The sequence below is a fragment of the Chromobacterium sp. LK11 genome (assembly GCF_001043705.1).
Lineage (GTDB): Bacteria > Pseudomonadota > Gammaproteobacteria > Burkholderiales > Chromobacteriaceae > Chromobacterium > Chromobacterium alkanivorans.
The window spans coordinates 1-50,375 of sequence record NZ_LDUR01000044.1 but is presented as its reverse complement, the minus strand read 5'-3'; the positions used below and the strand labels follow the sequence as shown (position 1 = coordinate 50,375).

Here is a 50,375-nt window from a genome sequence, read left to right as displayed (position 1 = left end):
GGTACATGAGCATTTCGAAGCGGGTTTCAACGCCCTTGTCCAACTATCCCGCCGACGCGCAGCAGATCGTAAACAGCTTCTTAACTCCGCCCTCTGACGGGGCGGTGGATACAAGCTATTGTGCCAGACGGATTCAGGGCCTGGCCGCCAGATCGTCGCGCTTCAGCGCCAGCATCATCGCCGCGATCCACGGCAGGATCAGCCAACCACCCAGAATGTTCAACGCCGCCACCAGCTTCAGCCGCGGGCTGCCCACCAGCGCCGCGGTCAAGGTGGGCACCAGATAGGCGCCGCCCAGGGCCAGCGCGTTGCCCAGATACATCGCCCATTGCTGCCATTGCGGCTCGCCGCTGTAGGCGCCGTATGCCCACAGCGCCAAGGCCGCGGCCAGCACCGTGAAGAACAGCTTGCGCGCCATCGTCAGTATTTTCATCTTTTTTCCGTTCCCGCCGCGGCGGAACATGCCGCCACAATGAAATGCCAAGCTTAATCAGGCTTGCGCCAATATGGCAAAAGCAATTGCATAAATCAGACAGTTTGCGCCACATTTTTACCAAACAGCGCAAGATTGATATGCATCAGGCAAGCATGGGATTCCCATTTCAACTAATGCGAACCATCTGCCTACAATCTACTTGCCCTCACCGCCAAACCGCCGCGCGCCTAGCGCGCGGCCACCATGAGCCGTCTCGAACCGCGACGGACCGCTCAGAGAAGAGGAATGCATCATGACGCCGCGCCCTACCCTGCTTGCCCTGGCCACCGCCCTTGCGCTGGCCGCCCCGCTCGCCGACGCCTGCTCATCGCTGATCGTCGGCAAACAGGCCTCCGCCGATGGCTCCGTCATCATCGCCCGCAACGAGGATTATTACATCAATAACTGGAACAAGCGCCTGGTGCTGCACCCGGCGCGCGCGGCGGCCAAGGATGAAACGCTGAGCTTCAAGAACGGCCTGAAAGTGCCGGCGCCCAAGCAGTTTTACCGCTACAGCGGCCTGATGGACTGGAACGGCGACAGCGCAGGCGGCGACGGGTTGTACGAGGAACGCGGCGTCAATGAATTCAATGTGGCGGTATCCGCCACCAATAGCGCGGAAATCAACGCCCGCGCCAAAAAGGCGGACCCGCTGCTGGACAGCGGCGTGGTGGAGGCGGTGATCCCCTCGCTGATCCTGCCGCAGGCCAAGACCGCGCGCGAAGGCGTAGAACTGCTGGGGCGCTATCTGAGCCAATACGGCGCCGGCGAAGGCAACGGCGTGCTGATCGCCGATCCGAACGAAGCCTGGTATATGGAAATCGGTTCCGGCCACCACTGGCTGGCCTATCGCGTGCCGCAGGACAGCTATTTGATGGTGGCCAACGGACTGCGCCTGCACGACATCGACCTCGCCGACCGCGCCAATGTGATCGCCAGCCCCGGCCTGGCCGAGTTCGCGGCCAAACACCAGCTGCTGCCCAAGGTGGACGCCAAGCGCTTCAACTTCGCCCAGGCCTTCGGCGTCGTCGGCGACAAATACAATGTGGACCGCGAATGGCTGGGCCAGCAGCTGCTGAACCCGGCGCTGCGCCAAGCCACGCGGCAGGCGCAATACCCGCTGACGCTGAAGCCTGAGCGCAAGATCGCGGTGGCCGATGTGGCCAAGGTGCTGCGCGCCACCTTCCACGGCACCGCGCTGGCCAAGTTGAAGGACGCGGACCGGCCGATGGGGGTGGACCGCACCATAGAAACCCACGTCATCCAGCTGCGCGCCGGCCTGCCCAAGGAATTGGCGGCGCTGACCTGGCAATCCTTCGGCAGCCCGGCCGGCGCGGTGCTGGTGCCGATGTACGAAAACGCGATGAAGGACATCCCCGCGCCGCTGCGCGCCGGCGCGGCCGCTTACGAGAACGGCTCCGCCTACTGGGCCTTCCGCGCCAACGCCACGCTGGCCCAAGCTAAGCCGGAGAAATACCTGCCGGTGCTGGCGCAATGGCAGGCGCGGCTGGAGCGGCAGTTCCAGAGCCAGCAGCCGGCGGTGGACGCGATGCTGGCCAGCCTCTACGCCAGCCAGCCGCAAACCGCCATCGGCTTCGCCGGCCAGTGGAGCGGCGGCAATATGCTGAGCGCGGTGCAATCGGCCCGCGACGTTTACGCCGGCCTGTTGACCGATCTGACCAAGGCCAGCGAGAAGAAGTACAGCCCGGAGGAGCTGGAAAAAATCAAAAACCTATAAGCGTCTAAGAACGTGTTTACGATCTCGCGAGCTAAGGCGAGACAAGGCGAAAACGGCTGAGAAAGCGGAATGTACAAGTGGTACATGAGCATTTCGAAGCAGTTTTTACGCCGTATCGCCAACACGCAGCAGATCGTAAACAGGTGCTAACAGCCAGGAGCGGCACCGGCAAGCCCGGCCGCTCCTGCCAGCCCGGGCGTGTTATCTTTATGACATTCCCCTCGCCCGGCTGGCTGCGCCATGACCCTCCACATCGACACCGATCCCGCGCGGCTGGACCGCGAACGCGTCTACCGCTACCTGTCGGAGCAGTCCTACTGGGCGCGCCAATTGCCGCGCGACATCTTCGAGCGCTCGCTCGCCCATTCGCTGTGCTTCGGCGCCTACGCCGCCGACGGCGAACAGATAGGCTTCGCCCGCGTGATCACCGACTACGCCACCTTCGGCTACCTGGCCGACGTGTTCGTGGTCGAAGCCTGGCGCGGCCAAGGCGTGTCCAAGCAAATGATGGCGGCGATCGACGCCCACCCCGGCCTGCAGAACCTGCGCCGCATGCTGCTGGCCACCGCCGACGCCCATGGCCTGTACGCGCAGTTCGGCTTTGGCGCGTTGTCGCGGCCGGAACGGCTGATGGAGCGGCTGGACGCCGAAGTCTACCAGCGGCTGGCGACGGACGCCGGAAACGCGGCATGAGCGTACATAAACAGTTCTGGGCCGATCCCTACCAGACCGAGCTGCTCGCTGCGGTGACACGCGCGGACGGCGCGCAGATCTGGCTGGACGCCACCATCTTCTACGCCTTCTCCGGCGGCCAGGAAAGCGACGCCGGCAGCATAGGCGGCCTTCCGGTGCTGCGCGCGGAGAAACAGGGCTTGGACATCGCCTACACCCTGCCGGACGGCCATGGCCTGAGCGCCGACGACGCGGTGACGGTGGCGATAGACTGGCCGCGCCGCTACCGGCTGATGCGCTTGCACTTCGCCGCGGAGCTGGTGCTGGAAACCATTTGCCGCGAACTGCCCGACGCGGTAAAGATAGGCGCCCACATCGCCGAGGATAAGGCGCGCATCGATTTTGCGTTGGCCCGGCCCATCACCCCGCTGCTACCCGCCATCGCCGCCAAGGCGCAGGCGCTGATAGACGCCGATCTCGCCATCGTCAGCGCCTATTCCGACGAAGCAAACCAGCGCCGCTACTGGGAGCTGCCCGGCCTCTACCGCGTGCCCTGCGGCGGCACCCATTTGCGCCGCAGCGGCGAAGTGGGAGAACTGCGGCTCAAGCGCAAGAACGTGGGCCAGGGCAAGGAAAGGGTGGAGATTACACTGGCGCGGCCATAAGAACCTGTTCAAAGTCTGCTGCGCTTCGGCGATACGGCGTTGAAAACAAGCTCAAAATGCTCATGTACCACATGTACATTCCGCTTTTTCGCTCGTTTTCGCCTTGTCTCGCCCTTGCTCGCGAGACTTTGAACAGGCTCTAAGAAAAACCCGCGCGGGATAGCCCGGCGCGGGTGGTTTCACGTGAAACGGCGGTCTGCAAACGCTCAGGCAGGCTGCTTCGGCCAGTCCGCCTCTGCCAACTGCGGCCACGCGGCCAGCTGCGGCAAGCGCGACAGCTCAACGCAGTAACGCTTCCACGCTGTCAGCAAGCCCTGCTCCTGCGCCGTCGCCAGACCCAGTTCCTGCGCATCCTCCAAAGGCCGGCGCTGCGCGTAGGCAATCGCCAAACGCTGCTGCAAATCCTGCTGCGCCTGCGCCGTCAACGCCGCGCGCTGCGCGTCGGCATCCACTTTCCAAGTTTTCTTGTTCCACACCGCAAAGGGCGGCGGTTCCAGTTCGGTGGCCTGCAAGCTGTCCAGCGTATCGCCGATTTGCGCCGTCACCAGCTGCGCACTGGCCTTGCTCCACAACTTGAGCGCGCGGAAATCCACCACCAGCAGCCAGCCGCCGTCGCGGTAGACCGCCGCTTGCCTGTCCCCCGCCTGCGGCGGTTGCTGCTCGGTCGCGTTGGCCGGAACCAGCCAGGTTTCCTCAATATCCAGCGGCGACAGGTCCGCCGTGGTGGTGCCCAGATACTCGCCGGATTCCGGATGATAGGCGTAGACGGTTTTCTGTTTGCGTTCTTGCATGACGGTCTCCTTAGTATTTGATGCAGGCGAGCAGGGCTACGTTGCGGGGACGGGTTTCAACGCCAATGCCACTGTTTGCGCCCGTTACGAGAGTCATTTGATCAGATGACAACATCTCTCTGCCGTATGCCCAGGCGCCACCGCCCGAGCCAGGAGTAAGCGCCAATGCACCTCCATCGCTTGGGCGTATGATTGTGTGGACATGAGGCCCGACAGTCCCGGCCTGCGCACTCCCCAGCACACGGCCCGGATCAACACGGCCCTCATCATCCCACCCTCGCACAAACTCCCCGCGTAAATCCGGCAGCTTGAAGGTTGTTGAGCCATCCCCAGCGCCATAAGTGGTTCCGATCACGGCAAACAAGCCGGGATAAGTGCTGCGACTAGCCAGCGAGCCATCACACTTCAGCCAACCCGGCGGCGCGTAAGGCGTTGCGAAGTGACCTACCATGCCTGGTGCGCCGGACATGGTCAGCAGATTGGTGATAGGGCCGTCCTCGCACTGGGTCAGGTCCACGTAAAAACCACGAGACTTGACGCCGTCGTTGTTGAATACGCGAAACTGGTTGCCCCAGACATCGATATTCACGTCGCTGAGCTTGCTGTCGCTCTGCGGCGCTTGCAGTTGCAACTGGCCACCCTCCTTGCCGCCCTCGGCCAGGAAGCGGGAATTAGGTTGAAAATCCACCTTCCCGTTCATCTTGCCGCCGCTCAGCGGCAAGGCGTCGGTGATGCCGTAACCGGCCAGCGTGGTCGGCTTGCTGTTGCCGCCCCAGGCCAGCTTCTTCAACGCCTGCAGCAACTGGTCTTTGCGCGCCGGGTCGGCGCTCTGGCCGCTGTCGCGTATCACCGTCAGCAACTCGTCCTGGCTGGACTGGGCGGCGGACTGGACATTGTTCAGCCACTCCGAGGTCACCACCGTGCCCAACTCGCCGGTGTAAGGGTTGCCGTCGTGGAACAGACCGTCCGGGCTGTTGATCGGCTTCATGGTGTTTTGCATCGCGCTCTCGCTCCATTCAAGGGTGGGCCCGCTGGCCGAGCTGGCGGCGTGGGGCGGACTCCGGGCCGGGCGGGTGGTCCGGAAACCACCCTCTGACCTGCTTCGCTAGTGAATCAATACAGTGATTTTGCCGGGAAGCGACGCGCGTCAGCAGTGGACGGATGTCAGTAGCCTGGAGGCCTGCCCCAATGCAAAACGGCAGCCGAAGCCGCCGTTTTGCAGACACATAACCCTCAGTTTTAGACCGGCGCCGCAGGCCAATCCGTTTCAGCCAGTTGCGGCCACGCCGCCAACTGCGGCAGCCGCGACAGTTCAACGCAGTAGCGCTTCCACGCTGTCAGCAAGCCCTGCTCCTGCGCCGTAGCCAGCCCCAGTTCCTGCGCATCCTCCAAAGGCCGGCGCTGAGCGTAGGCAATCGCCAAGCGCTGCTGCAGCTCCTGCTGCGCCTGCGCTGTCAGCGCCGCGCGCTGCGCGTCGGCGTCCACTTTCCAGGCTTTCTTGTTCCACACCGCGAAGACCGGCGGCTCAAGCTCGGTGGCCTGTAGGCTGTCCGGCGTGTCGCCGATTTGCGCCGTCACCGGCTGCGCGCTGGCCTTGCTCCACAGCTTGAATGCGCGAAAATCCTCCGCCAGCAGCCAGCCGCCGTCGCGATAGACCGCCGCTTGCCTGTTCTCCGCCTGCGGCGGTTGCTGCTCGGTGGCGTTGGCCGGAATCAGCCAGGTTTCCTCAATATCCAGCGGCGACAGGTCCGCCATGGTGGTGCCCAAATACTCGCCGGTTTCCGAATGGTAGGCGTAGACGGTTTTCTGTTTGTGTTCTTGCATAACGGCCTCCTTAGTATTTGATGCAGGCGAGCAGGGCTAGGTTGCGAGGGCGGGTTTCAGAGCCTCCCGTCACACCGGTTACGTTAACCCTACCGGCATACTTGGTCGGGCTATATCCGGTGAAGTGAGTGCCTTGAATTAAGTCTCCTTGGCCTACGTCATTCACCAAAAAGCTCATCCCACTCCATTCCAGGCTAGGGTGTCTATGGGCCTCTACACTCCCTAATTGCGCGCCCCCAAATGAACGCCCGCCATCAACACCACGCTCTTCGCCCCACCCCCGCAAGAATTGACCATTTAAGTTCGGCAAATAAAACTTGCCGGAACTGGCATCCGTTCTATATCCCGCAGGTGCGCTAGGCGGCGAGAATACCGATGCGTAAAGATTTTTTTTGCTGACTTTCCAGTCCTGGTAATAGCCGGAAGAAGAACCGGACAGCCCAGGAGCGCAGCCGTCTACGCCAAACAAGAGGGTGTTATCCGCGATGAAAACCCGCCGAGTACTGGATAAGCTCCAGGTCAAAACGCCATCGACAAACAGGCGGTAATTTTGTCCGTCATAGCAAAAAGCGATGTGATACCAGCGCGCAGTGGAAAAAATGCCAGGAGTCCCAGCGGATGCCTCGACAATAAACCCAGGTTCAACGCCAGCCAACCATATCACCGGGGCCTTGCTCGCCTTATCCAAGCCAATCGTTATCTCCCCCCAGGTTTTGGATTGATTCATGGAGGCAATCCATGCCACCTGATAACCGTTGCTAGTGCCAGTGCCGGTGAAGTTTGGGAAATGCCATCCCTCGATGGTGAACTCATTGGGATTGAACGCCTCCGCCAGCGGCATGCTGGCGTAGCCGCCGATTTCCTGTGTCTTTAGGCTTTGCGTTCCAAACTTGGCCTGCTCCGTCGACATCCCTGCCCCGCCAAATGTCGATACCACAGAGCCCCAGGCGCAATCCGCCAACTTCTCAGCCTCGTCCAGACGCAACATCGCCTGCACATCGCCCTTGATCGGGGCGAAACGATGCCCAATGGAGTTGAAGAGCTCTGGATAAGTACTTTGCCAAACCTGGGTGCCGTTGGCCCGCAACCAGCCTTCGGGCGCTATCGGCATGGCAAAGTACGCGACTTCCCCCGCCGGGGCCGCAGCCTTAACCTGGCTCATGCTAGCCCCATCGGTAATTCCGTACCCCGCCAAGGTAGTCGGCTTGCTATTTCCGCCCCAGGCCATTTTCTTCACTGCTTGCAGCAATTGATCCTTGCGGCTGGCGTCCAATTCCTGGCCGCTGTCCTTGATCAAAGCGATCAACTCGTCCTGCGTGGCGGCAGTCGCTTGCTGCAGGCTGTTCAGCCAATCGGCGCTGACAATAGTGCCCAGCTCGCCAGTGGTGGGGTTGCCGTCATGAAACAGGCCGTCCGGGCTGTTGATCGGCTTCAAGGTGTTTTGCATCGCGCTCTCGCTCCTTAATGTGAGTCTGCCCATGAGCCGGGCCGGCGACATAGGCGGGGCACGGGCCATACCAGCCGTCATCAGACCGCCAGTTGACCCGCTTCGCTAGTAAATCGATACCCTCATTGTGCCGGGGAGCGACGCGCGTCAGCAGCGGACGGATGTCAGTGGCAAGCAGGCAAAAAAAAGGCAACCCCGCAGGATTGCCATGCTTGGAAACCAAGATTGTTTACGGTGCGATCGGCGCTTTGTGTACGTAACCGAGATGATTACCGGACAAGGCCGCAGGCAAGGCCAGCTGGAAGATCGAGTTATTCTCAGCATAAATATGGCTGATGCTGTAACCACGCCCCCATTCAGTCACCCCGGCCATATGCACCCAACCATCGCTTGGCGTGATGCGCTTATTCTCCATGGGCTTGCCATTGCGATACTGGCCGCAGTCGAAGTAAATAGAGCCGCTGATGCAACGCAGCCAGTTCATAAACGTAATCGGTCCTTCGGTTCCAACCCCATACGCCATCGCCATCGCCATATTCTTGCCATCAAACACTCCTGGCGAATAAGTCAATGCAGCACAACGCAACTCCGCGATGTGAAACTCAAAACCATAGCGCTTTTGTTCTCGCTCACGCACCAAGCTGTCCAACAAATCCAACACCGGTTGCGTCAGTTTCGGACCTGGGCCCTCATACGAGCCATTATCATGAATGAAACGCCCCACCGAGCTGGCGCTTTGGCTATATGAAACATTATGCATGGGCGTGGCAAACGGCGCGGTGATCTGATTGGTTCTCGCCTGCACAATGCCCTCGGGCGTGAACGGATCGAAAAAGCGACCACCGTCCGCCAACAGATTCCGCCGCGGCAACATGCCCACGGTGATGCCGTCCTGAATGCCGTAGCCCGCCAGGGTGCTGGCCTTGTTGGCCTTGACCGCCACTTCGGCCTTGGTGGCGCCGTCGCTAATGCCGTAGCCCGCCAGCGTGGTCGGTTTGCTGTCGCCGCCCCAGGCCATTTTTTTCACCGCCTGCAGCAATTGGTCCTTGCGGCCGGCGTCCAGCGTCTGGCCGCTGTCCTTGATCAGCGAGATCAACTCCTCCTGGGCTGAGCGCGTCGCCAGTTGCAGGTTGTTCAACCAGTCGGCGCTGACTATGGTGCCCAGTTCGCCGGTGGTGGGGTTGCCGTCGTGAAACAAGGTGTCCGGCGTGTTGATGGGCTTGAGTGCTTCTTGCATGGAATCGCCTCCCGCGGATAAGAAAATGCGAAAAGAAAATCGGCCGGAGGCCGATGACAGCTGTCGCTGCTGAAAAGACTGGGGACGATTTTGCGGGAAACGCGCGCGGGGCGGCAGCGGACGGATGTCAGTGCGCCGGAGGCGAAGCGCCGCGCTTGTCGCCGCGGCGCGGCGCCTTATATCACATCGGAAATCTGCTCGAAGCCGGCTTGCAACTCCTGGCGGATGGGCTCCAGCAGCGCCGCCATTTGCTGGCAGTTGACGTGCTTGTCCTCCTGGCTGTCCTGCAGCAACGCCATCAATGCATGCAGACTCTGGTTGGCGGCGTGGACGTGGACAATGCCCTGGGTCAGGCCTTCATCGGCCTGCAGATAGCGCTGCTCCATGAGCTTGACCAGAGCGTAAATCTCATCCTGACCGGCGGTGACGATGCGCAGCTGCTTGATCTGCTCATGCAGGCGCTGCAACGGTGACAACTCCGGCTTGGCGACGGGGGCGTTCATGGCTGGCCCTCCGGTGTCTCGGGCCGGGTATGGCAAGGGTGCGGCTGGCAGAAACTCAATATATTCATTATGGCCTCCACAAACATCTGCTTAAGAATGCCTGCGCGGCACGCGCGGAAGGCGTGGGCAGGCTCATGACAAAGTGGGAGGACCGCAGTGCGCACGGCAGCCCCCTTGCGGGGACTCAGTGCCATGGCCTGCCCTGTTTGCGGCAGACGCATGGACGTAGCGAACCGCTGGCCAGCGGTTGCTACCACACTAAAGTAGGACCTCCCAGTCCCGCGGCTGTGGATTGTCACAGCGCAAGGGCGAGAGTAAGGGGGGATGGCTGGAGCGTCAAGGCGGCGGCGGACCGGGGGGCGGAGATTAGCGCAAAAGCCGGCATTTGGCAGCACCGGTGCTGACCGTAAAAAAGCCGCATCCGGAAAGGATGCGGCTGGCGGGCGCTTGGCCGACTTAACTGAAGCTGAGCACGCTGTTGGCATTGCCCGCCACGCCGCTGGTAGCCGGAGAATATACCGTCGGGCAACCGGTCGATGCGGCCTTGGTGTCGTAGGCCTCCAAATAGCTGGTGCTGTAAGTCTCAAACCCCACCTGGCAGTTCTTTGCCCAACCGCCATTAATTACCATGGTAGTTCCGCAAAGCGCTCTGAACCCATTGTTGCAGTTTTCCGCAATGGCCATCGGCGCGTAAATCACCCCAGCCCAAACCGCTTGAAAGCCGGTATCGCAAGTGAGCGCCTTGCCGCGTCGTCCCTGCGGCAAAGCCGGCACGGGTCCGGAACCGTGATTCCATATCACCGCGCCAGAATGCGCCTCGAAGCCCACTGCGGATTGCTCCACCACGCTGCCATCGCACCAGAGATAGGAGTTGCGTGCGGCGTGGAAGCCGGTTCGTACTCCCATCACTCGCCCCTCGGTGACCCACGCACGGCTGGTATCCGCACACAGCATCCCATGCGGGTAGGCGCTGCGATCATTGGCATCGAGTCGAACAGGTACTTTGGTAAGAAAGTTTTTGCCCTCGCCGACGATGTTCACGTAATGCAGCTCGCAGTGAGACCCTCCGCCAACGACAACGCCCCATTCCTTAACCTTGTTGACCCTCAACTTGCTGTTGCTGAAGCGGGAGTTCTGTTCCACTTGCAGACCACTGCCCGCCCCCTCCAGGATCAAAGAATTTTCCGCCCCCCACACCCATGAACCTTCGCCGATATGCAGGCAGCGGTGAGTCCAATTGCCTTCGGTGGCCTCTCCGATCAGGTGAAAGCCGGAGAACTCGACACCACGGGCATTGGTAAACACCACGCCATGGCTATTCTTATCCGCACCCGCCACAAAGCGGATCTGGCAGGCCGAGGGGTTGGCGATATTGCCGCGGATGCGAATGCGGCTGGCGAAGGGCTGGTTGCCCAACCAGATGCCTGTCGCGGTGTATTGGCCGTCGTCCACCTTGATCAGCACGTCGGTCTTCAGGGTTTTGCCGTTGAGGCTGTTCCAGGCGCTGGCGATGTCGGCGAACTCGCGGCCGGGGCCCACCTGCAGCTCCTTGTAGCCGTTTATCCCCCAATCGTCGATTTTCATCGCGTCGGTGATGCCGTAACCGGCCAGCGTGGTCGGCTTGCTGGCGCCGCCCCAGGCGATCTGCTTCACCGCCTGCAGCAACTGATCCTTGCGCGCCGGGTCCGCGCTCTGGCCGCTGCTTTTGACCACGGTCAGCAGCTCCTCCTGGCTGGCGATGACCGCGGACTGAACATTGTTCAGCCAATCGGCGCCGACGATGGTGCCCAGTTCTCCGCTGCTGGGGTTGCCGTCGTGAAACAGGGTGTCCGGCGTGGGAACCGGCTTGATGACTTCTTTCATCAGTCTCTCCAAAAACGGTGAATGAATCAGGACAGGGTCGGGATTTGCTGGGATTGGCTGCCTAGGCGCGCCCAAACCTCCTGTTGCGTATCGAAGGTCGAAGACGCCGGAACCGGCGCAAGGTCGGCTGCAGGGTCTTTGTCTTGATCGGGGTTTGCCGTGGATTGGGGGTCTTGCATGGAGCGCTCCTCAAGGAAGGGGAAAGAGCACAGGCTCCCGCCCGCCAGGGCGGGGCTGTGAGGGGAAGGGAGAACGGAAGGGAAGGTCCGCGCGAGGCGCGGTTTAAGGCTGGTAGGCGAAGTAGACGTAGGTGTGGGCCGGCTTCAAATCCTTGAACAGATCTTCCAAACGCGGGTCGCCGAAGGTGGTCAGACGTTCCCCGGCCAGCGATTGGCCGGCGCGGAAGAAATACGGCCGGGTCTTGGCGCCGAACACGGTAACTTGCCACACCCAGGGAATGTCCGCCGTCCACAGTTGTTGGCCGGCGCGGTTGAGGCCGGCGCGGAAGGGCTGCGGCTCGCTGACGGTGATGCGGTAGCCCATGCCGGCCGCCAGCCGGGTGAAATACGGGATGGACAGGCCGCCGGTTTCCGCCAGCTTGGCCAGCACCGCCTGTTGGCGCTGCTGGTAGGGCGCATCCGTCGGCGGGGTCAGCCCGCAGACGCGCTCCCAGTCCGGCAGCAGGCCTTCGGCCAGCAGCGGCGTGGTGGCGCCCACCAGCTGCCGGGCGCTGTTCTGCACCCGGTCCAGCGCCGCGCCTTCGCTGCCCAGCTCGGCCTGCAGTCGCGGCCCGTCCGGACTGTAGCTGACCGGCGGCAGCAAACGCGTCAGCAGTTCGCTATGCGGGGTTTGCGGGCTCATTGCATCCCCCTCACCGTGAGTTTGCCCAGACGCAGCCATTCCACGGTTTTCTCATTCACCACCGGCGCGATATTGTCGGCGGGCGACAGCAGTTGGCGGTCCACCACGCCGGGCAGGTCGGAGATCAACGCTTCCAGCCGGCTCTTGTACAGTTTGCTGCCGGGGGCGAGGCTGGAGAAATGGGCGGCCAGCACTTGGCGCAGCGGTTCGGTGACGGCTTGCACGGTGGTGCCGTCCACCATCAGCGCCACTTCGATGTCCACCGGCCGCGGCGTGGGCGCCAGCACCAGGCAGTTCTTGGCGGTGACCGGGCGCAGGTCTTCGATATGGGCTTGCACCGCGGCCAGGGTGTCGGCCGAAGGCAGGCTGTCCTGAGCAGTGATCACCACGTCCACGGTGCCCAGGCCGCGGCGCAGCGGGTAGACGTAGGCGGCGGACACGCCCGGCACTTCCAGCGCCCAGCGCCGGTAATCGTGACGGTTGCCGCCGGCAGGCGGGCGACGGATCAGTTCCAGCAGCCGCGCCAGCAAGGCGGCGTCGTCCTCTTCGTCCACGCCGCCGTCCATGCTGGCGAAGCTGACGCGGCTGGCCAGACCGCTAGGCGCGGCCATCAGTTCGGCCACCGTGCCGGCCGCCACATTGCCGGCCAGGCCGGGCAGATCGGCGGCCACCGCCACGCGGGCCCGGCCGTCCACGTCCAGCTGGCCGCCGGCCTGGGTGGTGTAGAGTTGTTCGCCCAGCCGCACTTTCAGGCCGGCGACGAAACCGGCGCCGGGGTTGCCGCCCAATTGCAGCAGGCCCTTGGCCGCCACCGGCGGCTTGCGGCTGAGGCCGCGCACCCGGGCGTGCTGTTCCAGATAGTCGCGGTCGGCGCTGTCGGGAAAGATCTGGCGGGCAATCCAGCTTTGATGCTGGTACAAGCCTTCCACCGCGCTGGCGACCGAGCTGGCGCGCACGTAGAAGTCGCTGTCGGGGCCGACGTCGGCGTCGGCGCGCAGGTTTTGCAGATCGCGCAGCAGCGCGCCGCGTATGGTTTCAAAATCCGGGGTGGACAAAGGCATCAGGCTATCCTCACATGGTGTTGGAAATGTCGGGTCTGGCCGCCGGCCTCTTCCACTTCGACCAGCAGCAGCAAACGGCCGCTGCCGGGGCGTTGCGCCTCTACGCCGACGCGGCGGGCGCGGCCGTCGCGCAATAGCGGTTGCAGGGCTTGTTCGGCGTACTGGCAGGCCAGCAGATCGATCTGGCTGCTGTCCTTGCTGCGCGACAACAGATGCAGGCGGGAGCCGAGTTCGGGATCGGCCCACCAGCCGCCCAGCGGGGTCATCAGCCTCAGGTAGACGGCGTTGGCCAGAGTGTCAGTGGTGGAGCCGGCGTAATCGCCGGTAATGGGGTCCAATAGAGGGTCCATGGCGTTATTTTCCGGGTTTGAAAGGGTTGGGGATAAGGGAAGCGGGTCAGTGCCGGCAGGCGTGCGCCAGGGCAAGATCAACGGCACTCCTGGCGGCGAAAACGTCGCGTTACAACGGCGGGCTGGTCGTACCGTGCACGCCGTTATGCTGGTGACCCACCAGGCTCTTGCCGCCGGCCACCACATCGCCGCTGACGGTGACGCTGCCCTGGATGGCCATGCCGCCATTGCCTTTGATCTGACCTTGCGCCACCAGCTGCGCGCTGGTGCTGAGCGTGGGCGTGGTGAAGCTGGCTTGTTCGCTGGCGTTGACCTGCCAGTTCTTGCAGCGCAGGCTGAAGGTGTCGCACTCCACCTCGATCAAGCGGCCGCGCTTGAGCACGATCTTGCTGCCTTCGTCGCTGTACAGCGCCACTTCGCCGGGTTTGAGCTGTTTCAGCCGGTAGCTGCCGTGTTCGGTGGCGATCACCACGCCGTGGCTGCTGCGCCCGCCCAGGGGCAACACCACCGCCATGCTGCCCGGCGGCGGATTGGCGCTGTAACCGTAGTGCTGGAACAGTTCGGCGTCCTGCAGCTGCTCGCCGGCCAGCGCGTCGGCCTGCACGGTTTGCACGTCGCCGGCGCTGTCCACGCGGGTCAGCACCGCGCGGAAGCCCTGCCGCACATTGCTGAAGGCGCGGCGAATTCTCTGGTCTACGTCATTCCACATCGTTTCAACCTTTCTTTGTCTCAGCGTTTGCGCATCGCCGGCAGCCAGCGGCCGTCCTCTTTCAGCGTCAGCCGGGTAGTGCTGCCCTGCCCGCGTCCGCCGCTGAAGGTGCGCGCCATCAGGAAATAAGTGCCGCCTTTGATGCCGTGCGGCTCGCTTTCCACCTGGATGCGCTGGCCGGGGGTCCACAGTTCTCCGGCGCTGTTGCGATGGCCGGCCACGGTGGCGCTGAGGGTGTAGCCGGCCAGCCGGGCGTCGGCCAGCATCTTGTCCGCGCGCGCCGCCAGTTCCGCCGGATTGGCGGCGTCCGGCTCCACCACGATGCGCGGTTTGTGATACCGGACGTCCGGGTCCGCGGACTGATGCTTGAGATCGTGCCTGCCCGGGGTCAAGGCCTGACGGTGGCCTTGGCCCAGCAGGGTCAGTTGCGAGTAGCGCGGCGCGTGGGAGCGGGTTTCCGCCAGGCTGAGCACATTGTTGCCCTTGCCGTCGCGGCGCAGGATCAGCTTGGCCTTGGCCGGGGCGCTGTAATCCGGGCCGCCCACCACCAGGGTGCCGTCCGGATCGAACCAGGCGGCGAGGCCGTTGGCCGCCGCGGCGCGGGTCAGCACGTCCCAGGCGCTGTTGCCCGGGTCCACGCTGATTTTCTCGATCTGGCCCTTGCCCTTGGCGTCCACGCGCAGACGGCTGACGCCCAAGGGCTTGATCACGTTCTCCAACACATCGCTCAGCGTCATGCCCTTGCCGGTGAGCAGCGGCGCGCTGCAATCGAGCAACATGCCGGCCAGATCCCGGCCCGACAGCGTCAGCTGGTGACTGCCGGCGCCTATGCTGTGGCTGATGTCGTCCACCCGCCCCTGCAGCACCACGTCCGCGCCCACCAGCACTTTGACCTCGGCGCCCGGCTCCACCGCCGGCGGCACCTCGCCGCCGGGCAGGCCCAACGACACCTGCCAGGCGTCGGCGGCCACGGTCAGATCGGAGTCGATGCTGTACTGGGTCCAGTAGCGATGCGCCTTGCCGGCGATCTCCAGGCTGACTTCGTTATTGGCCGAAACGGTCCTAGCGGGCGTAGCCATGGATCAGCTCTCCTGCTTGCAGATGGTTGGGGTGCACCAGCTGCGGGTTCAGCCGCAGCAGCTCGGCGGCGCGGCCGCTGTCGCCGTACCACAGGTGGGCCAGTTGACGCAGATTGGCGGCGGATTCCACCTTGCGGGTGATCAAGGGCGGCTTGGCGGCCACCAGGCCAGCGGCGCTGCGTTGCACCTGCAGGCCCAGATCGCGCAGACTTTCAATCACCTGGCGCGCGTCCTCGCCCGGCAGCGCCTTGCGCCATTGCTCTATGGTCTGCTGCAAGGTGGCGCGCACGTCGCCGGCCACTTGCTCCAGCGCCGGCGGCGTCAACGTGGGCTGCGCGGCTTCCGAGCGGAACAGATCGGCGGCGGCGTTCGCCATCGAGGTGGACACGGTCAGCTTGAGCAGCGCGTCGATGCGGAGCTCGTCCTCGGTCCAGACCTCCAGCGCCTTGCCGGCCTGGCTCAAGCTGTCCGACGCGCGGCCGATTTTCTTGGACACGCCGTTGAGCCGGTCCTTCATCGCGTTCCAGTCAGCCAGAGTGGCCTGCGGCAGCTTGGCCTCCGCCTCCCACTTCAGGCCCGGCCAGATTTCCAGCTTGACGCCGAAGCGCCAGTTGGCGACCTCGTCCACCAGGGACGTCACCTGGCCGATGAAGGCCTGCGGATAGGCCAGCAAGTCCACCACCTGGGCAATACCTTGCTGCGCCATGCCGGCGAGCTGCCGCACGGTGTCGCTCAAGCGCACGCGCAGCGCGCCCAGCCGGGTCAGCGCGGTATTGGCGTTTTGCAGCAGGCCCTGAGCCTTGGCGAAGGCCTCGCCGCCCAGGCTGCGCGCCTTGGCCGCCAAGGCGCTGATGGCCTCCACCTGCTGCAAAGGCTGCTGACTGGCGAAAAAGGGATTGCCCGGCGTGGCCTCCACCCAGTTCACTTCCACGGTGCAGGAGTCCGGCGCGTCGGCTTCGTGGCTGATCTGGTAATCCAGCAGCTGCGCCTTGGGCATGCTGCCGAATACCGGGTGGATCAGTTCGCCCGGCCCTGCCTGGTCCAGCGCGGCGACGAAGTCGCGCAGCCGCTGCTGATAATCGCGACCCCAGAAGAAGACGCTGAGCGACACCTTGCGCGCCTTGCGGCCCAGGTCCTCGACGTCTGCGCCGTCCAGATAGGGGTATTCGTGCATCGCCTGGTCGCGCTGGGCGCTATCCACGCTGCGCAGGCATTCAAAGCGCACCCCGCGGAAACTGGCGTCCACCAGCGCGCCGGCGGCGGAGCCGGCAAACAGACTGAGATTGAACATCAGCTTCTCCTTTGTTGTTGGCTATTGGCGGCGTTGACGGCGGCGACGATATTGCCGTTTTGGACGTCGACGGTGACTTGGATTGGTTGGGACAGCACGCTGCTGAGTTGAGACAGAGTGGCTTGGAGTTGGCTGAGAACAGCTTGTATTGCAGGGACACCTTGATCGATCTCTGCCGCCATCGCAGCAGCACTAACCTCCTTCCCAGCATTTACCTCTCTTGGACTTGGAAGCGTCCCTTTTTTAGTTACACTGGGTTTATCAGCCACCGGTTTTTTTGCTACTGACTTGAATGTCGTACCCTTAGCCGACCGGCCAACTGAATCCGGGGATTTAGTCTCTGTAGCTTGCTGGTTTAACAGCTTTTCTCCTATTGATTTATGACCACCAGAGGTGACTTCAACCTTACCTGGTTTAAAGCCCTCCACTTTTTTCATGCCATCCAGCAAAGCCTCAAACTCTTCCGATTTTAAATCTTTGATTTTTTTCCCATGCAAATCCAGTTTACGACCTGCGGCTAGTTTATGGATATTATTTGCATAGGCAGCTACATTTGCCGTTCCAGAATAATCAGAAATCGCATATTTCGGCAACATCTGCTCAATTGTTTTGTTGCCATGCAATTTAGTCAACAGTTGCGACTTTGCCGCTCGGCCAGCTTCCTCCGTTTCAAAAACGGCATTACCCCATTGATCAAGATCTACCACGCCGTGGTAACGTTTCCTTGCATCAGCTAGTGCTTGTTTTTTACTGCGCTTACTTTTATCTGTTTTATCAGCACTTCCGGCATAACCAAACTTCAGATTGCCGGGATTATTATTGCGCCATGATACAGTGCCATCACGTCTAGTTTGTACTGAACCATCTTTCATTTGATAAGTGCGCGTCTTGCCTACGCTGGAAAGCAAACCGGCAATAGTTTGAGAGTCACGACTACCCCCCCCTCCTATCACACCAGTTTTAGGTGATGCGCCAACTTCTTTTTTTATTGCAACAATAGGAGTTTTTTCTTTTTCAGCCAAAATATTGAGCTGCTCTGACACATGATCCGAAGAGTGCCTGTTCTCAACTTGGTCAATAGCAGCACTTACCAATTGACCTGTTAGCCCCCCGACAATAGCTCCTGGTATTCTTTGCTTCCACGTCATCTCGGCTTTCGGCAACGTAGTTTTTGACCCTAAATGCGGCCCAGTCAAACCAGAAACAGCGCTACCATCAACCACATAATTTTTAAACGTCTTCGGCATGCCTTTCCCTGCTGCAGGCAAGCCCATGCTTTTATTCTTTTCTTTATATTGCTGTGTTTTAATCACCCCACCTGCAGCGGCAGGATCTATCGTTGCTCCATCAAAGCCAAAAGATTGGGATACTGCTTGTGCAATTGCACCACCCAAAGAGTGCCCTGTTACTAGAATTTTTGCATTTTCCCCAGCCTCTTTTTTTACCTGCTGCGCAAAATCCATCCCTTGGCGAAATTGTTCATCATAACGTCCACGCGCAATGTTTAAATCAGCTCCTGACACATCTCCTAAATCATCTGTCCCACGGTATGCAATCACTATTCGATCATCTTTTTTATTACGAAACGAGACAGCGGCGAAGGAACCTTCTACTTTAGGCCCAAGATTTATCTCCCAGTTTTCAAACTTCGGATCACTTGCTAGCGCTTTAACAATGATTTCTTCATCCTTGTAGGCCAGTTTAGAAAATTCTCCGAGCAATGCATCGTTTCTAACAGATGAAGTCATTTAACCTCCAAGCATAGCCATGACAAGCCCATGTTTGGACTTGATATTTAGAAGTATTGAAGTGTTTAAAATGAGCTGGCTCGGTGGAAAAAATTCCACCGGCCAAGCTAAACAGTTACTTCATTTAATTACTCAACGATTTTACGCAGCGACAGCAGCTTGATATCGCGGCGCGCTTCGCTTTCCACTCCGTATTTCTCGCCCACTTCCAGAGTGAAGCAATCCAGGTAGCTGGTGCGCTTGCCACCCGGCGCCACCGGGAATTCGGTGAGCTTGGCGCCTTCGATCGCCTCCCAGTCCAACTCGCCGGACAGCGGGATGGAGACGGTGACGGACAGCTCGTATTCCGAGATGCCGCGCGCGAAGCCGCGGGCGCGGCCGCTGCTGTTCATGGTTTTCACCAGCTTACGGCCGGTCTTGCTGCTGACGTTCAGATCGATGACGTCGATTTCCTGGCCGTTGACTTCCAGTACGATCGAACCTGCGTATTCTTTCAAAGCCATGTGAATGTCCTTTTCGGTTTCATGTGGACGGCCCTGCCGGTTTGGCGGCGGGCCGCCGGGTCAAGCGTTAACGGGGAAAACTAGGTCCGCTCGGGTAAGCACGCAGGGGCAAGACGGCGCGCCGCGGCACCCCGCGTGTTTACCCCGCGCCGCTTACAGCAGCAGATCGATGCGGCCGGCGAACACATGCAGGCCGTTGACCACGTCCACCGGGATCTTGGCGTCCAGACGGTTCACGTCTTGCGCGTCGCGCTCGACGATCAGGCCGTCCTTGTTGGCTTCCACCGCCTCGATGATTTCCAACTCTTCCAGCTTGTAGAGCACGTCCAGCAGTTCAGAACGGACCTTGGACGGGGTGCGGTCGGACAGCTTCTCGCGCGGGAAGCGCAGCGCCACGCGTTCGCGGCAGGCGCGGCGCACGTAGTCCAGGGTGCGGATGGTGGTCAGATCCAGCAGCGACACGTCGTCCACACCCTGGGCGTCCTTGGTGTAGGTGCTGATGGAGCGCACGATCTGCACGCGCTCGCCCGGGCCCACTTCCAGAGGGGTCACGCCGTTGTAGAGGGCGTTTTCCTGCTCGGTGCGGCTGGTGCGGGCGGCCAGTTCCACCACGTCCAGACCCTTGAGTTCCAAGGTGTTCAGCGGACGGGCCGGATCTTCCTCGCTGGCGATCACCGCGGCGTAGGCGGCGGCCAGTTCGCCCGGCAGTTTGGCGGAACCGCGATACCAGGCGGCGCTGACGCGGCCGCTGGCCAGCTTGGAGGCGATGGCGCTGACTTCCGCCAGCGCGCCGACGGCGCCGACCACGCCGATGGCGCCGCGTTGCTCCATCGGGCCGGACACGAAGTCCAGATGGGTGCGCAGCGCGGTGAAGGCGGCGTCGTTGTTGAACGGGCTGACCACGATGTGGTGGCCGCCGCTGACCACGGCCGCCAGCGCCGGAGCGATGTCCGGATCGGCTGCGCCGCCTTTCATCGCGGCCACGGTGATGCCGAGGCCGGCGATCTGCTCCTGCGCCTTCAGCGCGACGGCGTTGCCTGCCGCGCCCTTGTGGCGGGCGGTCAGGGTCAGCACTTCCTTGGCGACGGCGGCGGTCACCGGCAGGTCAGCCAGCTTGTCGACGGCGGCCTTGGCGGCGGCGGCGATCTTGGCGGCGTCGTCGCCGGCGGCCACGGCCACGTCGATGCGGCGGCCGCCGATGAACAGGCTGGCCACGCCGGCGCCGGTGGCCGGGCCGGTGAAGGTGAAGGTGCCGACGGCGGCGGCGGCGCTGTCCGCGTCGTCAACCGCGATCACGCTGAGCTGCAGGTAGGGATTGGCGTTGATGGCGGCGCGGGCCAGCAGATGAGCGTAGGAGCCGCGGCCGAAAGCCTGGGCGGCCTGCTCGTCGCTGAACACGTCCAGCGCGGCCAGCGCCGGCTGAGCGGCGTCGGCAAAGCGCTGGCCGATCACCAGCACGCGCTGCGGATTGCCCGGCAGGGTGCGCACCGCCAGCTTGGTGTTGAACTCGAAGTATTTGCCCGGCTTGCGGATGGACGCCGGAATCTGGTCGAAGCTGATGTTGGGGCTGGCCATAGAGTATGGGCTCCTGATTGATGCGGTTGGGGGAAATTCGTCGCGCCGGACGGCGCGGCGGGATACTGCGAAAAATCAAATGCGGGGCGGCTTGGGCTGCAGCACGACATCCTGGGCCTTGACGCCCGGCTTGCCGTCCAGGCTGTAGTCCAGCCGGGTGCTGCGCCATTCGGTGGCGGGGCCTTCCAGCCGGCCGCCGAAGCGGGCGAACACCTGGTCCGGATCGGCCTCGCCCTGCGGCGACGGCCAGTGGCCGTTGTCCAGCGCCTCGTCCAGCCAGTGGGTGGAGAAATCGCAGGCCACCAGGCTCCACGGCTCGCCGTCCCGCTGGGCCTGGCCCAGCGGGCGCACTTGCTCGGGAATCAGCGGCGACACCGCCAGGCTGAAATCCTGAGCCGCCAGCAAACGGCGCACCGCGTAAACCAGCTGCCAGACGCCGGCGCCGGCGTAGCCGCGATCCGCCTGCAGGCGGTCTCCGACGATGACGGTGAAGCGGGCCTGCGCCTTGTAGCGCTGGCGTTGGCTGGCCGAAGGCTGGCAGGCGGTCACGCCGCCGGCCACGGTCCACAAGGCCGGCAAACGCGCGAGCGCCTGCGGATTCAGGCCCGGGCTGCCCGCCGCCGGCGTCAGCCGGCTTTGGTGACGACCTTGCGCCAGATCCAGCCCGCAGAGGCCGGTTTCGTCCAGGTCGGCCGCCACTTCGCGCACCATGCGGCCCAGGCCCTGGCGCAGGCGGTCGGCGATGGCGTCTTGCAGTTGGATCAGCTGGGACATGATTTCCTCAAGGATTCATCGGTTTATCGATAAGGCTATTGTCTCGCGCCCGCGGTTTTGGGCTTAGCTGAGCGATGTCAGTGGAGCTTGCGGCCGCGGGCGCGGCCGGGGAGGATCAGACCTTGATGCAGGCCAAGAGGGCGATGTTGCGCGGGCGGGCTGCGCCGACCGAGCTGACATAGTTGCCCAAAGCGCCCTTGACGCCGGTCACGTAGTGCATTTCCAGGCCGGGATAGCCGGCCAAGTCAGGAATATCCGCGCCGAAGGCGGCGGTGCCGGCGGCTGCCTGTCCTGCGCCGACATTGGTGCTGATGTTGTACAGCTCGTTGTCGCTGAAATACTCGTTGGCGGCGACCAGCGTGCCTTTCTGCGCGCTGCCGAGCTTGCGAGCCGGATCTACGCCGCGCCCGTCGTCCCAGCCGCGAATGAATTCGCCGCGCAGGTCAGGGACATTGAACATGGCTTCGTCGCTGTTCTTCGCATCGCGGAAGCTGTCGCCGATCACGCTGAACAAGGTGGGATACGCGCTTTTGGCATAGGCCTTGCCATCAGCCTTCAGCCAGCCTTCCGGGGCTTTCTCCGCGGCAAAATGCATGACGGCGCCGCTGGGCACGCCTTGTCCCTTGCCTCCTTCTTGGCCGCAACAAGTCGCATTCATCTGGAACTGCGCGCCCTTGCCATCCGCGGCCATTGCAGCGTCTTCATGGCCAATTAAATTGAACTGCAGCTGCGGTTTGATACAGATCGTCGTTTGCGACATCTGGATTCCTTTCACAAGGTTTGAGAAGACGGAAATTCGACGCCGCGCCGGAGGCGGCGGATGAAACGGCGTACCGCCGCTCAGTGAATCAAACGCTTGAGGAATTCGCCCAGCAGCGTCACCGCCAGCGCGGACAAGGCGCCGGACATGGCGCCGCTGCGCGCGGCCTGGACTTCGACGTCGCGTAGGCGGCCGTCCAGCTCTTCCAGTTTTTTGTCTTGTTTGGCGAGGTGCGCCACGATCATGTCGAGCTTGCCTTCTATGCGGCCCAGGGCCATCAAATTGTCATGTTCCACGTGAAACCCGCCTTTCAGCCTTCGGCCAGTTGTTGGCAGATCACGCAGCGGGTGCAGCTGGGCATGATCGCCCGGCGCGCGGACGGGATGGGATCGCCGCAATCCTCGCAGTGGCTGTAGCCGGTCTGATCGAACTGTTGGTAATGGCGGGCAATCGCTTGCTCGCGAAACTCGGTCTCCAGTTCGCTGGCCCGATCGAAAAAGTCGCTCATGGTTGTGGTCCTTCGGATGTGAACAGCCCGCCGAGCGCCGTCAGCCTTTGTTCCAGTTGCTGGCACCAGGCGCCGTAGTCGGCGGCGTGAGCCAGGAGGTCTGCTGCCGGTAACCCGGCGCCGGCGGCGGCGGCTTGATGGGGATTTGCAATAGATACGGAGTCGGTTGCGGGCATTGCGGCGGCGGGATAGCCGAGGACTTGCCGGTAGAGGCGCAGGCTGTCAGGGCCAAGGCCGCCGTAACGGCCGCCATCCTGTTGCACGACATATTCGATCCTTTGTTTCTGGTCTTGCAGCCGCCGCTGCAGGTCCTGTTGTTGACTCAGCAAGCGCGCCTCCTGTCGGCCCAGCAGCTCGCGCAAGCGTTGCTGCTGCTGCAAGGCGGCCTCCAATTGCCGCTGGGCGCGTTCCGCTTCGGCGGTCAGACGGCCTTGATCCGCCGCTCGTTGTTCGGCCAAACGCGCGCGCCAGTTCTCCGCGCCGTGGCGCAGCCCAAGCGGATACGCCAAGCCAGCCGCCAGCAAGGGCGGCAACAGCCAGCCCCCCAGCTTCAGCCATGCGGGCCCCGGGCCCATCAGCGGCCGCCTCGGTCGCGCCAGGCGGCGATCAGGCGCAAGCCGGCGGAGTAGCCGCCGACGATGCCGAGATAAATCAGCCAGATCTCCGCGCCCAGGGCGCCGCGCAGCCCCTCCACCACGAACAGCAGCGTGGCCGCGGCGCAGGCGATGTTGGCCCACAGCCGGGAATGGCTCAGCCGGCGGCCGCCGGGCCGGGTCAGCAAGTCGGACAGACGCATCATTTCTTCTCCTTGTCGAGGTCGGTCGGATTCAACTCAAAATGGGGAAACTCGCGGAAAGGCGCGTCCGCCCGGCCATACCAGTTCAGCCCCAGCGCGGCGCCGATCTCGCCCATCAGCTGCCAGTGCGGATGGTGGGCGTCCCAGACCGGCTTGCCGCCGATCAGCGGCACCACGTCGAAGGCGCGCGCCGCCGGGCTGCCGTGCAGCATGGCGTTGTGCGCAGACTGGCCCGCGCGGGCGTTGGTCACCTTGAGCCCGGGCCGGCTGCGGCCCTGCGCGTACAAGGCGTCTTGTTCCGCTCCGGAACGCCAGGTGCAGGTGATCAAGGCCTCCACGCCGGCGTCGCGGCAGCGCCGCACAAACGCTTCGGCCAGGGGTTGCAACTGCGGGTGCAGGTCGGAAATAGCTCTGCTGGCCATGAAGACTCCTTTTGTTGACGAAACGTGGCTCATTGGCCGGCCGTCATGCGCGGCGCGCGCGCAGCCCTGCCAGGCGGACGGAACCGGCTTGAAACAAACAGGAGAAATCGGAAGAGAGGGGGAAGCGGCGTATCGCCTTAGTGCAGATCTTGGCTGGGCGTTTTCAGCACGCGCCACACCATGCGGTCGCTCAGTTGGAAACGGATGGCCAGCACGCTGACCGCCTCGTTGGCGCCCAGTCCCTGGTCCAGCAGTTGGTCGAAGTCGCTCAGCAATTGTTGATTGCGCGCCAAGCGCAAGGCCTGGCTGCAGCGCGGCACGTACAGGATGTCGCCGCCAAAATGATGAGTCAGGCTGGCTGCGGCGTCTTCGCCTATCACCTCCACCAGCGCGGCGAAGCGCAGTTGCCCCGCCTTGCTTTGGTTTTTGGAGATGGGCAAGGTAGTGCCGCCCAGCGCCTGCACCAATTGCAAGGTGCGCGGCAAACCGATCAGTTCCGCCACCAGGCGCATGGTTTCGGGCAGGGCCGGGGCGATATTGGCTACGGTCATCGCGGAAATCTCCTTGTAATCACGGAACAAAGACGATAAGTTCTAAATGAGTTATAATTAATCAAGGCCATGTACGCAGTTTGCATTTAGAACTGTCGTTCTAAACACTGGCAAGCCCATGAATTCTATCGAATACAGCCATTCATGTGCTGGCTCACACAAGGACCTTGCCTTGCGCCGACTTGTTTTGAACTTGCCTCAGATTCATAAGTGCTATTTTAGTTCAAAATGTAAAACCGATCAATTAGTACGATGTCACTACCTGTCCTTTAGTGCAGGTCATTTGACCGAGCCGTGGCGCCGGCCTCGCACGCCAAATGGAGTTCTATATGGAAAAAAACTTGGAACAAAGTGACTTCAAGCAACGGCTGGAGTTGCTGATAGGCGCGGAAAAGCCCTACGCCTGGGCCACCCGCATTGGAATCAACAAAGGTTCGTTCACCAATATGTGGTATCACGGCGGGGTGCCGCGCGCGGCCACAGCCAGCAAGATCGCGGAGGCCAGCGGCTGCAGGCTGGAATGGCTGCTGCACGGCAGCGGGCCGCAGTACGAGTCGGCGCCGCCGCTGGGCGCGTCGATCAGACTAGAACGCGATTCGGACTGTTTTGTACCCGACAACGTCCATGAAGAGTTCTGTTTCATCCCGCGCTATAACCTGAAGGCCTCGGCCGGCTTCGGTTCCAATGCCAGCGATGAAGCGCCGATGTTCTATATGGCGTTCCGAAAATACTGGATCAAGAACCATCTGAACGCGTCCGCCCGGGACCTGGCGGTGATCAGCGTCAAGGGCGACAGCATGAGCGGCGTGCTGGAGGACCGCGACACCATCCTGGTCAACACCGCGGAACACTCCCCCGGCGAGGGCCTGTACGTGATCCGCATGGGCGAGGACATCTTCGTCAAGCAGTTGCAGCGTTTGCCCGGCGGCGCGGTGCAGGTGCGCAGCGCCAATCCCTTGTACGAAACCTTTACCGTGGACCTGCAACGCAATACAGGCGAATTCGAAGTCATCGGCCGCGTGGTCTGGTTTGGCCGCCAGATCGGCTGACCCGGACCCGACGCGGGTGTAGACTGTTGTTTTGCCGCACCGCATGAAACGAGACACCACCATGATTCAACACATCGAAGCCAGCCTGAACGAGGCGCAAACCGCCTTGGCCAATCTGCTGGCCAACCCGGAAGCGCTGGCCAGCATCGACGCGGCGGCGCAAACCCTGATCGCCAGCCTGACAAACGGTGGGCGCGTCTTTTCCTGCGGCAACGGCGGTTCGATGTGCGACGCCATGCATTTCGCCGAAGAGCTGACCGGCCGCTACCGCAAAAACCGCCGCGGCATGGCCGCCGTCGCCATTTCCGATCCCAGCCACATGACTTGCGTGGCCAACGACTACGGTTACGAGTTCGTGTTTTCGCGTTATCTGGAAAGCCACGCCCGCGCCGGCGACGTGCTGATCGGCATCAGCACCAGCGGCAATAGCCAGACCATAGTCAACGCCGCGCAAGTGGCCCGTGAAATGGGCGTCAAGGTGATTATCCTCACCGGCCGCGCCGGCACTCGGCTGGAGCCGCTGGCCGACGTCTACGTCAACACGCCCGGCGGTCAGTTCGCGGACCGGGTGCAGGAGTTGCACATCAAGGTGCTGCACATCCTGATCGAACTGGTGGAACGCCACTTCTGCCCGGAAAACTATTGAGTTTTCCCGCTTGGTCACGCTTGCCATTGTGCTGAAGACGCGCGCCGCGCCATAAGCGACGTCCGTCAGTACAACGGCATTAATGCGACGCAAAAAAACCGCCGCCCGGTCTACCCGGCGGCGGTTCTGCTTTCCGGCGGCGCGCGCTAGCGATTGAGGAAGGCAGCGATGCGCTGATACACCATGCGGCAGATGTCCGGCACGATGGCCTCCAGATTGAGGAAGGCGTGCACCATGCCGTCCAGATGCAAATGCTCCGCCTCCACCTCCGCCGCGCGCAGCTTGTCGGCGTAAAGAAAGGCCTCGTCGCGCAGCGGATCGAAGCCGGCCGACACCAGCATGGTCGGCGGCAGCTTGCGGCTGAATCCGCCATGCAGCGGCGAGGCCTGCAGGCGGTTCTCCGCGTGCTGGAAGTAGTTATCGAAATACCAGGCCACCCGCGCCTTGGTCAGCAGATAGCCTTCGCCGTTCTCGTCCACCGACGGCTGGCTCAAGGTGTAGTCGACGCTGGGATAGATCAGCACCTGGCGCTTGATCCGCAGCGAAGCGTCGTACTGCCCCAAAGCGCTGAGGCTGGACGTCAGCGCGCCGCCGGCGGAATCCCCGGCCAGCGACAGCTGGCGCAGATAGGGCAGCCCGCGCGCGTCCAGCGCCTGCCACAAGCCCTTGGCCACGACGGCGGCGTCCTGCAAGCCGGCCGGGTACGGGCTTTCCGGCGCCAAGCGGTAGTCGGCGGCCACCACCACGTGCTGGCTGGCGGCGGCCAAGCGCCGGCAGATCGGATCGTAAACGCTGACGCTGCCCACCATGTGCCCGCCGCCGTGGAAGAACGCCAGCACCGGCAGCGCTCGCTTCGGATCCGGGTGGTAGACGCGCACCGGCACGGTGAAATCGCGGCCGGGCACCAGGTCGTCGTTGACCCAGGCGATGTCCGGTCCCGGCGTCACCAGCTGTCGGGTCAGATTGGCCAGCGCTTCGCGCGCGCCTATCGACGTCGCCTTGTAGCCTTTGGCCACCAACTCGGCCAGTTCGCGGTTGTATTCTTCCAGCCAGACGGCCAGAGCGGGATCGAGCTGATGCATGCAAGCTCCTATCGGCCCAGGCGTGACGGACGGCGCGCGGGCGCAGCGAGAGAAAGGGGACTGCCGGGCGCGGGCCGCCGCGGCGCCAAGCGCACGGCGAGCGGTCCGTTGCGGACTTAAACCGGTTCAAAGCCCAGCGAGCAGCAGCGAGGCCAAGCGAAAACCGCCGGGAAAACGGTTTTGCCCCTACGGGCTTGGAACAGGCTCTCAGCCAGCTTATACCATTGGTATTGCCACGCAAGCGTACAAGCGCGCATGGCCTCGCTGTTATTCCCGTCGTCCTTCAACCAAACAGGCGCTCGAGCAGGCTGGGTTTGCGCGTTTGCAACAATTGCTCGGCGCCCAACAGCAGATCGTCGATCAGCCCCGAGTCGGCCCGCGGCTGGCGCGCCAGCGCCGGATTGGAGCGGCCGGACGGCGCCAGCTCCAGATGCGGCCCGCGTCGCGTCAGCCTATAGCCGCCGGCGCAGCTGGGACAGAAGATCTCCTCGCCGTCGGCCATGCCGCGCGGCACCGCGATGATGGGACCGCAGCCCTGACAGCATTGCAGCGGAATGCCCGGCTCGCTGTGGCCGATCACGTGATCGAACCGGCCGGCCTCGCCCAGCAGGATGAAGCGCTCGCCCAGTTCGCGGTCGAACTGGGTGCCCAGATTCTCCCGTACGATGGCCAGCGCGCGCTCCTTGGGCATGCCCCGCCGATACGGCCGGGTGCTGGTCATCGCGTCGAAGGCGTCGGCGATGCCGACGATGCGCGCCGCCAGCGGTATCTCCTTGTCCTTCAGCCCCTGTGGATAGCCGCGGCCGTCCGGCGTTTCGTGGTGGCGCAGCACCGCGTCCAGCGCCAGCTCCGCCAGCGGGTGATCGCTGAGCAGGTCCGCCCCCACCCGGGGATGGGTCTTGATCACCTCGTACTCGGCGTCGCTGAGTTTGTCCGGCTTGTTCAACACCGCGTCCGGCACGCCCACCTTGCCCAGATCATGCAAAAAGCCGCCCAGCGCGATGCGCTCCACCTCGGACTGCGGCAGGCCAAGATCATCGGCCAACGCGTAGCTCAAGCGCGATACCCGCCATAAATGCCCGCCGGTATAGGCATCGCGCGCCTCCACCATCATCGCCATCGTATACAGCGTTTTCAGCAGCTCCCGCGCTTGTCGCATTTCCGTCCCCGCATGCCGATGAAGCCCGGCCGCGAGAGCGATATCTGCAAGCGCTCCGGCGGCGACTCAGGCCGAATGATTTTAATATGGCATATCAATGCGGCTTTGCTGCGCTGGCAGCAATACGACAGTCAAACGCTTGGAAATAGAGCAATCATTCCATTTGCATGAAATTTTCATTTTTCTTGGCTAGCCTAGGCGGCACGCGGATTGCGCGCCGCCAGCGGCGCCGGTCCATGCGTTCGCGCCGTCGCCTGACGGCGCTCCACACGAGGAGACAACAATGAAATCGCTGCTATTGCTGGGCTTTGCCCTGAGCCCCCTGGCCCACGCCGCCGCCGCCGAACCCATCCAGCCCGACCCGCGCTACAGCCATGTGCTGTCCTCGTCCGGCCCGCTGAGCCGCGAGCAGCTGCTGAAGACGGTTCCGCCGGCGCCGCAGAGCCGCGCCGCGCGCGGCGACGCCAATGTCGAGCTGATGTCGGTGCCCGGCCCGGCCACTTACACCTATCTGCGCTGCTATTACCGCACCGGCGGCGACGCCGCCAAGCCCACCACCGACTACGTGTGGGGCCTGGACCCCAGCAGCGGCGACTACTACCGCCTGAACGGCTATTGGTGGTCCAGCAGCGCCTTGGACTGGAAGAACATGTATTACACCGACGTGGCGCAAAGCACGCTGCAATCGGTGTGCCGCGGCACCTTGCAGAAGAAGGGCATCCAGCAGAACCCGGCGATGGTGTTCGCCGCCGACAACCAGCTGTCGTTCAACTACACGGTGTGGACCAACGACAAGGCCGGCCAAGGCTCCGCCGTCAACAAGATCGTCGCCTTCGGCGACAGCCTGTCGGACAACCAGAACGTCTACAACGCCTCGATGTGGACGCTGCCCAACCGCAACAGCTGGTTCCTCGGCCACTTCAGCAACGGCCAGGTGTGGGTGGAGTACCTGGCCGGCCGCCTGCAGTTGCCGGTGTACAACTGGGCGATAGGCGGCGCCGGCGTGGACACGCAAAAGCTGGTGATCCCCGGCGTGCTGCAACAGGTGCAGTCGTGGAAGGACTACATGAAGCAGGCCCGCGACTACGATCCGGCCACCACGCTGTTCACCATGCTGATCGGCGGCAACGATTTCGTGAACTACAACAACTCGGTGGACAAGGTGATCAGCGGCCAGAGCCAGGCGCTGACCAGCCTAATAGACGCCGGCGCGCGCAACATCCTGGTGCTCAATCTGCCCGACGTGTCGCGGGCGCCGGTGTTCCAGTTCAAGTCCGGCGCGGCCCAGGTGGCCGTCCAGGTGCGCGACTACAACCAGCGCCTGAACGCGCTGGCCGCCCAGCTGCGCCTCAAATACGGCAGCGGCCTCAAGCTGAACGTGTTCGACAGCTACGCGCTGTTCAACAAGGTGCTGGGCAACCCCGCCGCCTACCAGTTCAACAACGTCACTCAGTCCTGCCTCAACATCAACGCGGACTCCAGCACCAACTACCTGAGCGCCCAGAGCCCGCGCGCCAACTGCGTGAATCCGGACAGCTTCGTGTTCTGGGACACCTTGCACCCCACCACCCGCACCCACAAAGTGCTGGCGGACGAGGTGTACGGCTTCCTGAACGGCTCCGCCGGCCTGGCCGCCCTGCCGCGACGCTGAGGACCGGTTCTAAAATCGATTGAATCAAGCAAGCGACCCAGCCCTTCCCCGACAGGCCGCCCACCGGCGGCCTGTTGTTTTGCAAGGGCTTTTCCGGACGCGCATTTGAGCGCGGCTGCGGCAAGGCATACAATGAAGGATTTTCCGGCGCGCCCGCCCCCAAGCAGCGAGCCGGCCCGGAACCGCAAGCGAAGGCCCCCGATGTCCTCCCTGACCCCATTGCTGCAGAGCGCCGAAGCCGCGCGCGCAGAACTGATCGCCCGGCTGCAAGCCGAAGACACCAATTGTTACCGCCTGTTCCACGGCAGCGTGGAAGGCGCGCCCGGCCTGACCGTGGACCGCTACGGCGAGCAGCTGCTGGCCCAGACCTTCCACCAGCCGCTGAGCGAGGACGAACTGGCGGCGATCCGCGCCCACTACCAGGCCAGCCATCCCGGCCTGCCGCTGCTCTACAACGACCGCAGCGCCGGCAACTCCCGCATCGGCAACGCGCTGACGCTGGAACAACAGGCCGAGGCCGAAGCCGACCACACCATCCGCGAACTGGGCGTCAACTACCACTACCGCGCCCGCCACAAGGGCCAGGACCCGTGGCTGTTCCTGGATTTGCGCGCCGCGCGCCGCCACGTGATGCAGCTGGCCGCCGGCAAGAGCGTGCTCAATCTGTTCGCCTACACCTGCGGCGTCGGCGTGGCCGCGGCCAAGGCCGGCGCCAGCTTCGTGATGAACGTGGACTTCGCCGAATCCAGCCTCAGCGTGGGCCGCGCCAACGCCAAGCTCAACCTGCTGGCCACTCGGCCGCGCTGCGTGCAGAGCGATGTGTTCGCCGCCATCCGCCAGCTGTCCGGCATCGGCCAGCCGGAGCGCGTGCGCGGCAAGAAAATGCCGCCCTTCCCCAAACTGGAAGCTCGCCAGTTCGACCTGGTGTTCCTGGACCCGCCACGCTACTCCAAGAGCCCCTTCGGCGTGGTGGACCTGATCAACGACTACCAGGCGCTGTTCAAGCCGGCACTGCTGGCCACCGCGCCCGGCGGTACGCTGATCTGCTGCAACAACGTCGCGCAGGTGGACGGCGACGACTGGCTGGAAGCGCTCAAGCGCAGCGCGGCCAAGGCCGGCCGCGAAGTGCGCGCGGCGGAATGGATCGCCCCGGACGCGGACTTCCCCAGCCCGGACGGCAAGCATCCCTTGAAGATCGTCGCGCTCAGCGTCTGATCTGTGCTCTTGACGGCTTAGGCCCCCGCCCTAGCTGCCGCCGTCACATCCAATCTCAGTGAACGCCCGCCTTGCGCGGGCGTTTTCGCATGAAAAACCACAGCGTTTAAGCCATATGGCATTTTTACGCATAACTTAAAATTACCGTTTATTTTCACCTGTAAATACTTAAATATCCCGATACGGCACCACGCCGCAACGGCCGCGCTAGACGGCATACAACAGACAGCTTGACTCAAATCACGTATCGGGAAAGTCGCTATGAAACCTCAACTGCTACGCGGCCTGCTGGCCGCCGCCGGCCTGTTCGCCGCCAGCCAGGCCCATGCCCAGCTGGACCCGCAATTGGACTATCTGTCCCCGGGCGGGCCGCTCAGCGAAGCCCAGGTCAAGGCCGCGGCGGCCAAGCCGGCCGTGGCGATGGGAGCCGCCACCTACACCTATCTGCGCTGCTATTACCGGCTGGACATGAACGCCGGCAAGCCGCAAACCAGCTACCACTGGGCGCTGGACCCCAGCAGCGGCGACTACTACCGCGTCAACGGCTATTGGTGGTCCGGCAGCATCGTCGCGCTGAAGAATATGTTCTACAGCGACGTGGCCCAGGACACCCTGGCCGGGGTCTGCCAGAAAACGCTGGCGGCCAAGGGCGTCAACCGCCCGGTGGCGCTGTACGCCGCCGCCAATAACCAGATGTCCTACAACCACACCATCTGGAGCCAGGACAGCGCCAGCCAGCCGGCGCGCGTCAACAAGCTGATCGTGTTCGGCGACAGCCTGTCCGACACTCAGAACATGTACGGCGCCTCGCAATGGCGGCTGCCCAACGCCAAGAGCTGGTTCATCGGCCGCTTCAGCAATGACCGGGTGTGGGTGGAGTATCTGGCCGAGCAGTTGAAGCTGCCGATCTACAACTGGGCGATAGGCGGCTCCGCCGGCGATCAGCACCTGGTGGTGCCGGGCTTGCTGCAGCAGGTGGAATCGTGGTCGCAATACATGCAGAAGGCCGCCAACTATCGGCCGGAAAACACCCTGTTCACCATGCTGATAGGCGGCAACGACCTGCTCAACTACGGCCGCACCGTGGACCAGGTGATCGGCGACCAGGGCAAGGCGCTGGAACGCGTCATCACCGCCGGCGCGCGCCACATCGTGGTGCTGAACCTGCCCAATCTGGCCCGCACTCCGGCGGCCCAGGCCAGCGGCAAGGCCGCCGCGCTGGCGCCGCAGGTGCGCGATTACAACGCCAAACTGGCGCTGCTGATGACGCAATTGCAACAGAAGTACGGCAGCACGCTGAAGCTGAACCTGTTCGACAGCAACACCCTGTTCGACGACTTGCTCGACAACCCGGCCAAGTACCAGGTCAGCAACGCCACCCAGTCCTGCCTGGACATCGCCGGCAACGCCAGCCTGCCCTATATCTGGGAGCAGAAACCGCGCGCGGAATGCGGCAATCCGGACGCCTTCGTGTTCTGGGACGTGCTGCACCCCACCACCCACACCCATAAGCTGCTGGGCGGCTACGTCGCCAACTTCGTCAAGGCCGCGGATCCGGCGGTTTCGGCCGCGGCGGCGCTGAAAGCGCGCCGCTAAGCGCTGACCCCATGCCGCCGCCATCACGCGGCGGCTTGGGGTAAGATGCCGGTTTCAGCCGGACATCCCGCCATGAACCAAGCCCCGCAAACCGTCCTCAAACCCTGCCCCAAATGCGGCGCGCCCGCCCTGCTGGTCAAGGCCGGCTCCCGCCGCTTCTGGGTGCAATGCAGCCGCTATCCGGACAACGGCAACTGCGGCGCCATCGGCGCTCAGGCCGACAACAAGAAAGAAGCCGTCGCCAACTGGAACGCCGGCCGCTGAGCGCGCATCATGAATCTCTCGCCCTATCTGCTGACGCCGCTGTTGCTGGTGTTGTCCAATGTGTTCATGACCTTCGCCTGGTACGCCCACCTGAAGGACATGTCGTCCAAGCCCTGGTGGCTGGCCGCGCTGGCCAGCTGGGGCATCGCCTTGTTCGAGTATTTGCTGCAGGTGCCGGCCAACCGCATAGGCTACGGCGCGATGAGCTTGTCGCAGCTGAAGATCATTCAGGAAGTGATATCGCTGTCGGTATTCATACCGTTCGCGGTGTTTTACATGAACCAGCCCTTCCGCTGGGATTACGTCTGGGCCGGGCTGTGCCTGGTGGGCGCGGTCTATTTCATGTTCCGCGGCTGAAGCCGGGCTATTGGTTGGCGCGCACCCAGCGGTGCCATTGGGAGAACAGCTCCGGATTCAGCGCGGCGATGGCGGAGCGCTTCCAGATCACGTCGCTCCAGTAGTCGTCGCTGTTGAGGCTGGCGATCTGACCCCCGGCCTCTTCCAGGATCACCGCGCCGGCGGCGTAATCCCACAGCCGCTGGCCGCCGTGCAGATAAAGATCGTAGCGGCCGGCCGCCAGATAACACCAGTCCAGCGTGCTGGAGCCCAAATTGCGCAGGCTGCCGCAGGGGCAGGTGCTGCCGATGCGCGCGGCCAGCTTGCCGGAGCGCAAGTATTTGACCTCCACGCTGGCGATGGCGTCGCACATGGTGTTGACCACGGTTTTCAAGGGCAGGCGCTGGCCGTTCAGATAAGCGCCCTCGCCGCGGCTGGCGTAGAACATTTCTTGGGACACCGGGTTGTAGATCACGCCCAAGCGGCTCTTGCCGCCCACCATCAGGCCGACGGAGATGGCGAAATACGGCAGGCCGTTGACGAAGTTGGTGGTGCCGTCTATCGGGTCCACCACCCACAGGCCGTCCTGGTTTTCCGCCCACAGCCGGTCTTGCTCGGCCAATTCCATCTCCTCGCCCAGCACCGGGTGAGGCAGAATGCGCGGCAAGGCGGCCTGCAGCGCCTGCTGACAAGCCATGTCGGCCTCGGTGAACAGCGTGCCGTCGTCCTTGCGGCTTTTGCCCACGCGCAAAAAGCGCGGCATCACCTCGTCGCGCGCCACTTCCCTGAGCACCTGCATCACCTGTTCCAGCACCTGCATTCGTTTTCCCCCAAGGCCGCTGCAATCCCATTTGCTGCAATCGCAGCAAACAAAGCAAAATACCGGTATCAACAGCGACTTTCAATACGTCATGCCCAGGTTTTACATTGACGCCGACCTTAGCGTCGGCCAAACGCTGGCCTTGCCGGACACCGTGGTGCGCCATGTCCAGGTGCTGAGGCTCAATGCCGGCGACGCCGTCACCCTGTTCAACGGCCGCGGCGGCGAGTATTCCGCCACGCTGGACGCGGTGATGAAACGCGACGCCCACTGCCGCATCGAAGGCTTCGACGAGGTTTCACGTGAAACGCCGATCTGGCTGGGCCTGGCCCAGGCCATCTCCGGCGGCGACAAAATGGAGTTCACCCTGCAAAAAGGCGTGGAGATGGGCGTGTCCGCGTTTCAGCCCATCGCCGCGGAACGCTCCATCGTCAAGCTGTCCGGCGAGCGCGCCGACAAGCGCGTGGCGCGCTGGCAGGAGATCGTGATTTCCGCCTGCGAGCAAAGCGGCCGCAACGCCATTCCTCAAGTATTGCCCATCCTGTCGCTGGAGCAATGGCTGAAACAGCCGCCGGCCGCCGACGCGCGGCTGATTTTGTCGCCGGCGGGCACCCAGCGCCTGGCCGACATCGCCGCCGCGCCCGCGCGCGCCTGGCTGATGGCCGGGCCGGAGGGCGGCTACTCAGCCCGCGAAGAGGCCGCGGCGCTGGACGCCGGCTGGACACCGCTGAAGCTGGGGCCGCGCATCCTGCGCACCGAAACCGCGGCGCTGGCCGCGGTGGCGGCGATGCAGACCGTGTGGGGGGATTACCGCTAGCTTGAGCGGCGCGGGGCGCTCCGCCCCGCTATAGGAAACGCAGCGGATCTATCTTCCACTTGTCCGGCGACTCATGCTTGACGATGCGGTCGCCGCCGCCGAAGCCCATGCCTCGCGACAAGTCCACCATCTCCGGCGGGATGTAGACATTGCTCTTGGTGCTGAAGAACACCTTCACCTTGGGCGAGATCAGATTGCTCTCGTTCTGCTCCACCACCACGCCCAGCCGGCCGCTCTCCAGGCGCACCAGGGTGCCGATCGGATAAATGCCTATGCTGCGCATGAAAGCCTGCACCAACTGCGGATTGAAGTGGAACTTGGACCACTCGTAGATCTTGCGCAAGGCGTCGGTAGGCGCCATGCCCTTGTGGTAGCAACGGTCCGAAGTCAGCGCGTCGTAGACGTCGACGATGGCCGCCATCTGCCCCAGCTGCGAGATCTCCTCGCCCTTGAGCCCGGCCGGATAGCCGCTGCCGTCGTGACGCTCGTGGTGCTGCGCCGCCACCAGCACCGCGGTTTCGGAAATGCCGGTGGTTTGCAGCAGGATCTGCTTGCTCTCCACCACATGGCACTTCATCACCGTGAACTCCTGCTCGGTCAATTTGCCCGGCTTGTTGAGGATGCGGTCCGGAATCTTCATCTTGCCGATATCGTGCAGCATGCCGCCGATGCCGGCGTGATGGATCACTTCCTTGCTCATGCCCATCGCGTTGCAGAAGCTGACCATCAACGCGCCTACGCTGACCGAATGCTGGAAGGTGTAGTTGTCCTTGTCCTTGATCCGGCACAGCGACAGCAGCGCGCCGCCGTTGCGCAGGATGGACGAGGTCATCTTGGTCACCGACGGCTCCACCATCTCCAGCTCCACCTGCTTGCCCAGCCGCACGTCCTTGAGAATGCCCTGGATGATCTGGTTGGCTTCGCTGTGGATCAGCTGGGCGCGACCGAACTCGGCGCCGGCCTCCACCTGCCGCTCCAGAATGGTCTCGTTGCTGCCGAACTCGCGGATCTGCTCCTCCAGCTGCTTCTTCACCTCGGTGGCGGTGGGCGCGGAGGGCAAGTCCATCCCCTTGCGCGTGTCTATGTACACCTCGTGAATGCCGGAGTCGGCAATCTTGCGGATCTCTTCCTCGTCCTTGACCAGAAAACGCTTAAGCAAAAAGGGGTGCGACATCCAATCGCAGTTCAGATCGTGGATGTACATGCCCACCTTGAGATCGGCCACTTCTATGCACTTGATCATTCTGTGCTCTTTATCCCGCCGCGCGCCTGTGCCGCCGGCCGCGCGCATGCGTCTCCGCCACCCTGTCACCGGGACCTCGCCGGCCGATATCGCCGGCGCAAATGGACCGGCCCGCCCGATGCCGCCCGGGCGCGCCTTTCTTCAGCATCAACTCCGCTATCGGCATTTGCAAGGTATTCCATTAGCCCGGCGGCCAAATTAGCGGCCTCGCATGACATGCGAATTCACCGTCAAGCTCGCGCAAAGCCTGCTAGATAACGCGGCGCGCCGTCGCTTGTCACGCGGCTGTAAATATTGCCGCCGCGGCCCTTGTGGCGCGCTCCCCACGTTCCGCCGCGCGGCGGCCCGCTTTTAACGCGTCGGCATGGACCGGCGCGAGCCTCTGGCTTTAATGTCTATAAATAAGGGCAAGACGCCGGGCTTCGCCTCCGCTCGCGCGCTGCCGCGGCAGACCGCCCTATAACAAGCTTCGCAAGGTATTGGGGAAAGAAGAATGGAACAGCAGAAATGGGGCCGCCTGAGCACCCGCATCATCCTGGTGGCCGCCGCCGCCATCGCCGTCGGCTTCGCCGTCATGATCGGCCTGATCGCCTGGCAGAGCTACAGCTCGGCGGTGGACCAGGGCTACAAGCTGGCCTCGGAACAGGCCAGCAGCTACGCCAAGGACGCGGAAAGCGACTTCGCGCGCAACTTCACCCTGCCGCGCCACCTGGCCGACGCGGTGCAGGGCATACAGCGCGTCGCCCACCCGGACCGCAAGCACACCGACAACACGATACAGCAGATGCTGGACAACGCGCCGCAATCGGTGGGCCTGTGGATGCTGTGGGAGCCCAACGCCTTCGACGGCAACGACAACGGCTTCCGCATGGACTGGCCGCGCCACGACCCCACCGGCCGCTACCAGCCCTACGTCACCAAGAACGACAAGGGCAAGGCGCAGATGGACGTGATGATGTCGGCGGACCGGGTCAAGGAATTCCCCAAGTTCAAGGAGCACCCGGAAAGCTATCAGCCCGACTACGAAAAACCGGGCTGGGGCGATTTCTACTACGTGCCCAAGCAGCGCGGCCGCGACACCATCACCGAGCCCTACCCCTACGAAGTGCAGAACCGCAAGATCCTGGAAAGCTCGCTGGCCGTGGTGATCAAGGACGCCGCCGGCAAAATGCTGGGCGTGTCGGCCACCGACATCGCGCTGGACGACCTGCAAAAGAAATTCGGCCAGATCCGGCTGTATGAAACCGGCTACGTCAGCATGCTGTCCGAAGGCGGCCTCTACGTGGTGAATCCGGAAGCCGGCCTGCTGGGCAAGCCGGCGCCCAAGGACAGCCCGCTGACGCCCTATCTGGGCAAGATCAAGCAGGGCGAGGACTTCGTCTACGAGGCCGGCGGCTTCACCCACTTCTTCCACCCGGTGAAAGTGGCCAATACCGGCCAGTTCTGGACGCTGGGCGTCAGCATCCCCACCGCAGCCATCACCGCCGACGCGCGCCGGCAAAGCCTGACCGCGGTGCTGATAGGCGCGGTGGCGCTGGCGCTGATCCTGCTGGTGCTGGCCGGCGTGGTGCGCGCGCTGACCCGGCCGCTGAACCACCTGGCCGCCACCATGGAACAACTGGCCTCCGGCAAGGGCGACCTGACCATCCGCATCCCGATCCGCAACCGCGACGAAATCGGCCGCACCGCCGACGCCTTCAACCGCTTCATCGCCAGCCTGCGCGACATGTTCGTGGAAGTGCGCGAGCAGAGCCAGGCGGTCACCGCCGCCGCGGTGTCCTTGCAGGAGTCCGCGCGCCAGGTGGAAAGCGCCTCCGCCTCGCAATCGGACGCGGCCAGCGCCACCGCGGCCGGCGTGGAGGAAGTGACCGTCAGCGTGCAGCACATCGCCAACACCGCGCAGCTGGCGGAAAGCACCGCGCGGGAAACCGGCAGCCTGACCGAACAGAGCGTCGCCACCGTCAACCAGGTCACCGCCGAAATCCGCCGCATGACCGACAATATGCACGCGCTGGCGGAACGGGTGAACGGCCTGGGCGCGCGTTCGGCCGAAGTCAGCACCATCGTCAACGTGATCAAGGACATCGCCGACCAGACCAATCTGTTGGCGCTGAACGCGGCGATCGAAGCCGCGCGCGCCGGCGAGATGGGCCGCGGCTTCGCCGTGGTGGCGGACGAAGTGCGCAATCTGGCCGGCCGCACCGCCGAGGCCACGGTGGAGATCAGCCGCATCGTCAACGCCATCGGCCAGGAAACCCGCGACGCGGTCAGCGATGTGCAAAAGAGCAGCCAGTTGGTGGGCAACAGCGTCTCCATCGCCGAAGACGCCAACCAGGCGATGCAGACCGTGCTGGACCGCAGCCACGGCCTGGTGGGCAGCATCGTCGACATCGCCTCCTCCACCCGCGAGCAATCCGCGGCCAGCCTGGAGATCGCCCAGAACGTGGAGCGCATCAGCAGCATGGCGCAAAGCAATAGCGACGTGGTGCGCCAGGTGGCCGCCTCGGTCGGCCATCTGCGCGAACTGTCGGCGCGGCTGGAAGCGCTGGTGGGCGATTTCCGCACCTGAGCCGCCGGACGACGAAAGGAAAAGCCCGATGATTGAAATCGACTGGTGGCCGTTTGTCGCCGCCTCGCTGCTGCTGGTGGTCACGCCGGGAGCCGGCACCCTGTCCATCCTCGGCGCGCTCGGCGGCGGCGGACTGCGCGCCGGCTACGCGGCCCAGGCCGGGCTGCTGGCCGGCGATCTGATCCTGATCGCGCTGGCCGGAGGCGGCGTGGCGGCGCTGCTGGCCGCCCATCCCGGCTGGTTCGAGCTGCTGCGCTACGCCGGCGCGCTCTATCTGGCCTGGCTGGGCGCGAAACTGTTGTTCCGCCGCGGCGGCGGAGCCGCCGCCGTGGCCGCGCCGACGCCGCGCAGCGCCGGCGCCTGCTTCCGCCGCTCGCTGTTGATCACCCTGGCCAACCCCAAGGCCATTCTGTTCTTCATGGCTTTCTTCCCGCAATTCCTGGACGCCGGCCGCGCCGGCCCGGCCGGCTTCGCGCTGCTGGCCGCGGTGTTCTGCCTGATCAATATGCTCTACCTGGCGCTGCTGGTGTGGCTGGCCGGCCATTTGCGCCGCCGCGCGTTCGCCCCCGGCGGCCGCCTGCTGCTCAACCGCCTGCTGGGCGTCTGCTTCCTGGGCCTGGGAATCAAATACGCGCTGCGCTGAGAGCCTGTTCGATGTCCGCTGCGCTTCAGCGATGCGGCGTTGAACAGGCGCCAATAGCCGTCCAGGGCTCGCAGCAGACGCGCAAGTGTCCCTTTTCTGCCATCAATTTCGATAAATGCGACATGGATCTTACCGCCGCGCCGGAATTGGGATTACAATCCCGCAGTTTTGTTCGGACCACAGGCAATGACCCACGCAACAACGCTTCCCGCACGACGCACCGCCCGCCACGGCGGCGACCTGCCGTTGGCGCGAGGCCTTGCCGTTCCCGGACCCCGATGCAGTAAGAAAACAAGCTCCTGATTCCAGGGGCTTTTTTTTTACCCGCGACTCATAAAGCCAATATTGAAAGGACGCGACCATGGCCAACCCCCTCTACCGCAAACACATCATTTCCATACCGGACTTCAGCCGCGAGGAACTGGAGCTGGTGGTGGCCACGGCAGCCCGCCTGAAACAACAGCCGCGCAACGACCTGCTGAAGGACAAGCTGGTGGGCAGCTGTTTCTTCGAGCCCTCCACCCGCACCCGGCTGTCCTTCGAGACCGCGGTGCAGCGGCTGGGCGGCAGCGTCATCGGCTTCGCCGACGGCGGCAACACCAGCGCCAAGAAGGGCGAAACCCTGGCGGACTCGATCAAGATCATCGCCTCCTACACCGACGCGGTGGTGATGCGCCATCCCAAGGAGGGCGCGGCGCGGCTGGCCAGCGAATTCTCCGACGTGCCCATCATCAACGGCGGCGACGGCTCCAACCAGCACCCGACCCAGACCCTGCTGGACCTGTTCACCATCCGCGAGACCCAGGGCACGCTGGAAAACCTGACCGTGGCCTTCGTCGGCGATCTCAAGTACGGCCGCACCGTGCACTCGCTGACCCAGGCGCTGTCGCTGTTCGGCGCGCGCTTCTACTTCGTCGCGCCGGAACAGTTGGCGATGCCGGACTACATCTGCGAGGAACTGGACGAAAAAGGGATTCAGTACACCGTGGTCGGCAGCCTGGACGACGTGATTCCGCAAGTGGACGTGCTCTACATGACCCGGGTGCAGCGCGAGCGCTTCGACGAGGCCGAGTTCAAGAAGATCCAGGGCAAGTTCGTGCTGCGCGCCGACATGCTGCACAGCGCCCGCACCAATATGAAGATTCTGCACCCGCTGCCGCGCGTCGACGAGATTGAAACCAGCGTGGACGCCACGCCGCACGCTTATTACTTCGAACAGGCCAAGAACGGGGTCTACGCACGCCAGGCGCTGTTGTCGCTGGTGTTGAACGAGACCGTCTGATTCAGGAAAAGGAAACCATCATGCAATACACCCGCACCGTAGAAGCACTGAAACAAGGCACCGTCATCGACCACATTCCGGCCGGCCAGGGCCTGGTCATCCTGCGCCTGTTCAAACTCAGCGAAACCGGCGAGCGCGTCACCGTGGGATTGAACCTGTCCAGCCGCCACATGGGCGCCAAGGACATCATCAAGGTGGAGAACATCGCGCTGTCGGAAGAACAGGCCAACGAACTGGCGCTGTTCGCGCCGCAAGCCACCGTCAACGTAATCGACAATTTCGAAGTGGTGAAGAAGCACAAGCTGGCGCTGCCGGACACCATCGAGGGGATTTTTTCCTGCCCCAACTCCAACTGCATCTCGCACAACGAGCCGGTGACCAGCTTTTTCTACGTCAAACCCCAGGCGCGCGACACAAAAATGAAATGCAAGTATTGCGAAAAGGTGTTCAGTAGGGATATCGTTGCAGAGGTGCGCTAAGTCGTACAAGGGTGAATAGAGAAATATCAAGAAAACACTGCGTTCGACAGTGGTAAAAAGCACGAGCAAGCGCCGCAGACCCCTGCGGCGCTTCTCATTTCCGGATCAGGACGCCGCCGGACCCTCGCTGGCGCCGTCGATGAAGCGCTGCAGAAACACCAGATCCAGCCAGCGGCCGAACTTGAACCCCACCTGCGGCAGCGTGCCCACCTGCTGGAAGCCCAATTTCTCATGGAAGCGGATGGAGCCCGCGTTGGCGGCGTCCACCGCGCCTATCATGGTGTGCTTGCCCAGCGCCTTGGCGCGCGGGAACAAGGCCTGCACCAAGGCGGTGCCTATGCCCTTGCCGCGCGCGTCGGCGGACAAGTGCACGCTGTGCTCCACGGTGAAGCGGTAGCCCGGTTTGACGCGGAAATCGCCGAAGCTGGAAAAGCCCAGTATCTTGCCGCCCTCTTCGGCCAGCAACACCGGATAGCCGGCGGCGGTGCGGTCCTGGAACCAGACGGCGAATTCGCCGGCGGACAGCGGATCGTCGTTGTAGATGGCGGTGGTGGTGGCGATGACCTCGTTGTAGATATCGAGTATCGCCGCCAGGTCTTCCAGCGTGGCGTCGCGGATAATCATGTTCTGTCCCTTGCTGATGTGGCTTGTTGTTTGGATCGCGGGCACGGACGCCGACGCAGATCCTTAGAACCTATTTACGATCTGCTACGCGTCGGCGATACCGCGTTGAAACCAACTTCGAAATGCTCATGTACCACCTGTACATTGCGCTTTCTCAGCTGTTTTCGCCTTGCCTCGCCTTAGCTCGCGAGATCGTAAACACGTTCTTTAGGAATGCAAACAGTGTACCAGCAGCCGGTTCAGCCGGCAGCCGCCGGCTTTTTGCGCGGGCTGCGCTTCTTGCGCGCCGGAGCTTCCGGCGGCGGCTCCGCCGCGGGCGGCGCGGCCGCAGGCGCTGCGGGCAGCGATTCGCCGTCCTGCTTGAGCCGGATTTCGCAATGCAGTTTGGAGCCGTTGCGGCTTTCCTGCACCGTCAGGAAGTCCAGCTTTTTCACCATCTGCGACAGCCGGGAATGACCATAGACCCGCGGGTCGAACGAGGGATCGTTCTTGGCCAGATAAGTACCCACCACCGACAACTCCGCCCAGCCGCTGTCGCGCGACACCGCCTCGATCGCATTGGTGAACATGTCCTGCAGCGGATGGCGCTCCTTCTCAGGCTGCGGCTTGGCGCGGCTGCGCGTACTGCGCGTCTTGGGCTTGTCGGCCGCGTGCTTGGCCGCCGCCGGCTCCGGCCGCAGAATCTCGGTGAACACGAATTTGTCGCAGGCGGCGATGAAGGGCCGCGGCGTCTTGGACTGCTCGCCCAGGCCGATCACCATCAGCCCGGACTCGCGCAACCGGGTGGCCAGGCGGGTGAAGTCGCTGTCCGAGGACACCAGGCAGAAACCGTCGAAATTGCCGGTGTAGAGCAGATCCATCGCGTCGATGATCAACGCGGAGTCGGTGGAGTTCTTGCCCTTGGTGTAGGCGAACTGCTGAATCGGCGAAATCGCGTACTGATGCAGCACTTCCTTCCAGCCCTTCAGCTGGCTGGTGGTCCAGTCGCCGTAGGCGCGCTTGACCACGGCGGTGCCGTATTTGGCCACCTCGGCCAGCAACTCGGCGATCAGCGCCGACTGCGCGTTGTCCGCGTCTATCAATACCGCCAGTTTGCGGTTTTCCATGCTTGGTTTCCGTAAGGCTATCGAGTCATGCTAAAACCGGCCGCCGCGGCTGTCAAAACCGGCGGCCGGACGCGGCGATGAGCCGGTTCTACGGCGGCGCGTCGCGCAGCGTCTGCTCCACGATGGCGGCAATCCTCCCCTCGCGCTTCATCTGCTCCAAGACGGCGTTCAGCTGCCGGATGAAATCGTCCAGATAGGGAAAGCGCTGCCGGCCGTGCTTGGTGAAGCCGACATAGGCCTGCTCGCCGTTCAGATTGGCCGCCGCCACCAATTCGCCGCGCTGCTCCGCGCTGATCGCTCCGCGCCGCTGCAACCGTTCCAGCACATAGAGAATGGACAGCTTATCGTTCAAATAGCAGTCGGTGCGGCCGTTGATCAGCTTCAGCAGATTGCCCTGGGTGTCCGGCGCCTCGTCCAGCTGGATCTCGCCGCGCTGCACCGCCAGCCAGAACGCCTTGCCGCCGGGACGGAAACCGGCGTTGTTGCCGAAGCGCAGTCCCAGGAAATCCGCCGGCCAGTGCTGCCGCGGCGCGCGCATGACCTCCGCGCGGCAATACACCGCCAGCTGCTCCTGCCAGAACGGCGCCGAATAGCCCATGTAGTCCCGCTCCGGGCGGTAATACGGCGGCGACAGCGCCGGCGCGCGGCCGGCCTCCAGCTCGGACAGGCCGCGCTTCCACGGCACCGGCCGCAGATCGATGCGGTAGTCGCTCAAGCGCTGCGACGCCGCGCGCAACACCTCGTTGTACACGCCCTCGGCCCTGCCGTCCTTCTCGTAGGAATACGGCGGATAGCCGTTGTCCACCAGCACCACCACCTGGCGCGGCGGCGCGGCCGCGACGCCCGCCGCCAGCCCGGCCAACAGCAAGAGCAATAAGCCCGGTCTCATCATTTGAATGACATAATCCGTGTCGATAAACACGTTATAGCCGCTGCGCCGCCAAGCCGTTGGCACGAGTCTTGCAGCGTCGCGGACATCGTCCACTCCCGCCGCCGAGGCCCGCCATGAAACTGTTCTCGCGCAACACGCCCGCCGCCACCAGCGAGGTGGTGATGTTCAATTACCGCCGGCCGGTGCGCGCGCGCCAGGTGGCGCTGGGCGGCGGCGGCCGGCTGTGGCTGGTCGAGGCGCTGGACCCGACCCACAATGTCTGGGTATGGCAAGAGGAGTCCAGCCAGGCGGAAGCCGCGGTGGACACCGCGCGCCGGCTCAGCCTGATGCTGAACTGAACCGGAATGGTGCGACGCGGCGCCAAGCTGGCGCGCGGTACGCAAAAAAGCCGCCCTTGGGCGGCTTTGATGGCGAAGCGCAAACGCGCTTATTTCTTGGCGACGCTCTTGCCGAAGCTTTCCGCGGCGGCGCGCATCTTGGGCAACAGCACCGGCTCGGCGGCCTTCAGCGTGTCGCCGGCGATGGTGTTGATGATCTGCGGCTGCTGCTTCAGCAGTTTCTGACCTGCGGCGGTCTTGTAGAAAGCGTTGATCTGCTTGAGTTCGTCGGCGCTGAACTGAGCGCTGTAGGCCTTGGCCACGGTCTGTTCGAACTGCTGCTTGGCGGCGCTGGAGCCAAAGTAGTCGCTGGCCAGCTTGTGCACGTTCTCGCCGTAGGTCTTGAAGCCTTCCTGCGCTTTTTTCTGCTGGGCTTCGCTCAGCTTGATCTTGTTCTTGACGAAGTATTCCTGCAGCAGCGGCATCGCGCTGGCGGTGGTGCGCTGCGCCAGTTCCGGCAGCATATTGTTCAGGCTCAGCGTGGCGGACAACTCTTTGACGGCGGCGTCCTGGGCGGCGTCGGCGTGCGCCAGCAGCGGCAAAGTCAGCGCCAGGGCGGCCAGGCCGGCTTTGAGCGGGCGTGATGCGAACATGTGGAATCCTTTGGCTTGAGTTGGAAACAGCTGGCGTCGGCCAGGCCGACGCGGAAACACCGGCAGTGTGACACCGCCGCCGCCGCAGGTCAAAAAAGACGGGGGGCCGCCGCCTAGCGCGCCGCGTCGGGCAATGGCGGCAGCTGACTTTGCCAGCCCTGATAGGCTCCGATATTGGCGCGGGTGATCAGCTGCACCGGCACCACCACCGTGCGCGGCTTGGATTTGGGATTGTCCAGCAATTGGCGGCCCAGCCTCACCGCCTCCACGCCGATGGCGTACGGCGCCTGGCTGGCGGAGGCCACGATCTGATTCTGCGCCCGCAACGCCTTCTCGATGTCCGGCGAGCCGTCCACCCCGGCTATCATCACTTCCCCGCGGCCGGCTTCCCGCGCCGCCTGCTCCGCCCCCAGCGCCTGACGGTCGTTGCAGGCGAACACGCCGTTGATCGCGGGGTAGCGCCGCAGATGCCGCTCCATCAGCCGCTTGCCGCCCCAGCTGGACGCCAGCCCGCTCTCCTTGTAGCTGAGCAGGCGAATCTTGGGAAAAGCGGCCAGGCTGCGGCGACAGCCGGCCACCCGGTCCCAGACCGAGGACACCGGCGGGCCGCTCTGAATCACCACCGTGCCGCGGCCGCGCATCTGCTCCGCCAGATAGCGGCAAGCCAGCGCCCCGGCCTGGACATTGTCCGATTTGACCGTACCGTCGGCGCCGGGCGCGTCCACGTCCACCGCCACCACCCTCGCCCCGGCCTGGTGCGCCAGGCGCACCAGCGGCGCCACCGCCTTGCTGTCCGCGGCCACCAGCAGGATCAACTCCACCTGCTGGCGCAGCAATTGCCGCACCTGCTCCTCCTGCCGCTCCAGGCTGAAATTGGCGGACAAGGTGGTGACTTGCGCATTGGGATTGGCCGCGCGCGCTTCGTTCAGCGCGCCGCGCGCGACGATCTGGTAAAAGGGATTGTCCAGCGCGCCCACGGACACGCCGATGCGGCTCAAGGGCGCCGCGTAAACGGCTCCGGCCAGGGACAGCCAGCAACAGGCAAGAAATCGGCTCGGCATCATGCCCACTCTGTGATGATTGAAATACGTGTCATCCCAGTTTAGATCACGCCGACCCCGCTACGAAACCGGACTCGGCGCCGCCGAGCCAGGGCGAGGCAAGGCCCTGCGGCCGAAGCCGCGGATAGGCGAGCCCACTATCGCCCGCCGCAAGGCGGCAGACAGTCAACCGCTTCTCAAGCCGCCTGGTTCAAGCTGGCCCTCACCCTTTGCGCCAGCAAATCCAGCTGCAGCCAGCCCTCCTCCCACTGCCCGTGGCCGGACTCCACATTGATGTGGCCGGCCTGGCGCAGCCAGGCGATGGGCGTGCGCCAGTAACCGGCCAGCCGCGCCGCGCGCGGCGTCTTGCAGAAGGGGTCGTTACTGCTCGCCACCATCCGGGCCGGAAACGGCAAGGGCTGGCGCGGCGTCGGCGCGAAGCCCATCAGCTCCCGCGGCACGAAGGGGCGCTCCACGTCCGCCGGCGCCACCAGCAAAGCGCCGGCGATTCGCCGCGGCTGACGCTGCGCGTAATGCGCCACCGCCACGCAGCCCAGACTGTGGGCGATGACGATGACCGGCTTGCGCGTCCGGTCCAGCGCCTGGTCCAGGCCCCTCAGCCAGTCGTCCAGCTGCGGCGCGTCCCAATCGTCGGCTTCCACTCGCGTCGCGCCCAGTCGCCGCTGCCAATGACTTTGCCAATGCCGCGGGCCGGAGTTGCGCCAGCCGGGTTGGATGATCAGGTCGAAATCCGCCAGCGAAGGTTCCATCGCTCAGCTCCTCGAAGGTTGAGCTCGCACTGTAGAACGGCTTTAATATTCTTGGAAATGATATTGAACGAGAAACTTATTCCCTATTTCTCTAAAAGACCTTGTCGTCACATAGATTTATTTGGAATTTGAAGATAAAAAACAATCACTTCTGGCGATAAAACATTTCTGATTAGATGCATTCATCGCTTGCCTCCTTCAGGAAACCGCCATGCCACGCTTCTCCGTCCGCCACGCCCTGCTGTCCCTCGCCTTGTTCAGCGGCGCCGCGCCGCTGCTGGCCGCCGAACTGCTCAACGTCTCCTACGACCCCACCCGCGAGCTGTACCAGGACGTCAATAAGGCTTTCGCCGAACAATGGAAGAAACAGGGCGGCGACGTCGCCATCAAGCAGTCGCACGGCGGCTCCGGCAAACAGTCGCTGGCCATCCAGCACGGCCTGGAAGCCGATGTGGCCACGCTGGCGCTGGCCTACGACATCGACGTGCTGGCGGACCAGGGCCTGCTGCCCAAGAACTGGCAAAGCCGGCTGCCGGACAATAGCTCGCCCTACACCTCCACCATCGTGTTCCTGGTGCGCAAGGGTAATCCCAAGGGCATCCGCGATTGGGGCGACCTGATCAAGCCCGGCATCCAGGTGATCACCCCCAACCCCAAAACCTCAGGCGGCGCGCGCTGGAACTATCTGGCGGCCTGGGGCTACGCGCTGAAACAGCCCGGCGGCAACGAGGCCAAGGCCCGCGCCTACGTCGGAGAGTTGTACAAGCACGTGCCGGTGCTAGACACCGGCGCGCGCGGCGCGACGCTGACCTTCGCCCAGCGCGGGCTGGGCGACGTGCTGCTGGCCTGGGAAAACGAGGCGGTGCTGGCGGTGAAGGAACTGGGGCCGGACAAGTTCGACATCGTCACCCCCTCGCTGTCCATCCTGGCGGAGCCGCCGGTGGCGGTGGTGGACAAGGTGGCCGACAAGAAAGGCAACCGCAAGCTGGCCGAGGCCTATCTGAAGTTTCTGTACACCCCGCAAGGCCAGACCATCGCGGCGCAGAACTACTACCGGCCGCGCGACGCCAAGATCGCCGCGCAATACGCCGCCCAGTTTCCCAAGGTCAAACTGTTCACGCTGAAAGACACTTTCGGCGACTGGCGCAGCGCTCAGCGCAAGCACTTCGCCGACGGCGGCGTGTTTGACCAGTTGATCGCCAAAAAGTAAAGCCGCCATCTTCCAGAACACAGCCCGGCTATGCCGGGCTGTTGCTCATTCGTGTCAGGCTTGCCGCCGTTCGCGCCAGGTCAGCCACACCCGCATGTCGAACTCCAGCTGGTGATAATCCGGCTCCATATGGCAGCACAGTTGGTAGAAAGCCTTGTTGTGGTCCTTTTCCTTCAAGTGGGCCAGTTCATGCACCACAATCATGCGCAGAAAGGGCAGCGGCGCGTCGCGAAACAAGGCGGCGACGCGGATTTCGTTCTTGGTCTTCAACTTGCCGCCCTGCACCCGCGACACGAAGGTATTGGTGCCCAGCGTGCCCTTGACCGGATGCTGCTGGCTGTCGTAGCTCACCTTGGCCGGCAGCGCCGCGTTCTTCAGATAACGCTGCTTGATCTCCGACACGTACTGGTACAGCGCCTTGTCGGTCTGCACATCGTGGGTTTCCGGGTACTTGCGCGCCAGCCAGGCGCCCAGCTGGCCGGAGTCCAGCAGCGCCTGCACCTGACTGAGCAGGGCGGCGGAATAGTGCTGCAAATAATTGAGGCTTGCCATCCCGCTATTGTAGAACGAGGACGCGTTCCGGTGTTGCCGCGGCGCAAACCGGCGCTACAGCAAACAGGACGGATCATCCCACTGATAGCTGAGCGCCAGCGCGCGCCGGCCGCCGGCGGTGTCCACCTCGCAAGGCGCGGACTCCGCGCCGCCCAGCGCCCGATAAAAGCCGCAGGCGTCCCGGTTGGCCTGGTACGCCCACAGGAACAAGGGCCGGCCCGGCGCGACGCGCAAGGCTTCCGCCGCCGCCGCGGCCATCAAGGCGCGACCGATGCCGCGCCCCTGCTGCCCGGCCAGCACATGCAGATTGTCCAAGTAAACGCCCCGCTCCGGCGCCTCGTCCGGCAACAGGCAGACAAAGCCCACCGGCTCTCCCCGCCACAGCGCCAGCCGCACCCAAAGCGTTTCCGGCGCGGCGAAGCGCCTTCGCCACATCGCCAGGCGTTCCGCCGCGGCGCCTTGGTCCAGGTAGTCGTCAGGCAGGATGCCGCGATAATGCTGTTGCCAGCTGGCGACATGCAGCGCCGCGATCCGCTCGGCGTCCAAGGCCGTGGCGGCCCGCAAACGCAAGGGCTGAGCCATTGTTTCTCCTCTCATCCGCGATGGTTCCGCGCCGGCGGCCGAACTGGCTCTGGCCAAGACCGCCGGCAATCGGGACAATCCCGATACCGCTTACCTTAACCGAGGAAGACTTCCCATGCATGTCGTGATTTTTCGCGCCGCCGCGCGGCAACTGGACGCGGAATACTCCGCGGTCGCCCAGCAAATGCGTCAGCTGGCCATGGAGAACTTCGGCTGCCTCGCCTTTGTTTCCGCCTGTGAGGACGGTCAGGAAATCGCCCTATCCTACTGGCCGGACGCCGACAGCATCCGCGCCTGGAAGGCGCACGCCGACCATGTTTTGGCGCAGCAACTGGGGCGAGAGCGCTGGTATCGGCAATACCGGGTGGAGGTGGCGCGCATCGAACGCAGCTATGAATGGACCATGGACGCGTCAAGCTGAGGTCCGCGCTATCGCGCTGTTTCACGTGAAACCGGGCCGCCACGCGGCGCGACTAGTGCCTTTTTATCCGCGCCCGGGCTTTCTTTAGCCGCTTTTTACGCGCAGGGGCCTAGCATGCACCATGTCCCATCTGGAGGCCCTTGCTTATGAGCGCAAGCAAACCCGTCCGCCGCGCCTTGCCGGCGCGCGGCATTCCCGATTATCTGCCGGACGAGGACGCGGCGCCGCTGGCGCTGCGCCGCTACATACTCGAATCACGGTTCCCGGCAAGGCCGGGCCAGGCCGAAGCGACATTCGGCTGGCGCGCGTCCCTGCGCGCCTGGTGGCGGCTGGTGAGCGCATCGCGATGAGCCGCTGCGTCCACACCCTGCGCCACCGCCGGCTATTGAGCGCCTACGCCCAGACCCGCCATCAACGCATGCCCTGGCTCAAGCGCAAGGCGCGGCTGCCGCGCGCGGTCCAGGCTGGCTGGCTGGCGCGTCTGCGCGCCTGGCTATGCGGCTGAACGCCTTATTTGAGCCGCAGCGGCTCCACCAACACATTGCTGGATTCGTCGGCCAGCCACATTTGGCCGTCCTGAATGGTGGCGCTCAGCTGCATGCTGCGCTGGCAGATGGCGACCAGCTCCGCCAGCGTGGCCGGCTCAACGCGGAACACGCTGAGCTTGTCCAGCCGGGCCAGCTTGTTCTCCAGCTGCGGCCACCACACTTCGCTGGCGCGGCCGCCGTAGCTGTACAACACCACTTTCTCGGCGCGGCTGCACGCTTTCTTCAGCCGCTTTTCATCCGGCTCGCCCAGCTCCACCCACAGCTCGATATCGTCGGCATAGCTCTTCTGCCACACCTCCGGCTCGTCGTCCGCGCTCAGACCGCGGCTGAATTGCAGAGTCTCGCTGGCGTTGAGCGCGAAAGCGGCCAGGCGCAGCATCATGCGTTCCACGGTTTCGGACGGGTGCTGGGCCAGCGTCAGCTGATGACTGGCGTAATAGCCGCGATCCATGTCGGACACGGCGAGATTGGCTTTGTAAATGGTGGCGGACAGGGCCATGCGGAAACCGGTTTTGCGAAAAAAGAAACCATTGTACGGGGCCGCCGGCCATTGCGCCCGTTCAATCGCTCGACGACCGGCCGCGCAAGCCTGAAACAGGTTCTTAG

General features: G+C 63.7%; 58 protein-coding genes. 20 read left to right on the top strand and 38 right to left on the bottom strand.

From position 1 onward, the window contains the following. Positions 1–133 precede the first annotated feature (133 nt). A complete protein-coding gene (locus VK98_RS21230; RefSeq protein WP_197083127.1) occupies positions 134–433 on the bottom strand; it encodes a superinfection immunity protein in 300 nt (99 codons plus the stop codon). A 295-nt stretch (positions 434–728) separates the two neighbouring features. Here VK98_RS21230 and VK98_RS21225 point away from each other — a divergent pair, with 295 nt between their 5' ends. From VK98_RS21225 to VK98_RS21215, 3 genes are all read left to right on the top strand, one after another. Then, a complete protein-coding gene (locus VK98_RS21225) occupies positions 729–2,213 on the top strand; it encodes a C69 family dipeptidase (RefSeq protein WP_048415931.1) in 1,485 nt (494 codons plus the stop codon). Between the two features lie 240 nt (positions 2,214–2,453). Then, positions 2,454–2,906, top strand: a complete 453-nt coding sequence (locus VK98_RS21220; RefSeq protein ID WP_048415930.1) for a GNAT family N-acetyltransferase — start codon at positions 2,454–2,456, stop codon at positions 2,904–2,906. Beyond that, positions 2,903–3,550 (top strand): alanyl-tRNA editing protein, encoded by a 648-nt coding sequence (locus VK98_RS21215; protein ID WP_048415929.1) that lies wholly within the window; start codon positions 2,903–2,905, stop codon positions 3,548–3,550. Before VK98_RS21220 ends, VK98_RS21215 begins: the two co-directional genes overlap by 4 nt. A 206-nt stretch (positions 3,551–3,756) precedes the next feature. On the opposite strand, the gene VK98_RS21210 is transcribed toward VK98_RS21215, so the two are convergent. From VK98_RS21210 to VK98_RS21090, 24 genes are all read right to left on the bottom strand, one after another. Further along, positions 3,757–4,341 (bottom strand): tail fiber assembly protein, encoded by a 585-nt coding sequence (locus VK98_RS21210; RefSeq protein WP_048415928.1) that lies wholly within the window; start codon positions 4,339–4,341, stop codon positions 3,757–3,759. 10 nt (positions 4,342–4,351) lie between these two features. Then, positions 4,352–5,341 carry a phage tail protein gene (locus tag VK98_RS24310; protein ID WP_053077527.1) on the bottom strand — a complete coding sequence of 330 codons (990 nt, stop codon included), beginning with the start codon at positions 5,339–5,341 and terminating at the stop codon, positions 4,352–4,354. Between the two features lie 239 nt (positions 5,342–5,580). Next, positions 5,581–6,165 (bottom strand): tail assembly chaperone, encoded by a 585-nt coding sequence (locus tag VK98_RS21195; RefSeq protein WP_048415926.1) that lies wholly within the window; start codon positions 6,163–6,165, stop codon positions 5,581–5,583. 10 nt (positions 6,166–6,175) lie between these two features. Then, complete coding sequence (locus VK98_RS23005) at positions 6,176–7,612, bottom strand: tail fiber protein (RefSeq protein WP_053077526.1); 1,437 nt, start codon at positions 7,610–7,612, stop codon at positions 6,176–6,178. Between the two features lie 229 nt (positions 7,613–7,841). Next, positions 7,842–8,849 carry a hypothetical protein gene (locus tag VK98_RS23000; protein ID WP_053077525.1) on the bottom strand — a complete coding sequence of 336 codons (1,008 nt, stop codon included), beginning with the start codon at positions 8,847–8,849 and terminating at the stop codon, positions 7,842–7,844. Positions 8,850–9,025: 176 nt separating this feature from the next. Next, a complete protein-coding gene (locus VK98_RS21180) occupies positions 9,026–9,352 on the bottom strand; it encodes a hypothetical protein (protein WP_156188008.1) in 327 nt (108 codons plus the stop codon). 456 nt (positions 9,353–9,808) lie between these two features. Beyond that, positions 9,809–11,215 carry a hypothetical protein gene (locus VK98_RS21175; protein WP_048415924.1) on the bottom strand — a complete coding sequence of 469 codons (1,407 nt, stop codon included), beginning with the start codon at positions 11,213–11,215 and terminating at the stop codon, positions 9,809–9,811. 282 nt (positions 11,216–11,497) lie between these two features. After that, on the bottom strand, positions 11,498–12,076 hold the full coding sequence (locus tag VK98_RS21170; RefSeq protein ID WP_048415923.1) for a YmfQ family protein: 579 nt from the start codon (positions 12,074–12,076) through the stop codon (positions 11,498–11,500). After that, entirely contained in the window at positions 12,073–13,137 is a 1,065-nt protein-coding gene (locus tag VK98_RS21165; RefSeq protein ID WP_048415922.1) for a baseplate J/gp47 family protein, read from the bottom strand. The genes VK98_RS21170 and VK98_RS21165 overlap by 4 nt, the downstream gene beginning before the upstream one ends. Continuing rightward, positions 13,137–13,487 carry a phage GP46 family protein gene (locus VK98_RS21160; RefSeq protein WP_019102042.1) on the bottom strand — a complete coding sequence of 117 codons (351 nt, stop codon included), beginning with the start codon at positions 13,485–13,487 and terminating at the stop codon, positions 13,137–13,139. The genes VK98_RS21165 and VK98_RS21160 overlap by 1 nt, the downstream gene beginning before the upstream one ends. Before the next feature lie 109 nt (positions 13,488–13,596). Continuing rightward, entirely contained in the window at positions 13,597–14,196 is a 600-nt protein-coding gene (locus tag VK98_RS21155) for a phage baseplate assembly protein V (protein ID WP_048415921.1), read from the bottom strand. Between the two features lie 20 nt (positions 14,197–14,216). Beyond that, on the bottom strand, positions 14,217–15,275 hold the full coding sequence (locus VK98_RS21150; protein ID WP_048415920.1) for a phage baseplate assembly protein: 1,059 nt from the start codon (positions 15,273–15,275) through the stop codon (positions 14,217–14,219). Further along, on the bottom strand, positions 15,259–16,566 hold the full coding sequence (locus VK98_RS21145) for a DNA circularization protein (protein WP_048415919.1): 1,308 nt from the start codon (positions 16,564–16,566) through the stop codon (positions 15,259–15,261). Before VK98_RS21145 ends, VK98_RS21150 begins: the two co-directional genes overlap by 17 nt. After that, positions 16,566–18,314: an Mbeg1-like protein gene (locus VK98_RS23515; protein ID WP_082159165.1), complete on the bottom strand. Its 1,749-nt coding sequence runs from the start codon at positions 18,312–18,314 to the stop codon at positions 16,566–16,568. The genes VK98_RS21145 and VK98_RS23515 overlap by 1 nt, the downstream gene beginning before the upstream one ends. 128 nt (positions 18,315–18,442) lie before the next feature. Beyond that, complete coding sequence (locus VK98_RS21135; protein WP_048415917.1) at positions 18,443–18,817, bottom strand: hypothetical protein; 375 nt, start codon at positions 18,815–18,817, stop codon at positions 18,443–18,445. A 153-nt stretch (positions 18,818–18,970) separates the two neighbouring features. Beyond that, complete coding sequence (locus VK98_RS21130) at positions 18,971–20,392, bottom strand: phage tail sheath C-terminal domain-containing protein (protein ID WP_048415916.1); 1,422 nt, start codon at positions 20,390–20,392, stop codon at positions 18,971–18,973. A gap of 75 nt (positions 20,393–20,467) precedes the next feature. Further along, positions 20,468–21,166 carry a DUF1834 family protein gene (locus tag VK98_RS21125; RefSeq protein ID WP_048415915.1) on the bottom strand — a complete coding sequence of 233 codons (699 nt, stop codon included), beginning with the start codon at positions 21,164–21,166 and terminating at the stop codon, positions 20,468–20,470. A gap of 115 nt (positions 21,167–21,281) precedes the next feature. Further along, the gene (locus tag VK98_RS21120) at positions 21,282–21,926 is read right to left on the bottom strand and encodes a phage tail protein (RefSeq protein ID WP_082159164.1); all 645 of its coding nucleotides are present in this window, start codon (positions 21,924–21,926) and stop codon (positions 21,282–21,284) included. An 80-nt stretch (positions 21,927–22,006) separates the two neighbouring features. After that, entirely contained in the window at positions 22,007–22,222 is a 216-nt protein-coding gene (locus VK98_RS21115) for a hypothetical protein (protein ID WP_043640201.1), read from the bottom strand. Between the two features lie 14 nt (positions 22,223–22,236). Further along, positions 22,237–22,434, bottom strand: a complete 198-nt coding sequence (locus VK98_RS21110) for a TraR/DksA family transcriptional regulator (RefSeq protein WP_043589247.1) — start codon at positions 22,432–22,434, stop codon at positions 22,237–22,239. Continuing rightward, on the bottom strand, positions 22,431–22,967 hold the full coding sequence (locus VK98_RS21105; RefSeq protein WP_156188007.1) for a hypothetical protein: 537 nt from the start codon (positions 22,965–22,967) through the stop codon (positions 22,431–22,433). Before VK98_RS21105 ends, VK98_RS21110 begins: the two co-directional genes overlap by 4 nt. Positions 22,968–23,008: 41 nt before the next feature. Then, on the bottom strand, positions 23,009–23,233 hold the full coding sequence (locus VK98_RS21100) for a hypothetical protein (protein WP_231589344.1): 225 nt from the start codon (positions 23,231–23,233) through the stop codon (positions 23,009–23,011). Beyond that, complete coding sequence (locus VK98_RS21095) at positions 23,230–23,652, bottom strand: M15 family metallopeptidase (protein ID WP_048415914.1); 423 nt, start codon at positions 23,650–23,652, stop codon at positions 23,230–23,232. The genes VK98_RS21100 and VK98_RS21095 overlap by 4 nt, the downstream gene beginning before the upstream one ends. 137 nt (positions 23,653–23,789) lie before the next feature. Further along, a complete protein-coding gene (locus tag VK98_RS21090) occupies positions 23,790–24,203 on the bottom strand; it encodes a Mor transcription activator family protein (protein ID WP_048415913.1) in 414 nt (137 codons plus the stop codon). 329 nt (positions 24,204–24,532) lie between these two features. Between VK98_RS21090 and VK98_RS21085 the strand changes: the two genes are divergently transcribed. Further along, positions 24,533–25,252: a helix-turn-helix transcriptional regulator gene (locus VK98_RS21085; RefSeq protein ID WP_053077522.1), complete on the top strand. Its 720-nt coding sequence runs from the start codon at positions 24,533–24,535 to the stop codon at positions 25,250–25,252. A gap of 61 nt (positions 25,253–25,313) precedes the next feature. Beyond that, on the top strand, positions 25,314–25,898 hold the full coding sequence (locus tag VK98_RS21080) for an SIS domain-containing protein (protein WP_048415912.1): 585 nt from the start codon (positions 25,314–25,316) through the stop codon (positions 25,896–25,898). A gap of 146 nt (positions 25,899–26,044) precedes the next feature. Here VK98_RS21080 and VK98_RS21075 read toward each other — a convergent pair whose 3' ends face one another. Both VK98_RS21075 and VK98_RS21070 read right to left on the bottom strand, forming a co-directional pair. Further along, positions 26,045–26,980, bottom strand: a complete 936-nt coding sequence (locus tag VK98_RS21075) for an alpha/beta hydrolase (protein ID WP_048415911.1) — start codon at positions 26,978–26,980, stop codon at positions 26,045–26,047. Between the two features lie 283 nt (positions 26,981–27,263). Then, positions 27,264–28,139, bottom strand: a complete 876-nt coding sequence (locus VK98_RS21070) for an HD domain-containing phosphohydrolase (RefSeq protein WP_048415910.1) — start codon at positions 28,137–28,139, stop codon at positions 27,264–27,266. Positions 28,140–28,422: 283 nt separating this feature from the next. On the opposite strand from VK98_RS21070, the gene VK98_RS21065 reads away from it, so the two are divergent. The 5 genes from VK98_RS21065 (at position 28,423) to VK98_RS21045 (ending at position 33,222) form a co-directional block, all read left to right on the top strand. Continuing rightward, positions 28,423–29,790 (top strand): SGNH/GDSL hydrolase family protein, encoded by a 1,368-nt coding sequence (locus VK98_RS21065; RefSeq protein WP_231589343.1) that lies wholly within the window; start codon positions 28,423–28,425, stop codon positions 29,788–29,790. A gap of 201 nt (positions 29,791–29,991) precedes the next feature. Then, positions 29,992–31,005 carry a class I SAM-dependent rRNA methyltransferase gene (locus tag VK98_RS21060; protein ID WP_048415909.1) on the top strand — a complete coding sequence of 338 codons (1,014 nt, stop codon included), beginning with the start codon at positions 29,992–29,994 and terminating at the stop codon, positions 31,003–31,005. A gap of 261 nt (positions 31,006–31,266) precedes the next feature. Continuing rightward, positions 31,267–32,601: an SGNH/GDSL hydrolase family protein gene (locus VK98_RS21055; RefSeq protein ID WP_082159162.1), complete on the top strand. Its 1,335-nt coding sequence runs from the start codon at positions 31,267–31,269 to the stop codon at positions 32,599–32,601. Positions 32,602–32,673: 72 nt separating this feature from the next. Beyond that, positions 32,674–32,865, top strand: coding sequence for a Lar family restriction alleviation protein (locus VK98_RS21050; protein WP_048415908.1), 192 nt, complete (start codon positions 32,674–32,676; stop codon positions 32,863–32,865). Between the two features lie 9 nt (positions 32,866–32,874). Next, on the top strand, positions 32,875–33,222 hold the full coding sequence (locus VK98_RS21045) for a DMT family protein (RefSeq protein WP_048415907.1): 348 nt from the start codon (positions 32,875–32,877) through the stop codon (positions 33,220–33,222). A gap of 7 nt (positions 33,223–33,229) precedes the next feature. Here VK98_RS21045 and VK98_RS21040 read toward each other — a convergent pair whose 3' ends face one another. Further along, on the bottom strand, positions 33,230–34,015 hold the full coding sequence (locus VK98_RS21040) for an inositol monophosphatase family protein (protein ID WP_197081382.1): 786 nt from the start codon (positions 34,013–34,015) through the stop codon (positions 33,230–33,232). Between the two features lie 97 nt (positions 34,016–34,112). On the opposite strand from VK98_RS21040, the gene VK98_RS21035 reads away from it, so the two are divergent. Then, complete coding sequence (locus VK98_RS21035) at positions 34,113–34,838, top strand: 16S rRNA (uracil(1498)-N(3))-methyltransferase (RefSeq protein ID WP_048415938.1); 726 nt, start codon at positions 34,113–34,115, stop codon at positions 34,836–34,838. A 28-nt stretch (positions 34,839–34,866) separates the two neighbouring features. On the opposite strand, the gene VK98_RS21030 is transcribed toward VK98_RS21035, so the two are convergent. Next, positions 34,867–36,081 (bottom strand): HD-GYP domain-containing protein, encoded by a 1,215-nt coding sequence (locus VK98_RS21030; RefSeq protein ID WP_048415937.1) that lies wholly within the window; start codon positions 36,079–36,081, stop codon positions 34,867–34,869. A gap of 493 nt (positions 36,082–36,574) precedes the next feature. Between VK98_RS21030 and VK98_RS21025 the strand changes: the two genes are divergently transcribed. The 4 genes from VK98_RS21025 (at position 36,575) to pyrI (ending at position 41,054) form a co-directional block, all read left to right on the top strand. Further along, complete coding sequence (locus tag VK98_RS21025; RefSeq protein ID WP_048415906.1) at positions 36,575–38,650, top strand: methyl-accepting chemotaxis protein; 2,076 nt, start codon at positions 36,575–36,577, stop codon at positions 38,648–38,650. 28 nt (positions 38,651–38,678) lie between these two features. Beyond that, positions 38,679–39,293 (top strand): LysE family translocator, encoded by a 615-nt coding sequence (locus VK98_RS21020; protein ID WP_048415905.1) that lies wholly within the window; start codon positions 38,679–38,681, stop codon positions 39,291–39,293. Positions 39,294–39,654: 361 nt separating this feature from the next. Beyond that, positions 39,655–40,575 (top strand): aspartate carbamoyltransferase, encoded by a 921-nt coding sequence (gene pyrB / locus VK98_RS21015; RefSeq protein WP_048415904.1) that lies wholly within the window; start codon positions 39,655–39,657, stop codon positions 40,573–40,575. 20 nt (positions 40,576–40,595) lie between these two features. Further along, complete coding sequence (gene pyrI, locus VK98_RS21010) at positions 40,596–41,054, top strand: aspartate carbamoyltransferase regulatory subunit (RefSeq protein ID WP_043589228.1); 459 nt, start codon at positions 40,596–40,598, stop codon at positions 41,052–41,054. Between the two features lie 105 nt (positions 41,055–41,159). On the opposite strand, the gene VK98_RS21005 is transcribed toward pyrI, so the two are convergent. The 3 genes from VK98_RS21005 to VK98_RS20995 form a co-directional block, all read right to left on the bottom strand. Then, complete coding sequence (locus tag VK98_RS21005) at positions 41,160–41,678, bottom strand: GNAT family N-acetyltransferase (RefSeq protein ID WP_048415903.1); 519 nt, start codon at positions 41,676–41,678, stop codon at positions 41,160–41,162. 239 nt (positions 41,679–41,917) lie between these two features. After that, the gene (locus tag VK98_RS21000) at positions 41,918–42,784 is read right to left on the bottom strand and encodes an NYN domain-containing protein (protein WP_048415902.1); all 867 of its coding nucleotides are present in this window, start codon (positions 42,782–42,784) and stop codon (positions 41,918–41,920) included. 88 nt (positions 42,785–42,872) lie between these two features. Then, positions 42,873–43,676, bottom strand: coding sequence for an ABC transporter substrate-binding protein (locus VK98_RS20995; protein ID WP_156188005.1), 804 nt, complete (start codon positions 43,674–43,676; stop codon positions 42,873–42,875). A gap of 113 nt (positions 43,677–43,789) precedes the next feature. Here VK98_RS20995 and VK98_RS20990 point away from each other — a divergent pair, with 113 nt between their 5' ends. Beyond that, positions 43,790–44,014, top strand: a complete 225-nt coding sequence (locus VK98_RS20990; protein WP_048415901.1) for a hypothetical protein — start codon at positions 43,790–43,792, stop codon at positions 44,012–44,014. Between the two features lie 89 nt (positions 44,015–44,103). Here the strand turns inward: VK98_RS20990 and VK98_RS20985 are convergent, their stop codons facing one another. The 3 genes from VK98_RS20985 to VK98_RS20975 form a co-directional block, all read right to left on the bottom strand. Next, positions 44,104–44,646 carry a DUF2059 domain-containing protein gene (locus tag VK98_RS20985; protein ID WP_048415900.1) on the bottom strand — a complete coding sequence of 181 codons (543 nt, stop codon included), beginning with the start codon at positions 44,644–44,646 and terminating at the stop codon, positions 44,104–44,106. A 113-nt stretch (positions 44,647–44,759) separates the two neighbouring features. Further along, positions 44,760–45,710: a substrate-binding domain-containing protein gene (locus VK98_RS20980; protein ID WP_053077520.1), complete on the bottom strand. Its 951-nt coding sequence runs from the start codon at positions 45,708–45,710 to the stop codon at positions 44,760–44,762. A gap of 173 nt (positions 45,711–45,883) precedes the next feature. Further along, positions 45,884–46,456, bottom strand: coding sequence for an alpha/beta hydrolase (locus VK98_RS20975; protein ID WP_048415899.1), 573 nt, complete (start codon positions 46,454–46,456; stop codon positions 45,884–45,886). 211 nt (positions 46,457–46,667) lie between these two features. On the opposite strand from VK98_RS20975, the gene VK98_RS20970 reads away from it, so the two are divergent. Next, positions 46,668–47,666 (top strand): sulfate ABC transporter substrate-binding protein, encoded by a 999-nt coding sequence (locus tag VK98_RS20970; RefSeq protein WP_048415898.1) that lies wholly within the window; start codon positions 46,668–46,670, stop codon positions 47,664–47,666. 54 nt (positions 47,667–47,720) lie between these two features. Here VK98_RS20970 and VK98_RS20965 read toward each other — a convergent pair whose 3' ends face one another. Further along, positions 47,721–48,218, bottom strand: coding sequence for a M48 family metallopeptidase (locus VK98_RS20965; RefSeq protein ID WP_048415897.1), 498 nt, complete (start codon positions 48,216–48,218; stop codon positions 47,721–47,723). Between the two features lie 54 nt (positions 48,219–48,272). After that, positions 48,273–48,800, bottom strand: a complete 528-nt coding sequence (locus VK98_RS20960) for a GNAT family N-acetyltransferase (RefSeq protein WP_053077519.1) — start codon at positions 48,798–48,800, stop codon at positions 48,273–48,275. A gap of 115 nt (positions 48,801–48,915) precedes the next feature. Here VK98_RS20960 and VK98_RS20955 point away from each other — a divergent pair, with 115 nt between their 5' ends. The 3 genes from VK98_RS20955 (at position 48,916) to VK98_RS23935 (ending at position 49,726) form a co-directional block, all read left to right on the top strand. Further along, the gene (locus VK98_RS20955; protein WP_048415896.1) at positions 48,916–49,221 is read left to right on the top strand and encodes an antibiotic biosynthesis monooxygenase; all 306 of its coding nucleotides are present in this window, start codon (positions 48,916–48,918) and stop codon (positions 49,219–49,221) included. A gap of 146 nt (positions 49,222–49,367) precedes the next feature. Continuing rightward, positions 49,368–49,571 (top strand): hypothetical protein, encoded by a 204-nt coding sequence (locus VK98_RS20950; RefSeq protein WP_048415895.1) that lies wholly within the window; start codon positions 49,368–49,370, stop codon positions 49,569–49,571. Next, complete coding sequence (locus tag VK98_RS23935; protein ID WP_156188003.1) at positions 49,568–49,726, top strand: hypothetical protein; 159 nt, start codon at positions 49,568–49,570, stop codon at positions 49,724–49,726. The genes VK98_RS20950 and VK98_RS23935 overlap by 4 nt, the downstream gene beginning before the upstream one ends. Positions 49,727–49,731: 5 nt before the next feature. On the opposite strand, the gene VK98_RS20945 is transcribed toward VK98_RS23935, so the two are convergent. Next, positions 49,732–50,375: YaeQ family protein (locus VK98_RS20945; RefSeq protein WP_231589342.1), on the bottom strand; the 644-nt coding region annotated here is incomplete at its 5' end.

What these genes read in the sequence shown, in the direction of transcription:
- VK98_RS21095 (WP_048415914.1), bottom strand. Translation starts at nt 23,652, where the DNA reads ATGGCCAGCAGAGCTATTTCCGACCTGCACCCGCAGTTGCAACCCCTG.
- VK98_RS21000 (WP_048415902.1), bottom strand. Translation starts at nt 42,784, where the DNA reads ATGGAAAACCGCAAACTGGCGGTATTGATAGACGCGGACAACGCGCAG.
- VK98_RS21195 (WP_048415926.1), bottom strand. Translation starts at nt 6,165, where the DNA reads ATGCAAGAACACAAACAGAAAACCGTCTACGCCTACCATTCGGAAACC.
- VK98_RS21085 (WP_053077522.1), top strand. Translation starts at nt 24,533, where the DNA reads ATGGAAAAAAACTTGGAACAAAGTGACTTCAAGCAACGGCTGGAGTTG.
- VK98_RS23005 (WP_053077526.1), bottom strand. Translation starts at nt 7,612, where the DNA reads ATGCAAAACACCTTGAAGCCGATCAACAGCCCGGACGGCCTGTTTCAT.
- VK98_RS20965 (WP_048415897.1), bottom strand. Translation starts at nt 48,218, where the DNA reads ATGGCAAGCCTCAATTATTTGCAGCACTATTCCGCCGCCCTGCTCAGT.
- VK98_RS21090 (WP_048415913.1), bottom strand. Translation starts at nt 24,203, where the DNA reads ATGACCGTAGCCAATATCGCCCCGGCCCTGCCCGAAACCATGCGCCTG.
- VK98_RS20960 (WP_053077519.1), bottom strand. Translation starts at nt 48,800, where the DNA reads ATGGCTCAGCCCTTGCGTTTGCGGGCCGCCACGGCCTTGGACGCCGAG.
- VK98_RS21055 (WP_082159162.1), top strand. Translation starts at nt 31,267, where the DNA reads ATGAAACCTCAACTGCTACGCGGCCTGCTGGCCGCCGCCGGCCTGTTC.
- VK98_RS21060 (WP_048415909.1), top strand. Translation starts at nt 29,992, where the DNA reads ATGTCCTCCCTGACCCCATTGCTGCAGAGCGCCGAAGCCGCGCGCGCA.
- VK98_RS21155 (WP_048415921.1), bottom strand. Translation starts at nt 14,196, where the DNA reads ATGTGGAATGACGTAGACCAGAGAATTCGCCGCGCCTTCAGCAATGTG.
- VK98_RS21145 (WP_048415919.1), bottom strand. Translation starts at nt 16,566, where the DNA reads ATGTTCAATCTCAGTCTGTTTGCCGGCTCCGCCGCCGGCGCGCTGGTG.
- VK98_RS20955 (WP_048415896.1), top strand. Translation starts at nt 48,916, where the DNA reads ATGCATGTCGTGATTTTTCGCGCCGCCGCGCGGCAACTGGACGCGGAA.
- VK98_RS21050 (WP_048415908.1), top strand. Translation starts at nt 32,674, where the DNA reads ATGAACCAAGCCCCGCAAACCGTCCTCAAACCCTGCCCCAAATGCGGC.
- VK98_RS21005 (WP_048415903.1), bottom strand. Translation starts at nt 41,678, where the DNA reads ATGATTATCCGCGACGCCACGCTGGAAGACCTGGCGGCGATACTCGAT.
- VK98_RS21135 (WP_048415917.1), bottom strand. Translation starts at nt 18,817, where the DNA reads ATGGCTTTGAAAGAATACGCAGGTTCGATCGTACTGGAAGTCAACGGC.
- VK98_RS21120 (WP_082159164.1), bottom strand. Translation starts at nt 21,926, where the DNA reads ATGTCGCAAACGACGATCTGTATCAAACCGCAGCTGCAGTTCAATTTA.
- VK98_RS21175 (WP_048415924.1), bottom strand. Translation starts at nt 11,215, where the DNA reads ATGAAAGAAGTCATCAAGCCGGTTCCCACGCCGGACACCCTGTTTCAC.
- VK98_RS21210 (WP_048415928.1), bottom strand. Translation starts at nt 4,341, where the DNA reads ATGCAAGAACGCAAACAGAAAACCGTCTACGCCTATCATCCGGAATCC.
- VK98_RS21170 (WP_048415923.1), bottom strand. Translation starts at nt 12,076, where the DNA reads ATGAGCCCGCAAACCCCGCATAGCGAACTGCTGACGCGTTTGCTGCCG.
- VK98_RS21125 (WP_048415915.1), bottom strand. Translation starts at nt 21,166, where the DNA reads ATGTCCCAGCTGATCCAACTGCAAGACGCCATCGCCGACCGCCTGCGC.
- VK98_RS21180 (WP_156188008.1), bottom strand. Translation starts at nt 9,352, where the DNA reads ATGAACGCCCCCGTCGCCAAGCCGGAGTTGTCACCGTTGCAGCGCCTG.
- pyrI (WP_043589228.1), top strand. Translation starts at nt 40,596, where the DNA reads ATGCAATACACCCGCACCGTAGAAGCACTGAAACAAGGCACCGTCATC.
- VK98_RS20995 (WP_156188005.1), bottom strand. Translation starts at nt 43,676, where the DNA reads ATGATGAGACCGGGCTTATTGCTCTTGCTGTTGGCCGGGCTGGCGGCG.
- VK98_RS21150 (WP_048415920.1), bottom strand. Translation starts at nt 15,275, where the DNA reads ATGGCTACGCCCGCTAGGACCGTTTCGGCCAATAACGAAGTCAGCCTG.
- VK98_RS20975 (WP_048415899.1), bottom strand. Translation starts at nt 46,456, where the DNA reads ATGGAACCTTCGCTGGCGGATTTCGACCTGATCATCCAACCCGGCTGG.
- VK98_RS21035 (WP_048415938.1), top strand. Translation starts at nt 34,113, where the DNA reads ATGCCCAGGTTTTACATTGACGCCGACCTTAGCGTCGGCCAAACGCTG.
- VK98_RS21110 (WP_043589247.1), bottom strand. Translation starts at nt 22,434, where the DNA reads ATGAGCGACTTTTTCGATCGGGCCAGCGAACTGGAGACCGAGTTTCGC.
- VK98_RS21100 (WP_231589344.1), bottom strand. Translation starts at nt 23,233, where the DNA reads ATGATGCGTCTGTCCGACTTGCTGACCCGGCCCGGCGGCCGCCGGCTG.
- pyrB (WP_048415904.1), top strand. Translation starts at nt 39,655, where the DNA reads ATGGCCAACCCCCTCTACCGCAAACACATCATTTCCATACCGGACTTC.
- VK98_RS21080 (WP_048415912.1), top strand. Translation starts at nt 25,314, where the DNA reads ATGATTCAACACATCGAAGCCAGCCTGAACGAGGCGCAAACCGCCTTG.
- VK98_RS20980 (WP_053077520.1), bottom strand. Translation starts at nt 45,710, where the DNA reads ATGATGCCGAGCCGATTTCTTGCCTGTTGCTGGCTGTCCCTGGCCGGA.
- VK98_RS23515 (WP_082159165.1), bottom strand. Translation starts at nt 18,314, where the DNA reads ATGACTTCATCTGTTAGAAACGATGCATTGCTCGGAGAATTTTCTAAA.
- VK98_RS24310 (WP_053077527.1), bottom strand. Translation starts at nt 5,341, where the DNA reads ATGCAAAACACCATGAAGCCGATCAACAGCCCGGACGGTCTGTTCCAC.
- VK98_RS21160 (WP_019102042.1), bottom strand. Translation starts at nt 13,487, where the DNA reads ATGGACCCTCTATTGGACCCCATTACCGGCGATTACGCCGGCTCCACC.
- VK98_RS23935 (WP_156188003.1), top strand. Translation starts at nt 49,568, where the DNA reads ATGAGCCGCTGCGTCCACACCCTGCGCCACCGCCGGCTATTGAGCGCC.
- VK98_RS21025 (WP_048415906.1), top strand. Translation starts at nt 36,575, where the DNA reads ATGGAACAGCAGAAATGGGGCCGCCTGAGCACCCGCATCATCCTGGTG.
- VK98_RS21045 (WP_048415907.1), top strand. Translation starts at nt 32,875, where the DNA reads ATGAATCTCTCGCCCTATCTGCTGACGCCGCTGTTGCTGGTGTTGTCC.
- VK98_RS21030 (WP_048415937.1), bottom strand. Translation starts at nt 36,081, where the DNA reads ATGATCAAGTGCATAGAAGTGGCCGATCTCAAGGTGGGCATGTACATC.
- VK98_RS21130 (WP_048415916.1), bottom strand. Translation starts at nt 20,392, where the DNA reads ATGGCCAGCCCCAACATCAGCTTCGACCAGATTCCGGCGTCCATCCGC.
- VK98_RS20950 (WP_048415895.1), top strand. Translation starts at nt 49,368, where the DNA reads ATGAGCGCAAGCAAACCCGTCCGCCGCGCCTTGCCGGCGCGCGGCATT.
- VK98_RS21020 (WP_048415905.1), top strand. Translation starts at nt 38,679, where the DNA reads ATGATTGAAATCGACTGGTGGCCGTTTGTCGCCGCCTCGCTGCTGCTG.
- VK98_RS21215 (WP_048415929.1), top strand. Translation starts at nt 2,903, where the DNA reads ATGAGCGTACATAAACAGTTCTGGGCCGATCCCTACCAGACCGAGCTG.
- VK98_RS21220 (WP_048415930.1), top strand. Translation starts at nt 2,454, where the DNA reads ATGACCCTCCACATCGACACCGATCCCGCGCGGCTGGACCGCGAACGC.
- VK98_RS21230 (WP_197083127.1), bottom strand. Translation starts at nt 433, where the DNA reads ATGAAAATACTGACGATGGCGCGCAAGCTGTTCTTCACGGTGCTGGCC.
- VK98_RS20985 (WP_048415900.1), bottom strand. Translation starts at nt 44,646, where the DNA reads ATGTTCGCATCACGCCCGCTCAAAGCCGGCCTGGCCGCCCTGGCGCTG.
- VK98_RS20990 (WP_048415901.1), top strand. Translation starts at nt 43,790, where the DNA reads ATGAAACTGTTCTCGCGCAACACGCCCGCCGCCACCAGCGAGGTGGTG.
- VK98_RS21225 (WP_048415931.1), top strand. Translation starts at nt 729, where the DNA reads ATGACGCCGCGCCCTACCCTGCTTGCCCTGGCCACCGCCCTTGCGCTG.
- VK98_RS23000 (WP_053077525.1), bottom strand. Translation starts at nt 8,849, where the DNA reads ATGCAAGAAGCACTCAAGCCCATCAACACGCCGGACACCTTGTTTCAC.
- VK98_RS21075 (WP_048415911.1), bottom strand. Translation starts at nt 26,980, where the DNA reads ATGCATCAGCTCGATCCCGCTCTGGCCGTCTGGCTGGAAGAATACAAC.
- VK98_RS21070 (WP_048415910.1), bottom strand. Translation starts at nt 28,139, where the DNA reads ATGCGACAAGCGCGGGAGCTGCTGAAAACGCTGTATACGATGGCGATG.
- VK98_RS20970 (WP_048415898.1), top strand. Translation starts at nt 46,668, where the DNA reads ATGCCACGCTTCTCCGTCCGCCACGCCCTGCTGTCCCTCGCCTTGTTC.
- VK98_RS21165 (WP_048415922.1), bottom strand. Translation starts at nt 13,137, where the DNA reads ATGCCTTTGTCCACCCCGGATTTTGAAACCATACGCGGCGCGCTGCTG.
- VK98_RS21065 (WP_231589343.1), top strand. Translation starts at nt 28,423, where the DNA reads ATGAAATCGCTGCTATTGCTGGGCTTTGCCCTGAGCCCCCTGGCCCAC.